The following is a 53687-nucleotide window of genomic DNA, read 5'->3' on the forward strand; positions in this document are numbered from 1 at the left end:
GCCGTATCGGCGTTCGGGCCGTTGCCCTGGTTGCCGGGACCCGTGTTGCCGACGCCGACACCGCTGTTACCGGTGCCCACGTTGCCGCCGCCGTTGCCGCTGCCGACGCCGACACCGGCACCACCGCCGACGCCGCCGCCGACGCCGCCACCGACGCCACCACCGACGCCACCACCGACGCCACCACCGACGCCGCCACCGACGCCGGCGCTGCCGCCGTCACCACCGGCACCGGCGCCGGCACCGGCACCACCACCGGCACCACCACCGGCACCACCGCCGCCGGCGCCGCCGCCACCGCCACCGCCACCGCCACCGCCACCGCCGCCGCCGCCGCCGGCGCCGCCGCCACCGCCACGCCACCGCCACCGCCACTGCCACCGCCACCGCCACCGCCACCGCCACCGCCGCCGCCACCGCCACCGCCACCGCCACCGCCGGCACCGGCGCCCGCGCCAGCACCCGCGCTGCCGCCCGCACCGCCGCCGTCACCCCCACCCGCGCCCTGCGCCCACGCGACACTCAATGCGCTGACCAGTGCAGCCGACAACAAGGTCAGCTTGATTTTTCCGATTCCGCTGTTCATGAATCACTCCCTGCCGAAAAAAAATGATTGCATCCGTACCGTTCCGCATGCCGGAGGTAGCTCCGGTATCGGCTCGTGACCCTGCACCGCGCGGTGCCCGCCGGACAGCCGTGTAGGTGAAGCGAGCTCATGTTCCGGCGGGCTCGCGCAGGCGCCCGTCAGTTCCTCGCGGAGCCCTGCGTGCGGCGGTTCCGGTGTTCGTGGCAGGACAAAGGAGGACAACCGTTGCTTGCGTAACGTAACGGCTCAGCCGCAACCAACGTGGCTCTTCAGCTATCGATATGTGAGCGCTCAGGAAAAAGCGGCCCGGAGGCCGCTTCTTCCATGCTGGCGTGCCGCCTAGTTGCGGTCTGCCTTCGCGCGGAGCACCGTGGTGTTGTTGCCGGTGGGGCCCGCGCCCATTGCGCTGCTGGCACCTGCATTGCCGGCGCCTGCGTTGCCCACCGAAGTGCTTCCGCTACTGGGAGCGGCACCCATGCCGAGCGCGGTGCCCCCGATCGCGGGACCGACGCCCAGCGTCGCGGGACTCCCCATGGTGGCGCTACCTACCGCCGAAGGTGCCCCCGGGCCACGGATGATGGGCTCGGGCGTGAAGACCAGTACCGGCGCCGTGGCCGGGCTGAGCGTCACGACACCAGGCGCAGGACCCACAGGGCCGACGCCACCGACTGTGCCGCCATCACCGATGGTGCCTACGGTGCCGCCACCGCCGACCGTGCCGCCACCGCCAACGGTGCCGCCACCTCCCACCGTGCCGCCGCCACCACCCCCGGTGCCGCCGCCGCCGTTGCCGCCGCCGTCATTCCCCGGCCCACCGGCGTTGCCGGCGGTGTCCGCGTTCGGGCCGTTGCCCTGGTTGCCGGGGCCGGTGTTGCCGACGCCGACGCCGCTGTTGCCCGTGCCGACGTTGCTGCCGCCACCGCCTACGGTGCCGCCACCTCCGACCGTGCCGCCACCACCACCGGTGCCGCCGCCGCCGTTGCCGCCACCGACACTCCCCGGCCCACCGGCGTTGCCGGCGGTGTCCGCGTTCGGGCCGTTGCCCTGGTTGCCCGGGCCGGTGTTGCCGACGCCGACGCCACTGTTGCCGGTGCCGACGTTGCCGCCACCGTTGCCGCCGGCGTTGCCCGACGGCGCACCGCCGGCGCTGCCGCCGTTCGCACTGCCACCGCCTGCACTGGCGCCACCGCCGGCACCTGCACCCGCGCCGGACCCACCACCGCCACCGCCGGCACTGCCTCCGGCGCCGGCACCGCCGCCGCCCGAACCACTGCCGCCACCGGCACCGCCACCACCGGCGCTACCGCCACCGGAGCCGCCGCCGTCGCCGGACGAGCCGCCGCCGCCAGAGCCGCCACCGGACCCACCGCCGCCGCCGGATCCACCGCCGCCGGATCCACCGCCACCGGATCCACCACCGCCGGATCCACCACCACCGGATCCACCACCACCGGATCCACCACCACCGGAGCCGCCACCACCGGAGCCGCCACCACCGGAGCCGCCACCACCGGAGCCGCCACCACCGGAGCCGCCGCCGGAGCCCCCACCGCCTGCACTGGCACCGGCGCCTCCGCCATCGCCTCCGCCTGCTCCTGCCCCACCACCGGCTCCCAAGGCCCACGCCGTGCCGAGCGCACTGACCAACGCCGCTGACACCAAGGTCAGCCTGATCTTTGCCATTCTGGTTTTCATGAAATAACTCCTGACGAAATAACGCATGTGCACCTGTGCCGTTCCGCGACAAGCAAGCAGGCGCGGTATCGGTTCGTGTCCCTGTCACCTGTCAGTCCTTCCGCATGGACCGTGCAGGTGAAGCCAACCCATGCTGCGCCACGCTTGTCCTGCGGGCGCCACGGGTCACGCGCCGTGTCGGCGTGCGCGGCAGTCGCCGGTCAAGGCAGGACAATCCACCACACGGCTTGTTTCGTGTCGTGTTGCAACGACGCTGGCTCAGCAGCTATCAAATTGTGAGCGGTGGGTCCTGCGACGAAGAAGGGGCGAGAGGGAGGTCCATGAAGAAGGCGGCCCGCGGGCCGCCTCTTCCTCGCGTGCGTGTGCTTGCTGCGCGCCCTTTCGCCACCAGCGGCCAGGCCACGGCGGCAAGCCGAGCCGTTAGCATGCCAGCTGACCGACACGCCGAGGCAACAACAATGTTCCGTTCCTTCTTCCTGAACCGCAAATGGATGCTCTGGTCCATCCTCGGCACCGCGCTGATCCTGTTCGCGACCTGGTACCGGGTGCAGCTGGACGTGAAGATCAACGAGTGGTTCGGCACCTTCTACGATCTGGTGCAGAACGCGCTGTCCAAGCCCGGCAGCATCACGCTGGACTCCTACTGGGAGCAGCTCAGTACCTTCATCAGCATCGCGATGGTCTACGTGACGGTGGCCGTGCTGCTGGACTTCTTCATCAAGCACTACGTGTTCCGCTGGCGCCAGGCCATGAACGATTACTACATGCAGTACTGGCCGAAGCTGCGCGTGATCGAGGGCGCGGCGCAGCGGGTGCAGGAGGACACCATGCGCTTCGCCCGCATCATGGAAGGGCTGGGCGTGGAGCTGATGCGCAGCCTGATGACGCTGGCGGCCTTCCTGCCGATCCTGTGGGCGCTCTCGGACAAGATCACCGCCATCCCGATCCTCGGTTCGATCCCGCATTCGCTGGTGTGGGTGTCGATCGGCTGGGCGCTGTTCGGCACCATCCTGCTGGCGTTCACCGGCATCCTGCTGCCGGGGCTGGAGTTCCAGAACCAGCGCGTGGAGGCGGCGTACCGCAAGGAGCTGGTGTACGGCGAGGACGATCCTTCGCGCGCCGCCCCGCCGGTGGCGGCTTCGCTGTTCCAGCACGTGCGGCGCAACTACTTCCGCCTGTTCTTCCACTACCTGTACTTCGACGTGGTGAAGTGGTCCTACCTGCAGGTGAGCGTGCTGGTGCCGCTGATCGCCATCGGCCCCACCGTCGCCGCCGGCGTGATCACGCTGGGCGTGATGCAGCAGATCTCGCGCGCCTTCGACAAGGTGACCGAGTCCTTCCAGTACCTGGTGCTCAGCTGGAGCACGATCGTGGAGCTGATCTCGGTGTACAAGCGCCTGCGCGCCTTCGAGGCGCGGATCCACGAGGTGGATGCGGCGCCGCCGGATGATGGGTTGGTGCCCTTGAATCCGTGAGGGCAGCTGGGGTTCGCTTCGCTCACCACCAGCCTACGGCAGTCACGGGTAGTCGTAGGCTGGCGGTGAGCCGGAGGCGAACCCCAGCGGCGTGCGGGCCAGTCCGCGCAGCGCCTGTGCCGTGAACGCATCCGCCGGAAAGAAGGTCTCCAGCGCCAGCTCCTGCAAGGTCACGTCCACCGGCGAGCCGAAGATGGTCGTCGTGCTGATCAGGTTCAGCACCCCCGCCGGCGTGCGGAAGCGCAGGGGCACGGCGATGCCCAGCACCTCGCCTTCCAGCCGCGTCGCGTCCGCATCGGCCGGCATGGGAAAGCCGCGCAGTTCCTGCTCCAGCGCCTGCAGCTTCGCGTCGCCGGTCGCATGGACCTGCTGCCGCAGCCGCTCGAACAGGTGGTGCCGCCACTGGCCGATGTTGGCGATCTGCGGTGCCAGTCCCTGCGGATGCAGGCTCAGTCGCAGCACGTTCACCGGCGGCTGCAGCAGCGCGGCGTCCACGCCACCGAGCAGCAGCGGCACCACCGCGTTGTGCGCCAGCATGTTCCAGTGCCGGTCGACGGCCAGGGCGGGGAAGGGCTCGTGGCTTTTCAGGATCAGCTGCACGGCCTCCTTCGCCACCGCCAGCGCGGGATCGTCCAGCGGCCGTTCGCGGTACATCGGCGCGTAGCCAGCGGCCACCAGCAGCGCGTTGCGCTCGCGCAGCGGGACCTCCAGGCGCTCGGCCAGGCGCAGCACCATCTCGCGGCTGGGCGCGGAGCGGCCGGTCTCCACGAAGCTGAGGTGGCGGGTGGAGATGTCCGCCTCGTTGGCCAGGTCCATCTGGCTCATGCGGCGGCGCATGCGCCAGGCGCGCAGCTGGTCGCCGAAGGGCCGCACCTGCGAGGCGGCGGGAGCGGGCGTGGCAAGGGCGAGGTCCATGGGCGCGATGGTAGAGCGGCTGCGGCCCGGCTTCCATGACCTGCGAGGTCATGGACCCGCTGCGCACCGGCGGCCAGAGTGCGGTCCTCACCAACCAAGGAGCTGCCATGAACCTCACATCCTCCCCGCGCTTCCTCTCCACCGTCCTCTGGCTGGACGCCGCCTCCTGCCTGGCGACCGGCCTGCTGCAACTGGCCGCGCCGGCCGCCTTGTCCGCCTGGTTCGGGCTGCCCGCCGGCCTGCTCACCGCCACCGGCTGGGCGCTGCTCGCGGTCGCGGCCTTCGCCGCCTTCGCCGCGCGGGCGCCCCGTGCGCCGCTGGTCTGGATCATGGTCGCCGGCAATGCCGCCTGGCTCCTCGGCTGCGTGGAACTGCTGCTGACCGGCGCGGCCGGCACGGCCCTCGGCGTCGCCTGGATCGTGTTGCAGGCCGCGGTGGTCGCCGTGCTGGGCGAGCTGGAGTGGCTGGGCCTCAGGCGCGCGCCCGCCGCCGCCATGGCCTGAGGCCGGGCGGGTCTTGCGACTCTTGTATGCTGGCAGGCCCGGCGCGCTCGCGCCGGCTTGTCCAGAGAGAGATTCCAAGAGTTCCATGACCCGCGTCTTCAACTTCAGCCCCGGCCCCGCCACCCTGCCCGAACCCGTCCTGCGCCAGGCGGCCGAGGAGATGCTCGACTGGCACGGCAGCGGCATGTCGGTCATGGAGATGAGCCACCGCGGCAAGGAGTTCATGTCCATCCATGCCGAGACGGAGGACCTGCTCAAGGAGCTGATGGGCATTCCCGCGAACTACAAGGTGCTGTTCATGCAGGGCGGCGCGATCGGCGAGAACGCCATCGTGCCCATGAACCTGATCGGCGCCACCGGCAAGGCGGACTACGTCCTCACCGGCGACTGGTCGAAGAAGTCGTACAAGGAAGCGAAGACCTACGGCCAGGTGAACGTCGCCGCCACCGGCGAGGCCTCGAAGTTCACGGCGCTGCCGAAGCAGCAGGAGTGGAAGCTCGATCCCGGCGCGGCCTACGTGCACATCTGCTCGAACGAGACCATCGGCGGCGTGCAGTTCCACTGGACGCCCGACACCGGCCGCGTGCCGCTGGTGGCCGACATGTCCTCCGACATCCTGTCGCGGCCGATCGACGTGGCCAAGTACGGCCTGATCTACGCCGGTGCGCAGAAGAACATCGGCCCGTCCGGCCTGACCATCGTCATCGTGCGCGAGGACCTGCTGGGGCACGCGCTGCCGGTCACGCCCTCGGCCTTCAACTACAAGGTCCAGGCCGAAGCCGACTCCATGTACAACACCCCGCCCACCTACGCGATCTACATCGCGGGGCTGGTGCTCAAGCACGTGAAGAAGCTGGGCGGGATGAAGGCGGTGGCACAGCACAACGAGGAGAAGGCGGCGATCCTGTACGACTTCCTCGATGCGACGGCCTTCTACCGCAACCCGATCGCGAAGGAAGACCGCTCGCGCATGAACGTGCCCTTCTGGCTGAAGGACGACGCGCTGAACGACGCCTTCCTCAAGGGCGCGCAGGAGCGCGGCATGATCCAGCTCAAGGGCCACCGCTCGGTGGGCGGCATGCGCGCCTCCATCTACAACGCGATGCCGATCGAAGGCGTGAAGGCGCTGGTGCAGTACATGAAGGAATTCGAGCGGCAACATGGCTGACGGCGCTTCGTTCGGGGTGCTGGTCCTCAACCAGATCTCGAAGGCCGGCCTCGAGCGGCTGCCTGCGGGCCGCTACCGCACGGGCAAGGACATCACCGCGCCCGACGCGATCCTGGTCCGCTCGGCGGACATGCACGCGATGGACATCCCGGCCTCGGTGCGCGCGATCGCGCGCGCCGGCGCCGGCACCAACAACATCCCGGTGGCGGCGCTCAGCGTGCGCGGCATCCCCGTGTTCAACGCGCCCGGCGGCAACGCGAACGCCGTGAAGGAACTCGTGCTGGCCGGCATGCTGATGGCCGCGCGCAACCTGCCCTCGGCGCAGCGCTTCGTCGAAGGCCTCGATCCCGCGGATCCCCACCTGGACAAGACGATCGAGGAAGGCAAGAAGGCCTTCGCCGGCTTCGAGCTGGGCAACCACACGCTGGGCGTCATCGGCCTGGGCAAGGTGGGCGCGCTGGTCGCCGACGCGGCGATCAAGCTGGGCATGCAGGTGATGGGCTACGACCCGGAGATCACCGTCGACGCCGCCTGGAGCCTGCCCTCGCAGGTGCGGCGCGCCGCCAGCGTCGAGGACGTGCTGAAGAACGCGCAGATCGTCAGCCTGCACGTACCCCTGCTCAAGGCGACGCGCCACCTGGTGCACGCGGGCAACCTGCGCCTGATGCGCGGCGACGCCATCCTGCTGAACTTCTCGCGCGAAGGCGTGGTGGACGACGCCGCCATGGTGGCGGCGCTCGACGGCCGCCAGCTGGGCTGCTACGTCTGCGACTTCCCGAATCCGCTGATCCTGCGCCACCCGCGGGTGATCGCCTTGCCCCACCTCGGTGCGTCCACGCGCGAGGCGGAAGACAACTGCGCGGTGATGGTTGCCGAGCAGCTGCGCGACTTCCTGGAGAACGGCAACGTCCGCAACGCGGTGAACTTCCCCGACGTGAGCATGGGCCGCGGCAGCGCCTGGCGGGTGGCCATCGCCAATGCCAACGTGCCCAACATGCTGGGCCAGATCTCCACCACCATGGCGCATGCGGGCCTGAACATCCACAACATGGTCAACAAGTCGCGCGGCGACATGGCCTACACGCTGGTCGACGTGGACAGCGCGGTGGAAGCCCCCGTGCTGACGGCGCTGGCCGCCATCGAGGGCGTGCTGGCCGTTCGTTACCTGCCCGTCTCCGCGTAGGAGTCTGCGCGGCAGAAATACGGGCCTGCGTTGGGCCGATAAGGGGCTGGATGCTAGGCGCGGAAACGGGTCAAGCCTGGACGGCTTGACCCGTTTTCGTAACGACGCAGACGGCCCCTTATCGGCCCAACCCTTCGGGCCGCGACCAGAAATGCGCCATGCGTCGTTACGGCCTCCTTGTGTACGGAAAGTACACGGCCTCGGCCGCGCCTAGCCTGACGCATTTCTGGCCACGGCGCAGGCCCGTATTTCTGCCGCGCAGACTCCTGGCGCCCTGCGGGCCGCGTCTGGCGGCACAATGACGCGCAAAGCAACAACGAGAGGTCGAGAGAATGACGAACGCGTTCGCCCACACCCTCCAGAGTTTCAAGGCCGGCGTCGGCCGCTCGGGCCAGTTCTACTCCCTGCCGGAGCTCGCCAAGCAATACCCCAACATCCGCCGGCTGCCGGTGTCCATGCGCATCGTGCTGGAATCGGTGCTGCGCAACTGCGACGGCCGCAAGGTCACGGCCGAGCACGTCGAGCAGGTCGCGAACTGGCAGCCCAATGCCGAGCGAACCGACGAGATCCCCTTCACCGTCGCCCGCGTGGTGCTGCAGGACTTCACCGGCGTGCCCCTGCTGGCCGACCTGGCCGCCATGCGCAGCGCGGCCCAGCGGCTCGGCAAGGACGTCGGCCGGATCGAGCCCCTGGTGCCGGTGGACCTGGTGGTGGACCACTCCATCATGGTCGACCACTACGGCAGCAAGGACGCCATCGACCTGAACATGAAGCTGGAGTTCCAGCGCAACCGCGAGCGCTACCAGTTCATGAAGTGGGGCATGCAGGCCTTCGACACCTTCGGCGTGGTGCCGCCCGGCTTCGGCATCGTCCACCAGGTGAACCTGGAATTCCTGGCGCGGGGCGTGCACAAGCGCGAGGACGGCGTCTGCTACTTCGACTCGCTGGTGGGCACCGACAGCCACACCACCATGATCAACGGCATCGGCGTGGTCGGCTGGGGCGTGGGCGGCATCGAGGGCGAGGCGGCGATGCTGGGCCAGCCCGTGTACTTCCTGACGCCCGACGTGGTGGGCCTGGAGCTCACCGGCAAGCTGCGCGAAGGCTGCACCGCCACCGACCTCGTGCTGACCGTCACCGAGCTGCTGCGCAAGCACAAGGTGGTGGGCAAGTTCGTCGAGTTCTTCGGCGAGGGCACGCGCAGCCTGGCCGTGCCGGACCGCGCCACCATCGCCAACATGGCGCCCGAATACGGCGCGACCATGGGCTTCTTCCCGGTGGACGAGCGCACCATCGATTACTTCGAGGGCACCGGCCGCAGCAAGGAAGAGATCAAGCTGATGGAGGCCTACTTCCAGGCCCAGGGCATGTTCGGCGTGCCCATGGCGGGCGAAGTGGACTACTCCACGGTGGTGCGCCTGGACCTCGGCTCGGTGACGCCCAGCCTGTCCGGCCCCAAGCGGCCGCAGGACCGCATCGAGATCGGCAAGGTCGCCAGCACCTTCAAGTCGCTGTTCTCCAAGCCGATCGGCGAAAACGGCTTCAACAAGTCGGCCGACCTGCTGCAGACGCGCCACCTGGTGCAGCGGCCCGGCAACGAGAAGGTCGAACAGATCGTGCCGCCGGACAACCCGCCGGCGCCGCTGGCCGCGCCGCGCTTCGTGGCGGAAATGGAGGCGAACAAGCCGACGCCACCCTCGGCGCATGCCATGTCGGTCCCGCACGTGGAAGTGGGCGACATCACGATCGGCAACGGCGACGTGCTGATCGCCGCGATCACGAGCTGCACCAACACTTCCAACCCCGGCGTGCTGCTGGCCGCCGGCCTGCTGGCCAAGAAGGCGGTGGAGAAGGGCTGCGCGTGCAGCCGCACATCAAGACCTCGCTGTCACCGGGATCGCGCATCGTCACGGAGTACCTGCGCGAGGCCAAGCTGCTGCCTTACCTGGAGCAGCTCGGGTTCACGCTTGCCGGCTACGGCTGCATGACCTGCATCGGCAACTCGGGCGACCTCACGCCGGAGATCAACGAGGCGATCGGCCAGAGCGACCTGGTGTGCGCCGCGGTGCTCTCGGGCAACCGCAACTTCGAGGCGCGCATCCACCCGAACATCAAGGCCAATTTCCTGGCCAGCCCGCCGCTGGTGGTGGCCTACGCGCTGGCTGGCACCGTGCTCACGGACCTGATGACCGAGCCGGTCGGCAAGGGCGCCGACGGCCAGGACGTCTGGCTGGGCGACATCTGGCCGACCAGCGACGAGGTGCACAAGCTGATGAAGTACGCGATGAACGCCAAGGCCTTCCGCGCCAACTACGGCAAGGTCAAGAGCGACCCGGGCGAGCTGTGGAAGGACATCGAGGGCGTCGCCGGCGACACCTACAACTGGCCAGCGAGCACCTACATCGCCGAGCCGCCCTTCTTCGACGGCTTCACGCTGGAGCCGCCCGCGGCGGCCACCGGCCAGAGCACCGGCACCGGCGCGGCGGTGGCGATCTGCGACGCCCGCATCATCGGCCTGTTCGGCGACTCCATCACCACCGACCACATCTCGCCCGCGGGTTCGATCAAGGACAGCTCGCCGGCCGGCCGCTACCTGCTGGAAAAGGGCGTGAGCAAGCCCGACTTCAACAGCTACGGCTCGCGCCGCGGCAACCACGAGGTGATGATGCGCGGCACCTTCGCCAACGTGCGCATCCGCAACCTGATGCTGACGCCGGGGCCGGACGGCTCGCGCGAGGAGGGCGGCCTCACGCTGTACCGCGGCGCGGACGGCAGCGCGCAGAAGATGTTCATCTACGACGCTGCGATGAAGTACATGGCCGAGGGGCGGCCCACGGTGGTGTTCGCCGGCGAGGAGTACGGCACCGGTTCCTCGCGCGACTGGGCGGCCAAGGGCACGCAGCTGCTGGGGATCAAGGCGGTGATCGCGCGCAGCTTCGAGCGCATCCACCGCAGCAACCTGGTGGGCATGGGCGTGCTGCCGCTGCAGTTCCAGGGCGACACGAGCTGGCAGTCGCTGGGCCTGACCGGCGAGGAGCTGATCGACATCGAGACCGATCCGCAGCTGCGGCCGCAAAGCCAGGCCGCGCTCATCATCCGCGGCACCGACGGCAGCAGCCGCGAAGTGAAGCTCACGCTGCGCATCGACACGCCGATCGAGGTGGACTACTACCGCCACGGCGGGATCCTGCCCTACGTGCTGCGGCAGCTGCTGGCGGCGTGACACGCGAGTTGCTGGTCGCGGGCGGAGGAATCGCCGGACTGGCGGCAGCCGTCGCCGCGCGCCGGGCGCGCTGGGAAGCGCGCCTGTTCGAGCAGGCGGACACCTTCTCCGAGGTCGGCGCGGGCATCCAGCTCGGGCCGAATGCCACCCGCATCCTGCGCGAATGGGACCTGCTGCAAGGCGAGCTGCAGCAGCTCGCGGTGGCGCCGCCGCGGCTGCGCGTGCGCGATGGCAGCGACGGCGGCGAGCTGGGCGTGCTGGAGCTGGGCGGCTTCATGGTGGAGCGCTACGGCGCCCCCTACCTCACCGTGCACCGAGCGGACCTGCAGGCTGCGCTGCTCGCCGCGGCGCGCGATGCAGGGACCCGCCTGCACACGGCCACCCACGTGCATGGCGCGCAGCAGCGGCCGGAAGCGGTGGCGCTGCGCACCGACGGCCCGGAACCCATCGAGGGGGACGCGCTGGCGGTCGCCGACGGCGTGTGGAGCAGCTTGCGTGGCGCGGTGGTGGCCGACGGCCCTGCCCAGGCGACGGGCCACCTCGCGTACCGCGGCCTGGTGCGCCAGCAGGACCTGCCGGAGCGCCTGCGCAGCGATGAGGTGACGGTCTGGCTCGCGCCCCGCATGCACCTGGTGACCTACCCGCTGCGCGGCGGCGAGTGGCTCAACGCAGTCTGCGTGGTGCAAGGCACGCAGCCGGGCGATCCGCGCGACTGGGACCATGCGGCCAGCCAGGCGCAGCTGGACGCCGCGCTGGGACCCGTGTGCGCCCCGGTGCGCGAACGCGTCGAGTCGGTGCCGACCTGGCGCCTGTGGGTGCTGCATGCGCGGCCGCCCGTCGCTGCGCCCGAGGAGATGGCGAACGGCCGCATCGCGCTGGCGGGCGACGCCGCGCATCCCATGCGGCCCTACCTGGCGCAGGGCGCCGGCATGGCGATCGAGGACGCGCGCGAACTGCAGCGCGTGCTGGGCGCGGTGGACGACAACGTGATCGACGTGCCGACCGCCTTGCGGCGCTATGCGCTGAACCGCTGGGAGCGCGTCGCGCAGGTGCAGGAAAAGTCGCAGCGCAACGGAACCATCTTCCATGCGACCGGGCCGCTGCGCATGGCGCGCAATGCGGCGATGTGGACGCTGGGGGCGAGGCTGCTGGACCAGCCGTGGCTCTATGAGGGCTGACTACTTGTAGGCTGGGGTGACGAAGGAACCCCAGCGATGCGCGCGCGCTGGGGTTCGCTCCGCTCACCACCAGCCTACAAATCCGTCCGCAGCTGCCAGATCTCCGGAAACAGCACCACGTCCAGCATCTTCCGCAGGTAGCTCACGCCACCGGTTCCGCCGGTGCCTCGCTTGAAGCCGATCACCCGCTCCACCGTCGTCACGTGGCGGAAGCGCCAGAGCCGGAAGGCGTCCTCCAGGTCGGTGAGTTCCTCGCCCAGCTGGTACAGGTCCCAGTGCTGCTCCGGCTGCCTGTACGGAATCAGCCAGGCCTGCTCCACTTCCTTGCTCGCCACATAGGGTTGTGTCCAGTCGCGCTCCAGGTGCGAGGCCGGCACCGGCAGGCCGCGGCGCGCGCCAGCAGGCGCAGCGCCTCGTCGTACAGCGAGGGCGCTTCGTAGGCGGCCTGCACGACCGCCAGCCGCTCCGCGTGGTGCTCGTGCGGCTTGAGCATGGCCGCGTTCTTGTTGCCCAGGCGGAACTCGATGCAGCGGTACTGCCAGCTCTGGAAGCCGCTGGAGCTGGCGAGGTAGGGCCGGATCGCGCTGTACTCCGGGGGCGTCATGGTGGCCAGCACGTCCCAGGCGTGTACCAGCTGCTCCATGATGCGCGACACGCGCGCCAGCATCTTGAAGGCCGGCGGCAACTCGTCGCGCGCGAGGCAGGCGATGGCCGCCGACAGCTCGTGCAGCATCAGCTTCATCCACAACTCGCTGGTCTGGTGCTGCACGATGAACAGCATCTCGTTGTGGTCGGGCGAAAGCGGCTTCTGCGCCTGCAGGATCGCGTCGAGCTGCAGGTAGTCGCCGTAGCTCATGTCGCGGCTGAAATCCAGCTGCGGCTTCTCGGCGTGGACGATGTCCTCGGGCTTGGGATCGGGCATTCAGGTCACCGCTTGCTGTCGCTGGAATTCGGGGCGCTCCCACTCGCGCGTCTCGAGCACCTGGCGCAGGTGCTCCACCGCATGCCACACGTCCTCGAAGCGCAGGTACAAGGGCGTGAAGCCGAAGCGCAGGATGTCGGGGCGGCCGGCGCGGAAGTCGCCGATGACGCCGCGCGCGATCAGCGCCTGCACGATGGCGTAGGCGCCGGTCTCGCGCGTGAGGCACACCTGCGAGCCGCGGCGCGCGTGCTCGCGCGGGGTCGCGAGGCCCAGGCCGTGGCCGGCGCAGCGTTCCTCCACCAGCGCGATGAACAGGTCGGTGAGCGCCAGCGACTTGTGCCGCAGCGCCGGCATGCCGCCCGCGGGCTGCGCCGCGAGCACGGTGTCGATGCCGCACTCCAGCGCCGTCATGCTCAGGATCGGCTGCGTGCCGCACATGTAGCGCGTGATGCCCTGCGCCGGCTGGTAGTCGTGCGTGAAGGCGAAAGGGGAGGCGTGGCCCCACCAGCCGGCCAGCGGTTGCCAGAAGCGGTCGGTGTGGCGTGGGTGCACCCACACGAAGGCCGGCGCGCCCGGCCCGCCATTGAGGTACTTGTAGCCGCAGCCGACGGCGAAGTCGGCGTCGGCGCCGTGCAGGTCCACCTCCACCGCGCCGGCGCTGTGCGCCAGGTCCCAGACCGCCAGCGCGCCGGCGGCGTGCGCGAGCCGTGTGAGCTCGCGCATGTCGTGCATGGCGCCGGTGCGGTAGTTCACGTGCGTGAGCATCAGCACCGCGGTGCGCGCGTCGAGCGCGCCGGGGATCTCGTCCGCCTCCAGCAGGTGCAGCGTGAAGCCGCGCTCGCGGCACAGCGCTTCGGCGATGTAGTTGTCGGTGGGGAAGTTGCTGCGTTCGCTGATGACGATCCGGCGCTGTCCTTCGCCCGAGGCCGCGATGCTGAGCGCGGCGCTGAGCACCTTGTACAGGTTGATCGAGGTGCTGTCGGTGGCGACCACCTCGCCGGACCGTGCGCCGATGAGGGTCGCGATCTTGTCGCCCAGCCGCCGCGGCAGCTCGAACCAGCCGGCGCTGTTCCAGGAGCGGATCAGGCCTTCGCCCCATTCCTCGCGCACGGCCCGGGCGATGCGATCGGGCACGGACCTGGGCAAGGGGCCGAGGGAATTGCCATCGAGGTAGATGACGTCCTCAGGCAGCGTGAACAGCTCGCGCAGCGCGCGCAGCGGGTCCTGCGCATCGAGGGCGCGGCAGTCCTGCAAGGTGGTCATGTCAGTTCCCTCAGCACGGCGCGCACCGGCGAGGCGTCGGCCGTCACCAGCTTCAGGGGCAGGGCGATCAGCTCGTAGTCGCCTTCGGGAACCTCGTCGAGCACCAGGTTCTCCAGCACCCGCAGGCCGCGGCGGCGGATCACCTGGTGGCTGTCCAGCGTCTTGCTGTCGGCGGGGTCGATGCTGGCGGTGTCGATGCCGACCAGCCGCACGCCGGCATCGGCCAACCGTTCGATCGTCTCCGGCGCGAAGGCGGCGAGCTGCGGATCCCAGCGGTCCACCGGTGCGCGCTGGTAGGTGCGCACCAGCACGCGCGGGGGCAGGGCGTGCACCGCATGCGCGATGTGCTCCCAGGTCACCAGCGGCCCGCGCGCGATCGCGTGCACGACGCGGCAGGGGCCCAGGTAGGGATCGAGATCCAGCGTGCCGACGGGCTGGCCGTCGGGGTCGTAGTGCAGGGGCGCGTCGGCATGCGCGCCCACGTGCGGCGAAAGCGTCAGCGTGCTGACGTTGACCGGGCAGCCGGGCGCGATGCTCGCGGCCCAGCGCTGCCCGTAAGGCGTGTCACCCGGAAACACCGGGGCGCCTTCCCGCACCGGCGGCGAGATGTCCCAGAGGCGTGGCATGCGGCGGAGTGTGCGCCGGTGTTTTCGGGCGTGGTGTCGGTCGTTTCCAACAGCCCGCAAAAATCTTCAGGCTTCAAGCATCGGGGTCCAGCGGCGGCAGGCCGTGGCGTGCCCGGGCCTTCTCGCATCCGTGGCTGCCGGGCTCCAGTTCACGGCAGGGATTGGGCCGCCACTCGTAGATGCCGCAGGACGCGCGCTCGCCCACCTTGCCGGTGAGCGCGGCGCAGCGCACCGGCACGTGGTCGGTGCCGCGCATGCGCATGGTGTTGCCGGTGACTTCCACGGCCAGGCCGGTGGGCACGGTGCCGCCCATGTCCTGCATCTCGTAGATGGCGAAGTCCACGCGGTAGGCGGCGCAGCAGGCGCCGCAGGTCAGGCAGGGATGGATGGCGGATTCTTGTGACATAGGCACGTCAACGCGAGGCGCGGCGCGGGCGTTGCGGGAGAGCTGTATGGATAGACAGACATCGCCAGTTCTTCAGGAGGCTTTCATGGAACTGCAGATCGCGCGCCAGATTATCGACACCCTGGCCCAGGGCATCCACCCCATCACCGGCGAATGCATGCCGGAAGACAGCCCGTACAACGCGCCGCCGGTGATCCGGGCGCTGCACGCGGTGTCGCGCGCGCTGGAAGGCGCGGGCGCCACGCCGGCTGCGACCGACGATGCGCCGCGTCGCCGCAACCAGCCGCCGAACGCCGGCAAGGCATGGTCCTCGCAGGAAGACGCTGCGCTGGAAACGGCCTTCGACGCCGGCATTCCGCTCAAGCAGGTGGCCCAGGAACTGGGGCGCACGGCCTTCGCCGTCGAGCAAAGGCTGATCAAGATCGGCAAGGTGGCCGGGCCGGCGGGGGGGAGGGCGGTACGGGAATTCGTCGGCGGCGATGAACTGATCACCCCGTCACTCCCGCCTCCGCGGGAATGACGGAAAGCCTGTCAGTCCTTCACCCGACCGAGCAGCAGGAACTCCATCAGCGCCTTCTGCACGTGCATCCGGTTCTCGGCCTCGTCCCAGACGACGGATTGGGGGCCGTCGATCACGTCGGCTTCGACTTCCTCGCCGCGGTGGGCGGGCAGGCAGTGCATGAACAGTGCGTCGGGCTTCGCGATGCGCATCATGTCGGTGTCCACGCACCAGTCGGCGAAGGCCTTGCGGCGTTCCTCGTTCTCGGCCTCGAACCCCATGCTGGTCCACACGTCGGTGGTCACGAGGTCGGCGCCGCGGCAGGCTTCCATCGGGTCCTTGAAGACCTTGTAGCTGTCGCTGCTGCGGATGCCGGCGATGGCCTGGTCCACCTCGTAGCCGCTGGGCGTGCTGAGGTGCACGGTGAAGCCCAGGAGCTCCGCCGCCTGCAGCCAGGTGTTGGCCATGTTGTTGCCGTCACCGACCCAGGCGACGACGCGGCCCTTGATGGAGCCGCGGTGCTCGATGTAGGTGAAGATGTCCGCCAGGATCTGGCAGGGGTGGAACTCGTTGGTCAGGCCGTTGATCACCGGCACGCGCGAGTGCTCGGCGAAGCGCTCGATCTTGTCCTGGCCGAAGGTGCGGATCATCACCAGGTCCACCATGCGGCTGATCACCTTGGCGCTGTCCTCGATGGGCTCGGCGCGCCCGAGCTGGCTGTCGCCGGTGGTGAGGTGCACCACCGAGCCCCCAGCTGGTACATGCCGGCCTCGAAGCTCACCCGCGTGCGCGTGGAGGCCTTCTCGAAGATCATCGCCAGCGTGCGGTCCGCCAGCGGGTGGTACTTCTCGTAGTTCTTGAACTTGCGCTTGATCACACCAGCCCGCTGGAAGACCCACTCGTGCTCTTCGGTGCTGAAGTCGCTGAACTGCAGGAAATGCCGGATCGCCATGCTCTTGTCTTCCATCATTCCGCCAGGAAGCCCTTCACCAGCGGCGCCAGGATGGCGACGATGTCGTCAGCCTGCTTCTCGGTGACGATCAGCGGCGGCAGCAGGCGGATCACGGTGTCGGCCGTGACGCTGATCAGCAGGCCGGCGTCGGCCGCGCGCTGGGTCAGCACGCCGCAGTTGCGGTCCAGCTCCACGCCGATCATCAGGCCCTGGCCGCGGATCTCGACCACGCCCTTGAGCGCGCCGAGTTCGCGCGCCAGCGTGCCGCGCAGGTGCGCACCCACGCGGGAGGCGTTCTCCAGCAGGCCGTCCTCCTCCATGATGCGCAGCGTCTCGACGCCGGCGCGCATGGCCAGCGGGTTGCCGCCGAAGGTGGTGCCGTGGTTGCCCGGCTGGAAGATGTGGGCGGCCTTGGGGCCGGCCACCACCGCGCCGATCGGCACGCCCGAGCCCAGGCCCTTGGCCAGCGGCATCACGTCGGGCACGATGCCGGCCCACTGGTGGGCGAACCACTTGCCGGTGCGGCCCATGCCGCACTGCACCTCGTCGATCATCAGCAGCCAGTTCTTGGCATCGCACAGCTCGCGCACCTTCTGCAGGTAGTCCGCACGCATCTGGTTGATGCCGCCTTCGCCCTGGATGGTCTCGAAGAACACGGCGACCACGTTGCGGTTGCCGTCGGTTGCCTTGCGCAGCGCGTCGATGTCGTTCAGCGGCACCCGGATGAAGCCCTCCACCAGCGGCCCGAAGCCCTTCTGCACCTTCTCGTTGCCGGTGGCCGAGAGCGTGGCGATGCTGCGGCCGTGGAAGGCCTTCTCGTAGACCACGATCTCCGGGCGCTCGATGCCGCGGTCGTGGCCGAACTTGCGCGCCAGCTTGATCGCCGCCTCGTTGGCTTCCAGCCCGGTCGAGCCGAAGAACACGTTGGTCATGCCGGACAAGCTCCACCAGCTTGGCCGCCAGCCTTTCCTGGTTGGGCACGTGGTAGTAGTTGCAGCTGTGGATGATCTTCGCCACTTGGTCCTGCAGGGCCGGCACCAGCTTGGGGTGGTTGTGCCCGAGCGTGTTGACGGCGATGCCGGCCAGTGCGTCGAGGTATCGCTTGCCATTCACATCCCACAGGTAGCAGCCGTCGCCGCGTTCCAGCGCGATCGGCAGCCGGCCGTAGGTGTTCATGGTGTGGGGCGATGCCGCCTCGATGTGGGCCATTGCGCGCGTCCTCGGAATGCGTGTCACAAATGAAAGCGGCTCGACGTGCGGGGTCCCGCGGGACTTCGCGGGTGCCAACAGGTGAGCCGTTGGAACGCGATTGTAGGCACACGGCCGGAGGGCTTTGTTTGAGAATTCCGCATCACAGCGATGCCCCGCGACAGCCCGGTGACAGGCAGGTGGGGTGCAATGGCGGGGCCCCAACTCTTATATAAGATAGAATACTTGTGCGATGCAGCAAGCCACCAGCCTGCTGCCCTGCCGAGCCACCCCACCCATGGTTTCCAGCACCGCCAAAGAAGTGTTCATCCAGGGCGTCACCCGGGATGGCCGCACCTTCCGCCCCAGCGACTGGGCCGAGCGGCTGGCGGGCGTCATGAGCTCCTTCCGGCCGGGCGGCGCCCAGCCGGGCAGCCACCTGAACTACTCCCCTGGTGCATCCCGACGGTGATCGACGAGGTCAAGTGCGTCATCGTCCACCGCGACCTGCGCGACTACGAGCCCATGGCCTGGGACTTCGTCATGAACTTCGCCAAGGACAACAACCTGAAGACCTCCGAGGGCACGTTCCAGAAGTGAACGGACGCCTTGGGTCCCCGCCTGCGCGGGGATGACGCGGGCATGAAAAAACCGCCCGAAGGCGGTTTTCCACTTTTGCTTTGCTGGCAGCGCACCCGGTTCAAACGGCGCGGGCCTGGCGGCTCGCGGGCTGACCCGACGCTATGGTCAGGCGGCGGCCTGGGCCTGCAGGCCCTTGACCTTGGCGGACAGGCGGCTCTTGTCGCGAGCAGCCTTGTTCTTGTGGAAGATGCCCTTGTCGGCAACCGTGTCCACGATCGATTGGGCCTTGGCGAAGAGTTCGGTCGCCTTGGCCTTGTCACCGGCGGCGACGGCCTTCTCGACGTTCTTCACCGCGGTGCGGTACTTGGAGCGCAGCGAGGTGTTCGCGGCGTTCAGTTTCACGTCCTGGCGGGCGCGCTTGCGGCCCGACGCCAGGCGCGGGTTCTTCTTCTTGGGTTTGGCAGAAGCCATGTGATGTTCCTTCGGTGTTCGAGGATGTTGCCAGCAAAGCCCGCAATTATAGCCCGGGCGCTTGTCCTACGCCGGCGCTGGGGTGGGCGCCCCGACCGCAGGGCTACACTCGCCCGGTGAGCCTGTTCAAAGCCGCTTCCACCATCTCCGTCCTGACGCTGGCTTCACGGGTCACCGGGCTGCTCCGGGAGTTCCTCATCGCCGCCGCCTTCGGCGCCTCGGCGATGACCGACGCCTTCAACGTCGCCTTCCGCATCCCCAACCTGTTCCGCCGCCTGTTCGCCGAGGGTGCCTTCAGCCAGGCCTTCGTGCCGGCGCTGGCGCACAGCAAGGAGCGCGACGGCGAGGAAGCCACCAAGCGCCTGATCGACAGCGTGGCCACCATCCTGGCCTGGACCCTGCTGCTGACCTGCGCGATCGGCGTGGTGGCCGCGCCCCTGCTGGTCTACGCGCTGGCCAGCGGCTTCAAGAAGGACCCGCACGCCTTCGACGTGGCGGTCACGCTCACGCGCTTCATGTTCCCCTACATCGGCTTCATGTCGCTGGTGGCGCTGGCCGCAGGGGTCCTCAACACCTGGAAGCGGTTTGCCGTGCCGGCGGCCACGCCGGTGCTGCTGAACATCTGCATGATCCTGGCGGCCTGGCTGCTCGCGCCCTGGCTGGAACAACAGGGGATCGAGCCGATCTTCGCCATGGCCGTCGGCGTGATGGCCGGTGGCGTGCTGCAACTGGCGGTGCAGATCCCGGCGCTGGCCCGGCTGGGCCTGTTCCCGCGGGTCGGGCTGGCCTGGAGCAGCGTCCGCACGGCCTGGAACGACCCCGGCATGCGCGGCGTGCTGCGCACCATGGCGCCGGCGCTGCTGGGCGTGGGCGTCGCCCAGATCTCCCTGCTCATCAATACGCAGATCGCGTCCTGGCTGCCGCAGGGCAGCGTCAGCTGGCTCAGCTATGCGGACCGGCTGATGGAGTTCCCCACCGCGATGCTGGGCGTGGCGCTCGGCGCCGTGCTGATGCCGCAGCTCGCGTCGGCAAGGGCCACCAACGACACCGAGCGCTATTCCGCGATGCTGGACTGGGGCCTGCGGCTGGTGCTGCTGCTGAGCGTGCCGAGCGCCGTCGCGCTGCTGGTGTTCTCGAAACCGCTGGTGGCCACGCTGTTCCACTACGGCGCCTTCCAGGACAATGACGTGCGCCAGGTCTCGCTGGCGCTGGCCGGCTACGGCATCGGCCTGCTGGGGCTGGTGGCGATCAAGGTGCTGGCCCCGGGCTTCTACGCCAGCCGCGACATGCGCACGCCGGTGCGCATCGCCATCGTGGTGCTGGTGCTCACGCAGCTGATGAACATCGCGCTGGTGCCCTGGCTGCGCCATGCAGGACTCGCCCTGTCGATCGGCCTCGGCGCCCTCATCAACGCGGGCTGGCTGCTGGTCGGCCTGATCCGCCGCGGCAGCTACAGCCCCAGCGCGGGCTGGGGCCTGTTCGCGCTGCAGGTGTTCGCCGCGACCGCGCTGCTCGGCGTGTTCCTCACCTGGGGCGCCAACAGTTTTCCGTGGGTGCAATGGCGCGCCGAGCCCTGGTTGCGCGCCGGCGCGATGGCGGGAATGCTGGCCGCATCGGCGGCGATCTACTTCCTCGCGCTGGCCCTCGCCGGGGTGAGGCTGCGCCAGTTTGTCACGCGCTGACCACGCGCGTTGCGCTGGCGCGCCTGCCCGGTTGACGCCGCCTGGCACGTCCATTACAACCCACCAATGTCGTCGCTGCAATTCGCCTCACCCACTCCCCTGGAGTACTTCAGGATGCTGGTGCAGAGCGACGAGAACTTCCCGCTGCTGGAAGCCGCCGCCAGCCTCGCGCAGGACGAATATCCCGACCTCGACCTGCAGACCGTGCTGGGCGACGTCGACCAGCTGCTCGCCCGCCTGAAGCGCCGCATCCCGGCCGACGCCGCGGCGCTGCAGCGCCTGCGCACGCTCAACCAGTTCTTCTTCCGCGACCTCAGTTTCGGCGGCAACGTCAACGACTACTGCGACCCGGACAACAGCTACCTGAACGTGGTGCTGCGCACGCGGCGCGGCATCCAGATCTCGCTGGCGGTGCTGTGGATCGAGCTGGCGCAAGGCATCGGCCTGCACGCGCGCGGCGTCTGCTTCCCGGGCCACTTCATGGTGAAGGTGAACCTGCCCAAGGGCCAGGTGGTGATCGACCCCTTCACCGGCCAGTCGCTGTCACGCGAGGAACTGTCGGAGCGGCTGGAACCCTACAAGCGGCGCAGCGGGCTGGTGGACGAATTCGAGGTTCCGCTGGGGCTGTACCTGCAGGCGGCGCCACCGCGCGACATCCTCGCGCGCATGCTGCGCAACCTGAAGGAGATCCACCGCGCGCAGGAAGACTGGCAGCGCGTCATCGCGGTGCAGAACCGGCTGCTGGTGCTGCTGCCCGATGCCTGGGCCGAGTACCGCGACCGCGGCCTGGCGCACGCGGAGCAGGGCCACACCGCGCTGGCGGTGGAAGACCTGGAAACCTACCTGGTGCACGCGCAGGACGCGCTGGACATCGACGCCATCGCCGACCGCGTGGCCGACCTGCGCCGGGCCAAGCACTGAGCGCCTAGACGGCGTTGGCGCGGGTCAGCGAGGCCCGGCTCGCATCGTTGAAGGGACGCGCGCCGAGCACCGAAGGACGCCGCACCGGCAGGATCGGTTCGCGTTTCGTCTCGGGCACCACCACCGGGTGGACCACGGGCCGCAGCCATTCCAGGATAGGCCGCCACTGCGCCAGGTCGATCTCCACGCTGTCCTTCTTCACGTCGAACAGCGTCAGGCCGCGCTCCAGGCTCTTCACGTAGTTCTGCGTCTCGCGCAGCACGCCCGCCATCGACACCTTCTGTTCGTCCGCCCAGGCGCGCAGCACTTCGGCGGCACTGGTGCGCCCGTCCACCCGCATGCCCACGGTCGTCACGCGGCACTGGCCCTTGGTCACCCGCGGCGGCAGCGTCTGCAGTTCGGCGATGCACTGGGCGGCCGACTCGCGGTCGAACACGGAGGGGCACACCGGGATCACGATCGCGTCGGCGAACATCACCACGCGCGAGAGTTCGAAGCCGTGCATGCCGCCGGGGTGTCCAGCACCACGTGCGTGATGCCCGAGGGCACGCGCAGCACGTTCTTCTGGTCGATCACCCAGGGGGCGATGGCGGGGAGGGCGGGATCGCGCCGGCGCAGCCAGCCGCGGCTGGATTGCTGGCGGTCGATGTCGCCCAGCATCACGGCCAGCCCTTCGCGGGCGCACCAGGCCGCGACATGCGCGGCGAAGGTGCTCTTGCCGCTTCCCCCTTGCGGTTCACGACGGCGATGACGGGCATGCAGACCTCCCTCGGACGGACGGCCAGTGTGGGGCAGCGGCTGGGCCAAGTCCAGCGCCGGCGGGCATTTTCCCGCTCCTTGTTTCGTAGCGAAGCAACGCCCCGCCGCCCGTCCGCCGCCAGCAGCCGTTCAGGGCCCCGGCGCCTTCCAGGCCAGCGCCGCCAGGGCCAGCGCGCTGATCGCGGCCCCGGCGATGAAGGTGCTCGCGCCCCCGAGACGGTCCCAAAGCAGGCCCGCGAACACGCTGGCCAGGAGCAGGGCGAGGCCGCTGGCCAGGTTGAACACGCCGAAGGCGGTGCCGCGCAGGGCGGCGGGTGCGGTGTCGGCCACCATGGTGGCCAGCAGGCCCTGTGTCAGCGCCATGTGCAGGCCCCACAGCACGATGCCGGTCCACAGCACGACGCCGCGGTCGGACCAGGCGAGCGCCACGTCGGCCGCGATCAGCACCACCAGGCCCAGGGCGAGCAGCTTGCGGTGCGACATGGTGTCCGCGAGGCGGCCGAAGGGATAGGCGCCCAGCGAATAGACCACGTTCATCGCGATCAGCACCAGCGGCGCCCAGGCGATCGCCAGTCCGCCCTGCTGGGCGCGCAGCACGAGGAAGGCTTCGCTGAAGCGCGCCAGCGTGAACAGGGCGCCGATGCCCACCACCCACCAGTAGGCGGGCCGCAGCAGGCGCAGGTTCTCGCGCCGGATCGGGTTCACGCGCGCGTGGCCGGCGGGCCGGTCCGGCTCGCGCACGCCGAAGGCGAGCAGCGCCACCGACAGCACGGCCGGGATCACCGCCACCCAGAAGATCGCGTGGAAGTCGTTGGCCCACAGCAGCATCAGGCCGATGGCGATGATGGGCCCGAGGAAGGCGCCGACGGTGTCGAGCGACTGCCGCAGGCCGTAGGCGGCGCCGCGCTGTTCCGGCCGTGCGAGGTCGGCCACCAACGCGTCGCGCGGGGCGCCGCGCATGCCCTTGCCGACGCGGTCGATCAGGCGCGCGGCCAGCACCATTCCGGTGCTGGTGGAGATCGCGAAGAGCGGCTTGGACGCCGCGCCCAGCCCGTAACCGAGCAGCGCCAGCGGCTTGCGCCGCCCCAGCCAGTCGCTCCAGGCGCCGGAGAACACCTTGACGATCAGGGCGGTGGCCTCGGCCACGCCCTCGACCAGGCCCACCAGCAGCATGCTGGCGCCGAGTCCCGTGACCATGAAGACGGGCAGCAGGCTGTGGATCATCTCCGAGGAGACGTCCATCAGCAGGCTGACGAAGCCCAGCGCCCAGATGCCCGCGGGCAGGCGCGAACGCGCTGCCTGCGTGCCGGCGGAACCGTCAGCCAACCGTGACGGCCGCCCCGGTGCCGCGCGGCGCGATGCGGCCGATCTCGTGCACGGACTCGCCCGCCTGGCGCAGCGTTTCGGCCACCGCCGCGGCCTCGCCCGGCGCCACCACCACCACCATGCCGATGCCGTTGTTGAAGGTGCGGTTCATCTCGTGGTCGTCGATCGCGGCGGTCGCCTGCAGCCACGCGAACAGCTCGGAGCGAGGCCATGAGGCCTCGCTCAAGTGCGCGGCAAGACCATCAGGAAGCACGCGCGGGATGTTCTCCAGCAGGCCGCCGCCGGTGATGTGGGCCAGCGCCTTGATGCCGGCATGCTTGGCCAGTGCGGCCAGCACCGGCTTCACGTAGATGCGGGTCGGCTCCATCACCGCCTGGCGGAAGGGCTTGCCGTCCAGCGTGGCCGGCAGTTGCGCGCCGCCGCGTTCGATGCACTTGCGCACCAGCGAGAAGCCGTTGGAATGCACGCCGCTGGAGGCGAGGCCCAGCACCACGTCGCCGGACTGCACGTCCTGGCCGGCCAGGATCTTCGATTTCTCCACGGCACCGACCGCGAAGCCCGCCAGGTCGTATTCGCCGGCCGGGTACATGCCGGGCATTTCCGCCGTTTCGCCGCCGATCAGGGCGCAGCCGGAGAGCTCGCAGCCGCGGGCGATGCCGCCCACCACCGCCGCCGCCGTGTCCACGTCCAGCTTGCCGCAGGCGAAGTAGTCGAGGAAGAACAGCGGCTCGGCGCCCTGCACCAGCACGTCGTTGACGCTCATGGCCACCAGGTCGATGCCCACGGTGTCGTGCATGTTCCATTCGAAGGCGAGCTTGAGCTTGGTGCCCACGCCGTCGGTGCCGCTCACCAGCACCGGCTCCCGGTAGCGCTTGGGCACCTCGAACAGGGCGCCGAAGCCGCCGATGCCGGCCAGCACGCCTTCGCGCATGGTCTTTTTCGCCAGCGGCTTGATGCGTTCGACCAGTGCGTCGCCCGCGTCGATGTCGACGCCGGCGTCCTTGTACGAGAGGGGGAAGGCTTCATGGGAGGGGTGCGGGACCGGAGCGTGAGCGCCGACCGATAGAATTTGCAGTCGATTTTACTTGGCCGGCCCCGCAGGCCCGGCTTTTCCCCGGATGCAATTCACCCCCACGCAGAAGCGTGCCGCCGCCTGGGCCGCCATCGCGGTGCTCGCCGTGCTGGCGCTGCGGGCCCTGGGACCGGTCCTCACCCCCTTCGTGGTGGCGGGGGTGCTGGCCTATGCGCTCACCCCGCTGGTCGACCGGCTGGACGCCCTGGGCCGGGGCCGCATGCCGCGTTTCCTGGCCGTGGTGATCGTCGAACTGCTCCTGATCCTCGTGCTGTTCTGCCTGGTGCTGCTGGTCATCCCGGTGCTGGTCAAGGAGATCCCGCTGATCCGCGAGCAGCTGCCGCTGGTGCTGGACAATCTGCATGCCACGCTGTCCCCGTGGCTCAAGCAGTTCGGCGTGAACATCGCCCTGGACCTCGCCAGCCTGCGGGCGCTGCTGGTGGAGTACCTCAATGCCAACTGGGGCGAAAGCTTCGGCTCCCTCTGGTCTTCGCTCAAGGTGGGCGGCAGCGTGGTCCTGACCGTGATCGGCTACACGGTGCTGGTGCCGGTGGCCCTGTTCTACCTGCTGCTGGACTGGAAGCACGTGGTGGCCCAGGCCCTCACGCTGGTGCCCCCGCGCGCCCGTCCCAGCGTCGACTCCTTCGCCACCGAAGCCGACCAGGTGCTGGGCCAGTACCTGCGCGGGCAGCTGCTGGTGATGGTGACCATGGCGATCTTCTACAGCACCGGGCTGGCCCTGTTCGGCCTGGACCTGGCGGTGCCCATCGGCGTGTTCACGGGGCTGGCCATGTTCGTGCCCTACATCGGCTTCGGCATCGGCCTGGTGCTGGCGGTCCTGGCCGGCGTCCTGGAATTCGCCTCGGCCAAGGCCTTCGTGATGGTCGGCACGGTGTACGGCCTGGGCCAGGTCGTCGAAGGCTTCTACCTCACGCCGCGCCTGGTGGGCGAGCGCATCGGCCTGCATCCGCTGGCCGTGATCTTCGCGCTGCTCGCCTTCGGCCAGCTGTTCGGCTTCGTCGGCGTGCTGGTGGCGCTGCCTGCCAGCGCGGTGCTGCTGGTGGCGATCCGGCGCGTGCGCAGCGGCTACCTGGCCAGCCGCCTGTACCACAGCTGACCATGGCGCAGATGAAGCAGCTCACCCTCGACATCGGGCTGGCGCGCGCCCCCAGCCTGGCGAGCTTCCTCGCCGGGCCGAACGAGGCCGCCTGGAAGCACCTGCAGCTGTGGGCCGGCAACCCGACGCGCTCGCCCGTGCCCACCTACCTGTGGGGCCCCTCGGGCAGCGGCAAGACGCACCTGCTCAAGGCGGTGGAGGAAAGCCTGCGCGAGCAGGGCGCCAGCGCCGGCTGGCTCGACCCCGCGATGGTGGAGCCGCCCGGCTTCGACGAACGCTGGGCCGTCGTGCTGATGGACGACGTGCACCTGTATTCCGCCGTGCAGCAGCACGCCGCCTTCAGCTGGTTCGTGCAGGCGCAGGCGCTGCAGCGCGGCGTGCTGGCCGCCGGCCTGCTGCCGCCCGCGCACCTGAAGCTGCGCGAGGACCTGCGCACCCGCCTGGGCTGGGGCCACGTCTTCCAGCTGCACGTGCTGAGCGAGCCGGAGCGCCGCTCGGTGCTGCGCCAGGCGGCCGACGCGCGTGGCGTGTTCCTGAGCGACGAGGTGATGGACTTCATCCTGCACCGCTTCTCGCGCGACCTGGGCAGCCTGATGCAGCTGCTGGACCACCTGGACGCCTATGCGCTGCAGGCGCAGCGCGCCATCACCATTCCGCTGATCAAGGCGATGCTGGAAGACGAATGAGCCGCCCACGGATCACGCTGTTCGACCTGGACCACACGCTGCTGCCGATCGATTCGGACTACTCCTGGGGCGAGTTCACCCAGCGCATCGGCTGGACCGACCGGGTCGAGTTCAAGCGCCGCAACGACGAGTTCTACGCCCACTATGTCGCCGGCACGCTGGACGTGCACGACTACGTGCGCTTCGCCGTCGAGGCGATGCGCGTGCGCGGGCAGGCCGCCTACGAGGAGGCGCACCGTCGCTTCATGCACGAGTGGATCACCCCGGCGCTGCGCCCCGCGGCGCTGGACCTGGTGCGCGGCCACCAGCAGCAGGGCGACACGGTCGCCATCGTCACGGCCACCAACGAGATGGTCACTCGCCCGATCGCCGCCATCTTCGGCGTGCCGGAGCTGATCGCGGTGGAGCTGGAGCGCGACGCCGGGGGCTGGATCACCGGCGAGATCGCCGGCGTGCCCTCCATGCGCGAAGGCAAGGTGGTGCGCGTGCAGCAGTGGCTGGCCGGCCGCGGCCTCGACTGGCTGGACGTGGAGACCACCTTCTATTCCGACTCGATGAACGACCTGCCCCTGCTGGAGCAGGTGGACCATCCGGTGGCCACCAATCCCGATGCGCGGCTGCGCACGCTCGCCCTGGAACGCGGCTGGCGCATACTCGACCTGTTCGAAAGAGAATGATCAAGAAATTCATCGATAACCTGATCGCCGGCGCCACCGGGCGCAAGCCGCGATTCGGGAAACGCCAGGAAGTGGGCCCCGAGCAGCACGCGATCGACCCCACCCTGGTCGACGAGCGCGCGCTCAGCGTCGTGCACACCCTCAAGGAAGCGGGCCACGAGGCCTACATCGTGGGCGGCGCGGTGCGCGACCTGCTGCTCGGCCTGCGGCCCAAGGACTTCGACGTCGCCACCAACGCCACGCCCGAGCAGGTCAAGAGCCTGTTCCGGCGCGCCTTCATCATCGGCCGGCGCTTCCGCATCGTGCACGTGGTGTTCGGCCGCGGGCGCGAGCACGAGGTGATCGAGGTCTCCACCTTCCGCGCCTACCTCGACTCCGCCGCGGCCGAGGCGGTCAGCGGCAACGAGCGCACCAGCAAGAGCGAACTGGCGGGCATGCACCACGCGGTGGATGCCTCGGGCCGCGTGCTGCGCGACAACGTCTGGGGACCGCAGGAGGAGGACGCGGCGCGCCGCGACTTCACCATCAACGCGATGTACTACGACCCCGAGCGGCGCATCGTGGTGGACTACCACGGCGGCATCACGGACGCCAAGAAGCGCCTGCTGCGCATGATCGGCGACCCCGCTTCCCGCTACCGCGAGGACCCCGTGCGCATCATCCGCGCGGTGCGCTTCGCGGCCAAGCTCGCCGCGCTCGGCTTCAAGTTCGAGCCCAAGACCAAGTCGCCGCTGCTGCCCAGCCTGCCCCTCCTCAACGAGGTGCCGCAAAGCCGCCTGTTCGACGAGATGCTCAAGCTGCTGCAGACGGGGCATTCGCTGGCCACCATCGAGCAGCTCAAGACGCTGGGCATGGCCAAGGGCATCTACCCGCTGCTGGACCTGGTGGTCGAGCGCGCCGAGCTGCCCTTCGTGCGCGCCGCGCTGCAGGACACCGACCGGCGCGTCGGCGAGGACAAGCCGGTGGCCCCCAGCTTCCTGCTCGCCTGCGTGCTCTGGTCGGACGTGCGCGAGGGCTGGCAGGACCGCCTCGCGCGTCGCATGCACCCCTTCCCGGCGCTGCAGGAAGCGATCGACGAGGTGTTCGAGTCGCGCATCGGCGACATCTCCGGCCGCGGCAAGCTGGGCGCGGACATGCGCGAGATCTGGATGATGCAGCCGCGCTTCGAGAAGCGCACCGGCCACACGCCCTTCAGCCTGGTGGAGCAGCCGCGCTTTCGCGCCGCCTTCGACTTCATGCGCCTGCGCGCCGACGTCGGCGAGGTGGACGTCGTGCTGGCCGACTGGTGGCAGGAGTTCAGCCAGGCCAGCGACCTGGTGCGCGAGGACCTGGTGGCCGCCCTGCGCGACGAGCAGAAGAAGCAGCCGCGCACGCGGCGCGCCAAGCCGGCCGCGCAGGACGAGGCGCGGGACCTGCAGCCTGCCGCCCGCGAGGCCGGGGATTCGGTTCCGGCCGACACGGACGGCACCGGCGGCGATGCACCGCGCAAGCGCCGCCGCCGCCGCCGCAAGCCGGCCGGGCAGGGTTCGCCCGGCGGCGATGCGCAGGGCGGCGCGCGCTCCGGCACCGACCCGGACTGAGGAAGCCTCCATGCGCGAGCCGGTGACCGCCTTCATCGGACTCGGGGCCAACCTGGGCGATGCGCAGCGCGCCTTGCAGGAGGCCCTGCGCGGCATCGCGCGACTGTCCGCCACCGACCTCGTGCGCAGCTCGCGCGTGTACCGCAGCGCCCCGCTGGACGCGGGCGGACCCGACTACTTCAACGCCGTGGCCGAAGTGCGCACGGGCCTGAGCGCCCCGAGCTGCTGGCTGGCCTGCAGGCGCTGGAGCAGGCCGCGGGTCGCGAGCGCCCCTACCGCAACGCGCCGCGCACGCTGGACCTCGACCTGCTGCTCTATGGCGACGGGCGCATCGCCAGCGCCACGCTCACCGTCCCGCACCCGCGCCTGCGCGAACGGGCCTTCGTGCTGCTGCCCCTGCAGGAACTCGCGCCCCAGCGCGTGGATGCGCGCGACCTGGCCGCCGTCGCCGGGCAGCGCATCGCGCCATTACCTCCCGCGTCATCGCCTCCATGACCGTTGGCCGGCACCATGCGTGCAGGTCCAAGGAAAAGGAGTCCCCCATGACAGACACCGGTCTCATCGCCGTCGCGTGCGGCCTCATCATCGGCCTGGGCGCCATCGGCGCCTGCCTGGGCATAGGCGCCATGGGCGGCCGCTTCATCGACGGTGCCGTGCGCCAGCCGGAGATGATGGAACCGCTGCAGACCAAGATGTTCCTGCTGGCCGGCCTGATCGACGCCAACTTCCTGATCGGCGTCGGCGTGGCGATGATGTTCGTGTTCGCCAACCCGTTCGCGAAGTGAATGCGAGGGCGGTGAGCGCAGGCCCGGAAAACCTTGACCTGCGTCAAAGTCCTTCCCAAGAGCAGGAACAGGGTTAATCATTTTTCCCTAAGGCGGGACCGCGGTTACAGCGCGCTACTCTGGAGAACGCTTTGCAACGTGTCGGCACGCGGCTTGCTCGGCTTCAGGCCAGGGACACCACCCTGGAGGAGAGAGACAAGTGGCCAAGCGCTTCCGGCTCGTCCGGTACTTCACCCTGGCCAGCCTCGGCGTCTTCGCCGCCGTGGCCGCCGCCATGGCCTACTTCGAGCGCCAGCAGGCGTCCTTCATCCACGAGGTGCAGAAGCAGGAACTGGAGTTCGTGCGCCAGGTCCAGGACAGCTTCGCCCGCCAGCAGGAACAGGTGGCCCGCGCCGACCTGCTCGCCTCGCACGAGAACGGCAACGTCGACCTCACCCGCCTGTTCGCCAACACCCTGTGGGAGCGTGACTTCGGTCCCTTCGTCGCCAAGGTCGCCGCCATCCCGGTGGACCATTGCCGCGCGATCCGCGACGTCGCCGGTCCCGACGGCAAGATGGGCGCGCCCAAGGAGAAGAAGGCCTGCTTCGCCGAGGTCGGCGCCCGCATCCGCACCTTCCCGGAATTCGCCGCGCTCGACGCCAAGGTGTTCGACACCATGCGCCGCAGCTCGGTGTTCAAGATCAAGGTGTTCGACGCGCGCGGCATCACCGCCTATTCGTCCGAGCACGCGCAGATGGGCGAGGACAAGGCCGGCAACGCCGGCTGGCTGGGCGCCAGCAGCGGCACGCCGCGCAGCGAGCTCACCCACCGCGACAAGTTCAGCGCCTTCGAAGGCGTGGTGGAGAACCGCGACCTGATCTCCAGCTACCTGCCGGTCTATCCGCCGGGCAGCAACCACGTGGCGGGCGTGTTCGAGGTCTATTCGGACGTGACGCCGCTGCTGGCGCGCATCAAGTCCACCTCCAACACCATCGCCGCCACCGCCAGGGCCAACCAGCAGCGCATGGAGCAGTCCGCCGCCGCGACCCTGGCGCAGGTGGACGCGCTGTCCCGGCGCGGGCTGCTGAGCGTGGGCGCGCTGCTGCTCGTGCTGTTCGCCGCCCTGTTCATGATCGTGCGCCGCGCCGACGGCATCATCGTGCAGCAGCAGCAGGCGCGCGAGCAGGACCACCAGCAGATGGCGCAGTCCGAGAAGATGGCCTCGCTCGGCCAGATGGTGGCGGGCGTCGCGCACCAGCTGAACACGCCGCTGGCCTTCTCGCGCAGCAACATCAGCATGGTGATGGATGCGGTGCGCAACTACGTGCTGCCGCTGAAGGTGGCGCATGCCTTCGCGCAGGCGGTGCGCAAGGCCGAGGGCGAGGTCGTCACCGTCAACGTGCAGGGCTGGCGTCCGCAGCTGGAGCTGGTCGAGGACAGCGCCGGCGAGATCGAGACGCTGTCGCACATGCTGGGCGACACGCTCCAGGGCATCGACCAGATGCACGAGCTGGTGGAGAACCTGCGCGACTTCACGCGCCTGGACCGCGCCAAGACCACGCAGTTCGACCTGAACAAGGGCCTGCACACCGTGGCGTACATCGCGCGCAGCGCGATCCCGACGCGGGTGCAGGTGGTGGAGGAATTCGGCGAGCTGCCGCTGGTCGAGTGCAACCCCTCGCAGCTGAACCAGGTGTTCCTCAACCTGATCAACAACGCCGCGCAGGCGATCCCGGGCGAAGGCAAGGTCACGGTGCGCAGCCGCATGGACCGCAACCGCGTGCGCATCGACGTCACGGACACCGGCACCGGCATCCCGCACGACGTGCAGCCGCACATCTTCGACACCTACTACACCACCAAGCCGGCGGGCGAAGGCACCGGCCTGGGCCTGCCGATCGTCAAGACGATCGTCGAGGAGCACGGCGGCGAGGTGAAGTTCAAGACCACGCCCGGCGTGGGCACCACCTTCAGCGTGTACCTGCCGGTGTCCCTGCCCGAACGCGCAGGCGAACGCGCCGAGCGCGCGCCCGAATCCGAACCGCAGCCGGCCTGAGCCGCGAGGAGACAGAATGAACCCCAACAATCCTTCGGTCCTCTGCGTCGACGACGAGCCCAACATCCTGCGTTCGCTGCACTGGATGCTGCACAAGGAATTCAACGTCATGACCGCGCCCGACGGCGCGACCGCGCTGGAGATGCTGCGCCGGCACGACTTCGACGTGATCGTGTCCGACCAGCGCATGCCCGGCATGATCGGCTCCGAGTTCCTGCGCCAGGCCTGCGAGATCGCGCCGCGGGCGATGCGCATCCTGCTGACCGGCTACTCGGACATGCAGGCCCTGCTGAAGTCCATCAACGACGGCGAGGTGTTCCGCTTCGTCAACAAGCCCTGGAAGAACGACGAGCTGAGCCGCACCGTGCGCGAGGCGGCGGAGATCGCGCGCATGCACACATCCGGCTTCTCCCCCTCGTCGCTGTCGCCGCTGGAGGCCATCGCCGGCGCCGAGGAACACGTGCTGGTGCTCGACACCGACCCGGAGCTCGCCAACCTGGTGGAACAGGTGATGGCGCCCGGCACCGAGCTGTACCGCGCGAGCACGCTGCCGGAGGCGATCGCGATTCTGGGCGCCTCGCCGATCTCGGTGCTGGTCAGCGAGACCCGGGTGGGCCGCACCGACACCACAGCGATGCTGCGGATGCTCAAGCAGTCCCATCCGGAGATCGTGTCGGTGGTGGTGACGGCGGAAACGGACGTCGACGCGGTGGTCAAGCTGATCAACCAGGGCCAGGTCTACCGCTTCATCCCCAAGCCGGTGAAGGCCGGCTTCCTGAAGATCCTGCTGGCCTCCGCCTTGCAGAAGCACCACGAGCTGGTGAAGGTGCCCGCGACGCTCAAGCGGCATGCCGTGGAACGCGTGCCGGAAAGCCTGCGCGAGCAGCTGTTCCAGCTGGTCGCCCACGAGGCGGCGCGCACGCCGCCAGGAGGCGCCGCCGCCAATTCCGGCTTCTTCGAGAAGATCGGCGGCAGTTTCCGGCGCCTGTTCGCCTAGAACCAGTGCACCAGGCCGGACTGCTCCGCGTTCTGCGGATTGGAGCCGGCCTCGCGCACCCGCTGCAGCGCCTCACGCTCCTCCACCCCCAGCGCCTTGAGCAGGCAGGCCGCGGCGCTGCCGGTGCGGCCGAGCCCGGCGGCGCAGTGCAGCAGCACCACGTCGCCGCCGCGCACGTCCTGCGCGAGACCCGCGATGTCGCGGCGGAAGGCCGCGGGATCCTCGGGCAGGCCGAAGTTGCGCATGGGCACGTGCAGCCAGCGGAAGGGCAGGCCGCCGCGCGCCAGTGCCGCGTGGTAGCGCGGCGAAAGCTCCGCGATTTCGGTGCGCGGCGCCAGGCACACCACCGTGGCCAGGCTGGCGCGCAGCGCTTCGTCGGTGAAGTCGCTCCATGGCTCGAAGCGCCCGGGCATGGCGCTCAGCAGCACCCGGCCGGTCACGCCTTCGGGCAGTCGCAGGGGTCGCAGCAACATCGCGTGATTGTCGCGCCTACTCGCGCGTGCTGCTGCGCTGCTGGCCCACCGAGACTTCGGTCACGGGCGCGGCCTTGTTGCCCCAGGAAGTCCGCACGTAGGTGAGCACGGCCGCCACGTCGGCGTCCGAGAGCACCGTGGCGAAGGGCGGCATGCCGAAGGGCCGCGGCTGGCCGCGGGTGGCGGGCGGAAGCCGCCGTGCAGCACCACCTGAACCAGGTTCTGCGTCACCGGCATGGTGACCGCACGGTTGCCGGCCAGCGCCGGGTAGGCGCGCGGAACCCCTGTCCCTGCGCGCCGTGGCAGGCCACGCAATGCTGCTCGTAGAGCTTGGCGCCGCGGCCGACCACCGTGGCCGATGGGCGCACCACCTCCCGCGGGTCGCTGTCGCTGGAGGTGGGCGGCAGGCTCTTGAGGTACACGGCCATCGCGCGCAGGTCCCCGGGCTCCAGGTATTGCGTGCTGTGCAGCACGACCTCCGCCATCGGGCCCAGCACGGTGCCGCGCGGCGAGGTGCCGGCGCCGAGCAGCCGCACGATGTCCTCGACGGGCCAGTCCGCCACGCCCGCTTCGCCGGCCGAGGCGAGCGAGGGCGCGTACCAGTTCTGCATCGGGATCAGCCCGCCGGACAGGTTCATCACGTCGCGCGAGCCCCCGAGCACGTTGCGCGCGGTGTGGCAGGCGCCGCAGTGGCCCAGGCCCTGCACCAGGTAGGCGCCGCGGTTCCACTCGCGCGTGCGCGCCGGGTCATCCACGTACTGGCCCGGGCTGAAGTAGAGCAGCCGCCAGACGGCCAGCGCCGCCTGTGTGTTGTACGGCCAGCGCAGGCGATGCTGCCGGTTCGGCTTGTTGACCGGCGGCAGGCTGCGCAGGTAGTCGAACAAGGCGTCCGCGTCGGCCCCGGTCACGCGTGTGGTGTGCGAATAGGGGAACACGGGGTAGAGCAGGCGGCCGTCGCGCGAGCGCCCCTCGTGCAGCGCGCGGCGGAAGTGGGCCGCCGACCAGCCGCCGATGCCGGTCTCGGCGTCGGGCGTGATGTTGCTGGCGAACACGGTGCCGAAGGGCGTCTCCATCGGCCGGCCCCCGCGTAGCCGGCACCGCCGCGTTCGGTGTGGCACAGCATGCAGTTGCCCGCGCGCGCGAGGTAGGCGCCGCGCGCGACCTGTTCCGGCGGCGGTGGCGCTTGCGGCGCGGCATCGCGGATGCGCGGGGCGCCCCAGAAGCCGTGCGCCCAGACCAGCGCGGCGAAGCCCGCCACCACCACCAGCAGCAGGAGGAGCACGCGCCTCATCGCGCCGGCTCCGGCAGCGCGGCATGGGCCGAGCCGCAGCGCATCGGCGGCGGCTCGGGCGTCGCCGGCGCCTGGGCCTTGCGCCCCTTGCCGCGGCGCGGCGTGGCCGGTGCATCCGCCGACACCGGCTTCGGGTTGGCGGGCAGCGGCTCCGCGGCCAGCCAGGCGGTCACGGCATTCACGTCGTCGGGCGCGAGCCGCCGTGCGATCTCGGCCATGCAGTCCGGCGCCAGCGCGCGCCGCTGGCCGGTGCGCCAGGCACCGAGCTGCGCATTGAGGTAGTCGCGCGGCAGCCCGAGCAGGCCGGGGATGTTGGGCGTCACGCCGGTGAGGGCCTTGCCGTGGCAGCTCGCGCAGGCGGGCACGCGCCGTTCCGCATCGCCCTGCAGCGCGAGCGCGCGGCCGCGCTCCAGCACTTCGGGTGCCGCGGTGGCGCGATGGGGCGCGGCGTAGGGCAGGTCGAGCGCGGCGAAATGCTGCGCGATCTGCAGCAGGTAGTCGTCGGACAGCGTTTCCAGCAGGCCCGCCATCAGCCCGTAGTTGCGGCGCCCGTCGCGGAAGTGGAGCAGCTGGTTGTACAGGTAGCCTACCGGCTTGCCCGCGATGCGGGGGTAGTAGCCGTCAGGGCCGGCACGGCCCTCCTTGCCGTGGCAGCTGGTGCAGGCGAGGGTGCGCTGCGCCATGGTGTCCTGGAAGGACGCGGGGGCAGCGGCTGCCGTGGCGCAGGCACAGAGCAGGGCGGGAAGCAGGAGACGAAGTAGGCCGCGCATGGGCCGCGACTATGCCACTCCTTCACGCCCGCGCCCGTGTCCGTCGGCACGCGGCGGACATGGGCATGGTGGACGTCCTACAAGCCCGCCCCGGGCCCACTTCTAAGGTGGGCCCATGAACCTGTACCGACGTTCGAGCAAGCCCAAGCCGCAGGCCGAAGCGCCGCGCGGCCGGCGCCGGCCGCCGCCCGAGGGCGAAGGAACCAATGCCGTCCAGCACAAGCCCGACCCGAAGGCCGAGCCCATCCCCGACGGCGAGCACAAGTACGTGCCGCGCAGCCCCTACCGCACGGGCAACTACTGAAGCCGCGCGGGGCCTAGTCCCCGAGGACCAGGTCGGACTGCGGATAGGCCACGCAGGGCAGCAGCCAGCCGCCCGCCTTTTCCTCCGGCAGCAGGCCGGGCCATTCGATGCGATAGGCGACGCGGCCGGCATGCAGCGGCCGCAGGCAGGCGCGGCAGGTGCCGTTGCGGCAGGAACTCGTCATGGCAATGCCGGACTCGGCGGCCGAAGCGAGCACCGTGCGGTCGGCGGCCGCGGTGAACCGGCGGCCCGAAGGCTGCAGCAGGGCCGAATGGCTGGCCGCATCGGGCCCCTTTTCATCCATCGCTTCATGATAATGAGGCGACAAGCACAACGATCGGACCCATGGCCTCCAGCCTGCTCGCCCTCCTCGACGACATCGCGACCATCCTCGACGACGTTTCCGTCCTGACCAAGGTCGCCGCCAAGAAGACCGCCGGGGTGCTGGGCGACGACCTCGCGCTCAACGCGCAGCAGGTGAGCGGCGTGCGGGCCGAGCGCGAGCTGCCGGTGGTGTGGGCGGTCGCCAAGGGCTCCCTGATGAACAAGGCGATCCTGGTGCCCGCGGCACTGGCGATCAGCGCCATCGCGCCCTGGGCGGTCACGCCGCTGCTGATGGTGGGCGGCGCCTTCCTCTGCTTCGAGGCGGCCGAGAAGCTCGCGCACCGCCTGCTGCACAGCAAGCAGGAGGACGAGGCGCACCACCGCGAGCTGCAGGAAGCGCTGGTGAACGAGGACGTGGACCTGGTGGCCGTGGAGAAGGACAAGATCAAGGGCGCGATCCGCACCGACTTCATCCTGTCCGCCGAGATCATCGTCATCTCGCTCGGCACGGTCGCGGGGCAGGACTTCGGGACCCGCGTCGCGGTGCTGGTGGCGATCGCGCTGGCCATGACGGTGGGGGTGTACGGGCTGGTGGCCGGCATCGTCAAGCTCGACGACTTCGGTCTCTACCTCAGTCGCCGCGCCACCTCCGCGGCGCGCGCCTTCGGCAACGGCATCCTGCGCGCCGCGCCCTGGATGATGAAGACGCTGTCGATCGCCGGCACCGCCGCCATGTTCCTGGTGGGGGCAGCATCCTGGAACACGGCATCCCGCAGCTGCACCATGCGGCGGAGGCCTTCACCGGCGAGGGCGGCGCGGCCAGCGTGGTCAAGGGCATGCTGTTCGACGGGCTGGTCGGCGTGATCGCGGGCGCGGTGCTGGTCGCCGTGTACGTGCTGGTGCGCAAGCTTCGGGGTAAACCCGCGCTGCCCGCTGCGTAGTACCTCACGGTCCTGGCTCAGGCGTAGGCGCGCGCCTACGACGCGATGCGTCGTCGGCGGATAAGCACGGCCTTGCGCGGGCTGAACAATGGCCCATCCAAGAGGGAGAGTCGCCATGCCTGAAATGCAGCCGTCCGTGCCGAGCGCCGCCGCCATGCCCGCGGCGATGGATCCCGCCGCCCCGTCCGCCTTCGACGATTTCGATTTCGCCCTGGGCTGCGAGTGCGCCGACCCCTCCTTGCAGATCGAACGCTGGGCGCAGGAAGCGCGCGGCGGCCTCGACGCCAACTAGGCTCCCGAACGAGGGCCTTGCCCTCCCGGCTCCTACAAGCGGAGCATCGATAGGCGCACGCGAGCTGCGCCTTCCAATGCCTAAGCTGCGGGTTCCTCCGAAGAGACGAACCCCATGCGAGAACTCCCTCCCGAATCCAGGCGGCCCCGCGACGCCGAGCGTTCCGACTTCCTCGACGCCCTGAAGAAGGGCGCCCTGCTGGGTGGACTGCTCCTGCTGCTGATCGTGCCGCTGCGCATGATGAACCGGGACAACGACGCACCCAAGCCCCCGAACCCGTCGCCGCCGCGCCCCAGGTGCCGTACCAGCCGCAGCCGCCCCTGGAAGGCATGGCGCCTCCCGCCCACCCCGGCCTGCAGCTCGCCGACTTCGCCGGCGAGGAACCTTCGGCCGATGCCCGCCTGGTGGCCAACTGGGCGGTCGCCACGCGCAACCACAAGAGCCGCGCCTTCGTGATCGTCGACAAGAAGGACGCGCGCGTCTACGTGTTCGGCGCCGACGGCCGCCTGCGAGACAGCGCGCCCGCACTGCTCGGCGCGGCCCGCGGCGACGACTCCGCCCCCGGCATCGGCGACAAGCCGCTGTCCGAGGTCAAGCCCGAAGAGAAGACCACGCCGGCCGGCCGCTTCGTCGCGCAGCAAGGGCTCAACGCCAACCACGAGGACGTGGTGTGGGTCGACTACTCCGCCGCGGTCTCGATGCACCGCATCCGCCCGATGTCGCCCGACGAGCGCCGCCTCGAACGCCTGGCCACGCGGGTGATCGACGACAACCGCATCTCCAACGGCTGCATCAACCTGCCCGTGAGTTTCTACGAGGGCGTGCTGAGCCCCGCGGTGAAGCAGACCGGCGCCATCGTGTACGTGCTGCCGGAAGTGAAGACGCCGCAACAGGTCTTCGGCGCCTACGACGTCACCGACCCGCAGCAGCTCGCCGCGGCGCGGGCGCGTGCCGCCTTGCAGGCCTCGGCGAGGGACGAGGACCTGGTCGCGCAGGTGGCCCTGAAGCCCAAGGCCGACCGCTGAACCCGCGCGCGCCTACCCCGGCTTTACACAGCTGAACCTTGCGGCCCCACGGCCGCGCTTGCTAGCATCCGCCCCTGCTGAGCCTCCGACGGCCCGGCACCAGAGGGGACCCGGATGTTCGACTTGCGCCGATGGCTGCGCCATGCAGCCGGTTGTACGGCTTTGTTCGTGGGGGCGGCGCTGCCGCACGCAGGTACCGCGGCGCCCGCGGAATTCACCGCCACGCGCCCCTCGGCGCAGGCCCGCAGCCTCGTGGACTGGGTCCTGGGCAGCGGGGATGCCAAGGGCCGGCCCTTCGCCGTGGTCGACAAGCGCGCCGCCCGTATCTACGTGTTCGACGACGCCGGCCGCATGGTGGGCCAGTCCGCCGCCCTGCTCGGTGCGACCTTCGGCGACCACACCGTCCCCGGCGTCGGCGCCCGGGCACAGACCGGTGACGTGGGGCCGGACGAGCGCACCACGCCCGCCGGCCGCTTCGAAGCGGTCCCGGGACGCAACGACAAGGGCGAGCACGTGGTGTGGGTGGACTACGCCAGCGCCTTCGCGATCCACCGCCTGCGACCCGGCTTCGCCTACCAGGCCCGCGCCACGCGGCTGTCCACGGCGCAGGCGGCGGGCAAGCGGGTGTCCTGGGGCTGCGTCGTGGTGCCGGTCGCGTTCTATCAGGGCGTGGTCGAGCGGGTGCTGGGGCGGTCGCGCAGCGTGGTCTACGTCATGCCGGAGCACGCGTCCCTGGGCACGGTGATCCACGCGCTCGACGCGCGCTGAATCCGTCAGCCCCCGTCCGACACGCGGCATCGCGTGGTGCTGACGTGGCCTCGAAGGCCCCTCCTGCATCTTGGGCGGGCCCGGTTCCCTGCCGGGACAAAAGCGTCCACACCGCAAGGAGACTCCTGAATGTCCACACCCAAGATCCTCGTCGCCGCGATCGCGGCAGCCACCGTCAGCCTCGCGTTCGCACAAGGCACGCCGCCGCGTCCCGCCACGGACCCCGCGGTCGGCGCCGGCCAGCGCAGCACGCAGGGCACGCCGATGGGCACCACCGGCACGCCGGGCGGCGGCGGCGCGGCTGCGCAAGGCTCCACGGCAGGCAGCGCGGCCGCCACCACGGCAGGCAGCGCCGGCACGACCGGTTCTTCCGCCGCGATGAACTCCGGCACCACCGCCGGCGCGACCGCGGCCGCCGATACCGGCACCCGCAAGGTCGCCAAGAAGTCCAGCAAGAAGCGCGCGGCCAAGGCCGACCGCAACTGAGCGACCGCGCCATGCAAAAGGGCCGCGCGAGCGGCCCTTTTCGTTTGGGGAAGCCAAGGATCAGGTGACGATCTGGCGCCCCTCGGGCGTCACCACGCAGCCGCTGATGCGCCACTGGTTGTCGTGCTGGCGGTTCAGCAGGTAGGTCAGCGTCCAGGCCGCGCCGTCCTCGTCGCTCATGCGCACCTTCTGCAGCGCGATGGTGCCGTCCGTTTCGGGCTTGAGGAACAGCACGCTGGCCGGGTGCATCAGCATGGGGTACTGCTCGCGCACGGTGGCCAGGAAGGCGTCGGCCGTGCCGAACTGGGTGCGCATGTCGTTGTCCGCCAGCGCGAAGGCCTGCAGCGCGTCCTGCGTGGCCAGCGCCTTGAGCTGTTGCTGCACCACCTGCTGCACGACCTGCGAAGCCTGGGCGCGGCTGGGCGTGGCCTGCGGCGGGTCCGACGCGTACACGGCGCCCATCAGCACGGCCGAGAACAGCAGCGACCAGGCGGTCGCGGGGCTGCGCCAGGCGCGGCGCGGCTGGGAGGGGAGGGGACGGTCGAAGGGAGGGAATGCACGTATTTTCCTTAGCTCGGCACGTGGAGCGAGGCCACCTGGCACGACTGCAGCGCCTGCGGCTGGGCCACCGTGTCGGCCCTGGCCTTCAGCTGCATGCTGGCGGCAGCGAGGGCGATGCCGACCAGGGTGAAGAAGCGCATCATCAGCGGGCTCATCCGAAGGGCTCCAGGAACGATGTGTGAGGTTGACCGCTAGGTTAGGTGTCGGCCTGCAGGGGCGCTGTAGGTGAAGGGCGTCCCGCAGCGTGGGAGCGGGAATCGCCCGGTGCGGGCTGGCTCGTCCGATGGGAAACCTGGCTCTGCCGCTTGGGCGGCTGGCTCTTCCAATGGAAGACGGCGCCCAGGGCGCCGCTTCGCTTCCGCAGGGGAAGCCGCCGGTCCACTGGACAATGTTCTCGCTGTATCGCTTGCGGAAGCGGTGAGTCCGATACCTGTCGTCGTAGCGCGGAAGCCGGCTGGCTTTGAAGGATTGGAGTGCCGGCGCCGCGCCGCGATCGCAGGCGGTGCGCGCGAGCGACTGTAGGCGCGCATTGGACCGGGCTGTGGGAGCCGCGATGCGCGCGCCGGCCGGGAGTGCTCAGTCCCCCAGCAGGATCGCGAGGCCGGCGTCGGGTTCGAAGCGCTTGTTGCGCCAGGTCAGGCGGGTCGGGCCTGGCAGCATCTGCTCCTGCTGGGAATGCCACGGGTCGCCCGGATAACAGAGCACGCGCAGGCCGTCCGCGTCGCGCGGCTCCGGCCGGATGCAGGGTGGCGTGCGCGCGGCGGCCGCGGCGAACACGCTGGCGACGCTGGCATGCCGCGCCAGGTGCGTGAGGCTCATGATCTGCGGCGGCGCCAGTTCGATCAGGCCGTCCCAGTATTGCCGCAGCGCCGTGCGCGGCGTGAGCCAGAGGCTCTCGGTCGCCTCGTGTTCGTCGTGCCCCGGGTGCTGCCCCGGCGGCACCGTGGCGATGAAGAAGCGCGTGTCGAAGCGCTTGCGGCCCACGCTGCTGAGGGTGGGCGTGACCCAGCGGGACCAGGGGCGCAGGGCGCTGGCGATCAGGCGCGGCCGCAGCGGTTCCAGCAGTTCGTCGAAGCGCGGGCCCTGGCGCAGCGCCGCCCAGGCATCGCGTGCCTGCTGCGGCGAGAGGTCGGCGAACAGCAGGCCCGTCTCCTCGAACACCTCGCGGATCGCGGTGACGAACAGGCCGGCGGCCTGCAGTGGAGTGAGTTCCGGCTCCCCGAGCAGCGCATGCAGTGCATCGGGGGCAGGTCGAGGCGGTCGGCCCAGTCGGCATCCTCCGCGTCCACCTTGCCACCGGGGAAGACGTAGGCGCCGCCCAGCACGTCGGACTGGCCGTGGCGCCGCAGCAGGAAGACCTCGAGGCCGTCGGCCGCGTCGCGCAGCAGCACCACGGTGGCGGACGGGGCCGGCGGCCCTTCGTTGCGGACGGTGTTCAACTCCATGGCAGGAGGCTAGCAGACCGGGCGGCAGCTTATGCTCTGGCCATGCCCGATTTCAGCCAAGCCATTGCCCACGCCCAGGCACACGAGGTGCCCTGGCCCCGCGACCCCGCCAGCGCGCCCGAGCGCTGGGGCGTGCACCACGTGGATCCGCCGCCGTACAACCGGCTGCGCGGCCCGGTGCATCCGCGCGGTGGCGTGTCGGGCGTGATCCGCATCGGCGGCGAGGAAGTCGCGTCCTGGGGCACGCCCGATCGCGCGGACCTGACCTACAGCGTGGCCAAGACCTATCTCGCGCTGCTGGCCGGCATCGCGCAGGCGCGCGGCCTGCTGGACCCGAACGAGCGCATCGCCCAGCGCCTGCCCGGCATCGGCTTCGACGATGCACACAACCGCGAGATCACCTGGGCGCACATGCTGGAGCAGACCAGCGAGTGGCAGGGCACCTGCTTCGGCATGCCCGACCAGGTGGAGCACAACCGGCGCGTGTCGCACGACCCCAAGCCGCCGCAGGGCGTCAAGGGCGAGGCGCGCGTGCTGCAACGTCCCGGCACCTACTGGGAGTACAACGACGTTCGGATCAACCAGCTCTCGCTGGCGCTGCTGCACCTGTTCCGCCGGCCCTTGCCGCAGGTGTTCCAGGAAGCGGTGCTGCAGCCGCTCGGGGGCGGCCAGGACTTCCGCTGGGCCGGCTACGACGACGCCTGGGTGGAGATCGACGGGCAGCGCATGCAGTCGGTGCCGGGCGGCACGCACTGGGGCGGCGGCGTGTCGATCAGCGCGCGCGACCAGGCCCGCATCGCGCAGCTGCTGCTCGATGGCGGCCTGCATGCAGGCAAACAACTGCTGCCGCGCGAGTGGGTGGCCCGCATGCAGCAGCCCTGCGCGATCGCGCCCTTCTACGGCTGGCTGACCTGGCTGAACGCCAGCGGCGGGATGTTCAAGGATGCCTCGCGCGAAAGCTGGTTCATGGTCGGCGCGGGCGGCCACTACGTGTGGATGGACCCCGCGCACGATGCGGTGGTGGTGGTGCGCTGGCTGGACCCGGCGCACAGCGCGGGCTTCGTGCGCGAGGTCGCGCGCGCGCTCGGCTAGGAACCCGTCCGCAGGCGCTCTTCGATCAGCTGGCGGGTGGCGCGCACCTCGCCGGCGAAGGGGCTTTGCGGGTCCTCCGCCCGGCGGATCAGGGTGAGCGCTTCCGCGTTGCGGCCCTGGTCGGACAGGGTCTGCGCCAGGTTGTTCAGCACGATCACCGATTGCGGATGCCGCTGCAGCGCGCCGCGCAGCACGCGGGCGGCCTCGTCCAGCGCGCCGCCCGCGTGCAGCTGGTTGGCCAGGCCCACGGCCGCGGGCAGGCTCTCCGGCCAGCGCGCGAGCGCGGTGCGGTAGCCGCGCACGGTGGCATCGGCGTTGCCGCCGCGTGCCAGTCCCAGCAGCGCTTCGAGCCAGCGTTCCTCGGTCGCGGTGGCGGGGATGCGCTCCGGCGGCGTGACCACCATCGCCCAGTACCTGCCCGCGATCCAGGTGCGCTCGAAATAGGTGAAGGGCATCTCCTGGCGGGCCTGCAGGCCCGAGCGCAGCAGGATGGTGCCGGTCTCGTAGTCGAAGCCGTTGACCACCGCGTAGTGCCACTGCGGCAGCAGGGGGCCGACGTCCTGCAGCACCACCACCGGATTGCCGGCTGCGACCTCGCGCAGCAGGTCGGCGTAGCGCGGGGCCAGCCGCAGGCTCACCAGCCCGTGCTTGCGCGGCGCCGCCAGCATCTCCAGCTGCAGGCTGCCCTGGCGTGCCGGCAGCCAGACCTCGTCGACCAGCGAGGCCGGCGACACGCGCGCGCCGGCCGTGTGCATGACGGTGGCCAGCGCGGCCGGGCCGCACTGGTATTCGTCCTGGGGGAAGAAGGGCACATGCACCAGCTCCGCCTGCCGCGGGACGCCGGCCGGCCAGTCGGTGCGCAGTGCGAGGGTCTGCGGCACCATCGTGCCGCAACCCGAAAGCAGCAGCACGGCGGCCCACAGCGTGAACCGTCGTGCCCAGTGCAGGATCGCCGCGTGCTGTTCCTGCATCCGTCCTTACTTGCGGAAGGCGTAGTACCAGACCAGCGCGGCGATCAGGATGATCGCGACCACGCCCCAGGTGCTGATGCCGCCCGCGGGCGCTGCCTGGATGTCCTGCGCCAGGGCCTGCACTTCCTGTTCGCTCATCGCCCGCACGCGCTCGCGTGCCGCGGTCGCGTCGACGCCCGCAGCCTGCAGCTGCGCGACGACTTCGGCGCGATCCAGGCTGCCGAGGACCAGCGCGCGTTCGGCGCTGATCGTGCCCGCAGCGGCCTGGTCGGCGCCGATCAGGCCGGCCTGCGCGGTCTGGAACGACAGCGCGAGAAGGAGACCACCAGCACGCGACACGTCGTTTTCTTCAGTTCGAAGTTCATGGATGCGCTCCTTGGTTGTTGGCCCCGTGTCTGGCGCTGTGCCGACGCGGAGAGGAGCCATTTACGCACGCGTGCTGTCTGGTCGGTGTGGCGCTTCACCACGCCGAAACAGCTTGGTACAAGTGTTTCGGCGGGCGTGGCTACGGCCGACGAGGCGGGGAATCAGGCCTGCGGCGGGACGATCTCCTCGATCTTCTCGGGCTCGCGGCGGATGGTGTCGCGGTCACGGTGTTCACGACGGTCCAGCTTGCCGAAGGCATGGTCGAGCGCGTTCGACAGCTTGTCGGTCGCTCCGCGGAACGCGAGGTTCTGGTCGGACGCGAAGTTGGTCACGGCGATCGGTGCGCGGCCGGTCACGCGGGCCTCCAGCATGCAGCGCTTGTCGACGCCGCCTCCCTTGGCGGCGTGGTTCTCGTCGGTCATTGCACCTCGATGCTGGTGATGTCCTGCTCGAAGCGCGCCAGGTGTTCGTTCAGGTATTCGCTGGCCCAGGTCTCCAGGGCTTCCTTGTTGTCGATGTCGTTGGAGGTGTTGACTTGCACTTTCATGCGGTTTCCTTTCTGGTCTGCTTCCATGCTGCGCACGGCCGCGTTGCCTGGCAAGTCGGACGCCTTTGATAGGCATGTGGGACAAGGCTTGCCAGCCACAGGCTATGCTGCTCGCGCAAAGGAGATCATTGCATGCTGGACGTGATCGAGGCGGAGTCGGGCGACGACCCCAGGGCCACCATCATCATCCTCCACGGGCTGGGCGCGGACGGGAATGATTTCGTGCCGATTGCCGAGGAGCTGGAGCTGGACGCGGTGGGGCCGGTGCGCTTCATCTTCCCGCACGCGCCGGTGATGCCGGTGACCATCAATGGCGGGATGCGCATGCGCGCCTGGTACGACATCGTCGGCTTCGATGCCGACAGTGCGCAGGACGAAACGGGACTGCGACGCTCGGCGGCGCTGGTCGAGGCGCTGCTCCAGCGCGAGAAGGAGCGCGGCATCCCGGCGAATCGCATTGTGCTCGCCGGTTTCTCGCAGGGCTGCGCGATGGCACTGCTGACCGGGCTGCGCCATGGCGAGCGGCTGGCGGGCATCGCCGGCCTGTCGGGCTACCTGCCGATCGCGCAGACCACGGCCGCGGAACGCGCGCCCGCCAATGCCGACGTGCCGATCTTCCTGGCGCACGGCACGCACGACGAGGTGGTGGCGCTGGAACGCGCCGAAGCCTCGCGTGACGCACTGAACGCACTGGGCTATCCGGTGGAATGGCACGAGTACCTCATCGGCCACGGCGTGCACCCGCTGGAGGTCGGCGAACTCAACGACTGGCTGGTTCGCGTCCTGTCCGCCCCCTAGCGGCGCGGCATCGGGCCGCAGGCCTACACCGTTGCCCGGCCGTATGCGTAGCCTCGAAGGCATCCAATCCAGAAGGAGCTTTCGAATGAACAATCCGATGTTGGGACAGGTGCTCGGCGGCCTGTTCGGCCAGGCCATGGGCCGGCGCGGCATGCGCGGCGGGCTCGGCGGCGGCGGCATGGGGGCCTGGGTGGCGGCCTCGGCGGCATCGCGCTGGGCAGCGTGCTGGCCGGCATGATGCGCAAGCGTGGCGCCGGCCAGCCCATGGGCGTGCCCGGTGGCAGCCGCCCCTACGGCAACCAGACGGCGCTGCTGGTGATGCTGCTGCCGCTGGCGATGCGCTGGGTGCAGAAGAACGGCGGCATGAACGCCGTGCTGGACAAGTTCCGCCAGAAGGGCATGACGCGCCAGGCGCAGTCCTGGATGTCCACGGGCGAGAACCAGGCGATCGACGAGCAGTCGGTGGAGCAGGTGGTGGGCCAGCAGGAGCTGCGCGAGATGGCGCAGCGCCTGGGCGTGCCGGAGCAGGAAGTGGCGCAGGCCTTCGCCGAGATCATGCCGGAGATGGTGGACAAGCTGACCCCCGCAGGCCAGCTGCCGCAGGAGGCCGACGAGGTGATCGAGGAGAGCCGGCAGACGCTGGAAAAGGAAATCGAGGACGTGAAGTCCCGCGAGGTCCAGGCCTGAGTCCGTAGTCGATGAGAAAAGGGCGCCGCGGGCGCCCTTTTCTTCAGACCTCGCCGCCGAAGGTCTTCACCAGGTTGGCGATGTACTTCTCCACCAGCTTCTCGAACTCGGAGGCGACGATGGGCTCGACCACCATCTTCATCAGGCCCGGCACCGGCACGTCCACCGTGCCTTCGGTCTGCAGCACCAGCTTGGTGGACTTGCCCTTGTGGTCGCTGATCTTCCAGCTGCCGCCCACCAGCGCGTTGCCCACGCCCTTGACCGGCGTCCACTTCACCGTGCCCTTGGCCTTGTCGCTCGCGTACTTGCAGGCATAGACGGTCTGGATGTTCACCTGCGCGGTGCCGACCTTCTGCATCTCCCACTGGTACACACCGTCGCCGAGGTCGGTGAGCTTTTCCACCTTGGGGAAATGCGAGACGGACTTCGGCACGTCCGAGAGCAGGGCGAAGACCTCGTCGAACTTCGCCTTGACCTCGAACTCGTAGCCCAGGTCGATGTGCACGCTGACCGTCATGGCAGGTCCCCTCCTAGCGGGGGATTCTGCCATCCACGGCGGTTTGGGCCACTTCGACGAGGGTGCTCACGGCGCGCTCGGCGCCGGTGGCGGACAGGTCGACGCCGCGCGTGTAGTAGCCGGCGACCACGTCGCGGAAATGGGCGGCGTTGCGGCGCGTTTCCGGCGACAGCTTCGGGCTCGATTCGGCGAAGGCGCGGTCCCAGCGGGTGCGGGCCGCGTCGCCCAGGCGTTCGCCGCCGGTGCGCCAGCCGGCGATGGCGCGGTGCGCGCCGCTGTCGAAGCCGCTGATCCATTGGCGGGCGGTGGTGCGGAAGTCGGTGGCTTGCATGGCGGGTCCTCTCAGGGTTTTCTCGATGCGGCCATTGTCCCGGGACGGGGTAGGGCACGCGACCTAAACCGGCCGTTCGTCCTGGAGAGTTCCCTCTAGCACAAGGGGAGGACCCATGCTTGATCCCAGGCAAGCAGGTTTTGCCGGGAAGTGTTAACTTCGCACGCGAAACGACGAAGACCCGCGCGGCGAGAGACACAGATTCCCATGAGCAACCTGCAAGAAGCCTTGAGCATGCTGGCACCCGCGCGCCTGCAAGGCATCCGCCGCGGCATCGAAAAGGAAAGCCTGCGCGCCACCTCCACCGGCGCGCTGGCGATGACGCCGCACCCCACGGCGCTCGGCTCCGCGCTCACCCACCCGAACATCACCACCGACTACAGCGAGTCGCAGCTGGAGCTGATCACCGGCGTGCACGCCAGCGTCGAACAGTGCCTGGAAGAGCTGACCCAGGTCCACCAGTTCACGTACCGCGCGCTGGGCGAGGAACTGATGTGGGTCGGCAGCATGCCCTGCATCCTGCCGGCCGACGAGAACATCCCGATCGGCCGCTACGGCTCGTCGAACGTGGGCCGCGCCAAGAGCGTCTACCGCATGGGCCTGGCGCACCGCTACGGCCGGCGCATGCAGACGATCTCGGGCATCCACTACAACTGGTCGCTGCCCGGCGTGACCGACGCGCAGTACTTCGGCCTGATCCGCAACTTCCGCCGCCACGCCTTCCTGCTGCTGTACCTGTTCGGCGCCTCGCCGGCCGCGTGTTCGACCTTCGTCGCCGGGCGCAAGCACGAATTGCAGGCGCTCACCCCCGGCACGGTGTACATGCCTTACGGCACCTCGCTGCGCATGGGCCGCCTGGGCTACCAGAGCGAGGCGCAGGCCAGCCTGGCGGTCAGCTACAACAGCCTGGACGGCTATGCCGCTTCGCTGCACGAGGCGTTGACCAAGCCCTATCCCGCCTACGAGAAGGTGGGCATCACCAATCCCGGCGGCGAGTACAACCAGCTCGCCACCACGCTGCTGCAGATCGAGAACGAGTTCTACGGGACCATCCGGCCCAAGCGCGTGATCCGTCCCGGCGAGCGCCCGCTGCACGCCCTGCGCGAGCGCGGCGTCGAATACGTGGAAGTGCGGCTGATGGACCTGGATCCCTTCGTGCCGGTCGGCATCAAGGCGCAGACCATCCGCTTCCTCGACGTGTTCCTGCTGCACTGCCTGCTGGCCGGCAGCCCCGAGGACACGCCGCAGGAAATCGCCGCGCTGGGCCGCAACCAGCACCGCACCGCCGCCTTCGGGCGCGACCCCGCCGTCATGCTGGAACGCGATGGCCGCGAGGTGAAGCTGACGCAGTGGGGCGCCGAGATCGTCGCGCAATGCGGCCCGATCGCGGCCATGCTGGACTCGGTGCACAACACCACCGACTACGGCGACGCGCTGCGCGCGGCCGACGCGCTGCTGCAGAACCCGGACATGCTGCCCTCGGCGCGGGTGCTGTCCGCGATGGCGCGCGACCATGGCAACAGCTTCGCGGCCTTCACGCTCGCGCAGTCGGAGCTGGCCAAGGGCAAGCTGCTGAAGCTGCCTTGGACCGGCGGCCTGCAAAGCCGCATGGAAGCCATCGCGAAGCAGTCGGTCGAGGACCAGGCCGCGGTGGAAAAGGCCGACACGCTGCCCTTCGAGCAGTACCGCCAGCAGTACATCTCGCCGGAACGCCTGGGGCTCACGCAGCAAGCCGTGGCGCCCGCCCTGGCGACCGTCTGACCCCGCGCGGCGACCGCCCGGCCGCCGGCCGCCGTGAACGCGGCGATCGACTACAAGGCCGCGGTCAACGCCGTGCCGAAAGTCCGCGTTGGTCTAGAGTCAACCCGACATACAAGGAGACCCCATGAACGCGAATCCCCGTGCGAACCGGCTGCTGGCCGTGCTGCTGGCCGCCTGCATAGGCGCCGGCCCTGCGCTGGCGCAGCCCCCGTGGGCGGGCGGCGGCAAGGGCGGCGACGACAAGCAGGAGCGCAAGGTCAAGGTCAAGGACGACCGTGGCGACTCCGGCAAGGGCAAGGACAAGGCGAAGGACAAGGACAAGTCGAAGGACAAGGCCAGGGGTTCCAGGCCGGCCGCCCGCGACCCGCGTCCCGGTGCCTACTTCGACGACCGCAACCGCGACGCCGTGCGCACCTACTACGCCTCCGCCGGCAAGGGCGGCAAGGGCTGCCCGCCCGGGCTGGCCAAGAAGAACAACGGCTGCATGCCGCCCGGCCAGGCGAAGAAGTGGCACGTCGGCCAGCCGCTGCCGCGCGACGTGGTGTTCCATCCCGTGCCCAGCCAGCTGGTCGTCACGCTGCCCCCGGTGCCGGTGGGCCACCGCTACGTGCAGGTCGCGGGCGACATCCTGCTGATCGCCATCGGCTCCAAGATGGTGGTCGACGGCATCAACGGCCTGTCCGGCCGCTGAGGCACCCGGCGGCAACGAATGGGCGGCCGAGGCCGCCCATTTTTTCATCCCGTCCAGTTGCCGGCGCCCAAGCAGCGCGGCAGCGCGCAAGGGCCCACGGCTGCAGTTCCCAGCGCGACCGCATACAATAACGGGATGTGGGTGGACAGGCGCGCGGAGTGCGCGGCCACCCCGAAAGCAGACCCCGCCCCTGCTGCGCAGGCGAAGACGGCCCGGTCTGCACGCACCGGCCCGCGGGCCGGCTCATCATCGACAGACCGGCGCCGGCCCTTGCGAATCCGAGGGCGCTCGATTCCGCGACAGCGGCGGCGGCTGTGCCAGAGGGTACGCATGGCGAAGGAAGAACTGATCGAAATGAACGGCCGCGTGGCCGAAATCCTGCCGGACTCGCGCTACCGCGTGATCCTGGACAACGGCCATGAACTGGTGGCCTATACCGGCGGCAAGATGCGCAAGAACCACATCCGCATCATCGCCGGCGACCTGGTGAGCCTGGAGCTTTCCCCTACGACCTGACCAAGGGCCGGATCATGTTCCGCCACCTGCCCAATCGCGGCACGGGTGGCCCGCCGCCGCAGCGGCGCCGGTAGGCGCGAACGGACGAAAGCGGCCGCCAGGGCCGCTTTTTCATTCCCGCGGATCGCGCGCCTAGAGCGTCGCCGGGCGCGTGGGTGCGAAGTGGTCTCCGCCCTTCGTATGGCGCTTGTGGTCCTCGTCACGCACCGACAGCATCTGCTCCAGCTCGGCGCGCACCGAATCCGGGCTGCGCGGGATCGTCACGGGTCCTTCGATGATGTCGCCCGGCTTGGTGGCGGGAGCCTGGGACGCGGCCTGTTGCGGCGCGGCCTGCGGGGCGGTCCAGGAGCCGGGATGCGGCAGGGACGGGCAGGCGCTGGCGTCTTCCAGCGCGAACTGCCAGGAGAAGCCCATCAGCCAGTCGGCCGCCTGCGGGTCGAGCATCATCAGGCGGTGGGTGAATTCCCGTTCCAGCGCCGGGCCGTGCAGCATCAGGCGTGGTTCCCAGCGGCGCACCAGGAAGCGCACGTGCAGTCCGGGCTCGCGGCGCGGGCTGCTGGTGCGCAGCATGTCCGCGGACACCCAGGCCTGGGGGATGCCGTTGCGCATCAGCATGTCGCGCAGGGCGACCTTCAGCAGGTCCTTGCGCACGGAATTCGCCGACCCGGGGGACAGCTGGGACGCTTCGAACTGCGTGCTGGCCGGCGGCGGCCGCGAGTTGCGCGGCCTGGCCGTGGTTTCCGCCTTCCTCCCGCGAAGAAGATCGAACATGCCCATGCGTGGCTCCCGTTGGCGTTGTTGTTGCCGCAGGGCGTCGGGCCTTCCTGCGGACTATCGAGCGGCGCATTCTTACATGTTGATGCAATTCGTCCAAGGGGGCTGGGCGCAACGGTCAGGAACGCCCAACAAACGGCTGCGACAGGGGACGGACGGGCCCTGCGCTACATTCGGCCCTTTTGCAGGACCCAAGGAACACAGGATGACTCTGGATTTCAGCGGCCGGGTGGCCATCGTGACCGGCGCCGGCGGCGGCCTGGGCCGCCAGCATGCGCTGGCCCTCGCCGCCCGCGGCGCCAAGGTGCTGGTCAACGACCTCGGCGGGGCCGTCGACGGCTCCGGCGGATCGGCCGGGGCGGCGCAGAAGGTGGTCGACGAGATCCGTGCCGCCGGCGGCGAGGCGATGGCCAACGGCGCTTCCGTGACCGACTTCGCCGCCGTGCAGGCGATGGTGCAGCAGGCCGTGGACGCCTGGGGGCGCGTGGACGTGCTGGTGAGCAATGCCGGCATCCTGCGCGACAAGAGCTTCGCCAAGATGGACCTGGCCGATTTCCGGCTGGTGCTGGACGTGCACCTCATGGGCGCGGTGCACTGCTGCAAGGCGCTGTGGCCGGTGATGACGCAGCAGAAGTACGGCCGTATCGTGCTGACCACTTCGTCCTCGGGGCTGTACGGCAATTTCGGCCAGGCCAACTACGGCGCGGCCAAGATGGCGCTGGTGGGCTTGATGCAGACGCTGGCCATCGAGGGCATGAAGCACGACATCCGCGTGAACTGCCTGGCGCCCACGGCCACCACGCGCATGACCGAGTCGCTGTTCCCACCGGACATGGTCGAGGCCTTCGGCCCGGAAGCGGTGGTGCCGGCGATGCTGGTGCTCGCCGGGCAGGACGCGCCCACGCGCACCACGCTGTGCGCCGGTGCCGGCGGCGTCGAAGCGGCGAACGTCACCCTGACGCAGGGTGCCTGGATCGGCCGCGGTCCCGGCGCGCCGGAACGGCTGCAGGAGCGGCTGGAGGCGGTGCGCGACCGGCGCGGCGAGACCGTGCCGGCCAGCGGCGCGGAGCAGGGCGCCAACGAACTGCGCCTGGCGCGCGCGCCGCGCTAGCGTTCCATCAATTCAGCAGCGCGTTGGCGATCAGGCCGGTGGCCAGCGCGATCAGCAGGAACTCGCCGTCCACGTTGACCCACTGGTGGCCGTAGGGCGGTGCGTACAGGTGCGAATGGGAGTGCCAGTCGTTCACGTAGTAGGCGTGGCTGCGGTACTGGTGCGGCAGGTAGCCGCCGCGGTGGAAGCGCGGCGCATGCGAGCGGTAGGCGGGCTGGCTGTAGCCGTAGCTCGGCTGCTGGTAGGCGTGGCGCGGCTGCTGGTACACCTGCCGCGGCTGCTGGTACTGGTACTGCGGCTGCTGCACGCCGGCACGGTAGCCCTGGCGGTAGGCGCGGTCTTCCTGCCGGTCCTGGCGCACGGCCCGTTCTTCACGGCGCTCCTGGCGGAATTCACGGCGCTCCTGGCGGTCCTGCCGCTGCTCGAAACGCTGGCCACGCTCGCCGCGGCCGTCCTCGCGATGGTCGCGGGCGGCGGCGATGCTGGAGAAGCCGAAGCTGCCGGCCAGCACGGCGCACACGATGGCGGATGTTTTCATGGGTACTGCTCCTGATGGGATGCATGCATCATGCGCCGCGCACTTGTCCAGCGGGCGAAGCCCGTGCACCGGCCGTGCAAAGCCGCGTAAGGGGATGTGCGGGACCCCGTTTGGGTGAGGCGGATTTCGCGGTGGCCCACCAGAATGATTTCATGTTCCGGGGACCTGCAATGCCAACCAGCGTACTGATCGTCGAGGACGAACCGGAGTTCATGCGCCGGTTCACCAACGCCATCCTGTCCGACCCCGCCCTGGCCCTGGCCGGGAGCGCGGGCACGGCACGCGCCGCCATGGCCATGATGGAGGCGCAGCCGCCCGACGTGGTGCTGCTGGACCTCGGCCTGCCGGACCTGAACGGCGTGGAGGTGATCCGCCATGCGCTCGCCCGCCAGTGCCGCTGCGACGTGCTGGTGGTGACCATGTTCGACGACGACCAGCACGTGCTGGCCTCCATCGAGGCGGCGCCGCCGCCGGCTACCTGCTGAAGGACGCGCTGCCCGAGAGCATCGTCTCCAGCATCAAGGAACTGCGCGGCGGCGGCTCGCCGATCAGCCCGGGCATCGCGCGCCGCATCCTGGACCGCTTCCGCCTGGCCCTGGCGCCGGGGCGCGCCACCGCTCCCCCGCCGCGCCCCGCGGCCTCGGGCGCGCTGCTCACCGAGCGCGAGACCGAGCTGCTGCGCCTGACGGCCAAGGGGCTGAGCTTCGAGACCATCAGCGAGCTGATGGGGATCTCGCCCCACACCGTGGTGGCGCACGTGCGCAAGATCTACCGCAAGCTGGCGGTGCATTCCCGCGGCGAAGCGGTGTACGAGGCGACCCAGCTGGGGCTGCTGTGATGGTCCGGGTGGCGGCCTGGCGTTGTTTCTTCCTGGCGCTCGCGTGCGCGCTGGGCGGTGTTGCTGCGGCGGCCGGCGTGGTGGAGGCGCCGGCCGCACGCATGCTGGCCGACGCATCGCCCACGCCGCCCGATGCCAGGCTTGCCTGGCAGCCGGTCACCCTGCCCGACCTCTGGCGCAAGGCGCGACCGCACGCGGTGCCGCAGGCGACCTGGTACCGCATTTCCTTCGAGCACCCGGGCGGCGAGCCGCAGGCCTGGGCCGTGCTGTTCCCCTATCTCTACGACGGCGGGCAGGTGTGGCTCAACGGCGCGCTGGTGGGCGGCATCCCGGAAAACACGCCGCAGGCGCACGTGCGCTGGGCGCGGCCGCACCTGGTGGCCCTGCCGCCGGCCCTGCTGCGCGCCGGCGGCAACGAGCTGCTGGTGCGCGCCGCCCAGCCGCCGGAAGGCTCGTCGCTGCGCTTCCCGCGCTTGCGCATCGGGCCATTGGCCGAACTCTCCGAGCAGTACGACACGCGCTTCTTCTGGGTGAGCGTCACGCCGCAGATCACCTCCACCGTCTGCCTGCTGCTGTCGCTGTCCGTGCTGACCATCTGGTGGCGCCGCCGCAGCGAGGTGAAGTACGGCCTGTTCGGCGTGGCACTGGCGCTGTGGGGCGTGCGCACGCTCACCTTCGTGGTGGAGGTCGTGCCCATGGATGCGTGGTACCTCTGGCGGCTGGTGCTGCACGCCTCCACCGGCGGCTTCATCGTGGTGATGACCATGCTGGCCTGGCGCCTGGCGGGCATCCGCAAGCCCTGGTTCGAACGCGCGCTGTTCGGCTACTGGCTGCTGGGGCCGCTGTGGATGCTGGCGCAGGGGCCGGCCGCGGAGCCGCTGGTCAACCGCTTCTGGGTGGGCGGCTTCCTGCCGATCGGCGCCACCATCGTCGGCGTCTCCGCGTGGTCGCTGGTGCGCCGGCGCACGCTGGAATCCGCCGCGCTGCCGGCGACCAT

The 53687-nt window shown here is 70.0% G+C and carries 56 protein-coding genes and 10 pseudogenes (2 of these 66 only partly in view); 35 read left to right on the plus strand and 31 right to left on the minus strand.

Annotated features, from left to right (window positions below; translation table 11 throughout):
* Window positions 1-553: the 5' portion of a hypothetical protein gene (locus HK415_RS23725; RefSeq protein WP_216369711.1), read on the minus strand. 242 nt of this gene lie to the left of the window's left edge; only the first 553 of its 795 coding nucleotides appear in the window; the start codon lies at window positions 551-553; its stop codon lies off the left edge, out of view.
* Between the two features lie 372 nt (window positions 554-925).
* Window positions 926-2269: a hypothetical protein gene (locus HK415_RS26005; RefSeq protein WP_171556615.1), complete on the minus strand. Its 1344-nt coding sequence runs from the start codon at window positions 2267-2269 to the stop codon at window positions 926-928.
* Window positions 2270-2739: 470 nt separating this feature from the next.
* Between HK415_RS26005 and sbmA the strand changes: the two genes are divergently transcribed.
* Entirely contained in the window at window positions 2740-3756 is a 1017-nt protein-coding gene (gene sbmA / locus HK415_RS02310) for a peptide antibiotic transporter SbmA (RefSeq protein ID WP_171556616.1), read from the plus strand.
* A 42-nt stretch (window positions 3757-3798) separates the two neighbouring features.
* Here sbmA and HK415_RS02315 read toward each other — a convergent pair whose 3' ends face one another.
* Entirely contained in the window at window positions 3799-4671 is an 873-nt protein-coding gene (locus tag HK415_RS02315; protein ID WP_171556617.1) for a helix-turn-helix domain-containing protein, read from the minus strand.
* A gap of 107 nt (window positions 4672-4778) precedes the next feature.
* Here HK415_RS02315 and HK415_RS02320 point away from each other — a divergent pair, with 107 nt between their 5' ends.
* The 5 genes and pseudogenes from HK415_RS02320 (at window position 4779) to HK415_RS02340 (ending at window position 11926) form a co-directional block, all read left to right on the plus strand.
* Window positions 4779-5174, plus strand: coding sequence for a hypothetical protein (locus tag HK415_RS02320; protein ID WP_171556618.1), 396 nt, complete (start codon window positions 4779-4781; stop codon window positions 5172-5174).
* A gap of 85 nt (window positions 5175-5259) precedes the next feature.
* Window positions 5260-6342 (plus strand): 3-phosphoserine/phosphohydroxythreonine transaminase, encoded by a 1083-nt coding sequence (gene serC, locus HK415_RS02325; protein ID WP_171556619.1) that lies wholly within the window; start codon window positions 5260-5262, stop codon window positions 6340-6342.
* Entirely contained in the window at window positions 6335-7525 is a 1191-nt protein-coding gene (locus HK415_RS02330) for a phosphoglycerate dehydrogenase (RefSeq protein WP_171556620.1), read from the plus strand. The genes serC and HK415_RS02330 overlap by 8 nt, the downstream gene beginning before the upstream one ends.
* Before the next feature lie 332 nt (window positions 7526-7857).
* Window positions 7858-10748: pseudogene (locus tag HK415_RS02335) on the plus strand (aconitate hydratase).
* A complete protein-coding gene (locus HK415_RS02340) occupies window positions 10745-11926 on the plus strand; it encodes an FAD-dependent monooxygenase (RefSeq protein WP_171556621.1) in 1182 nt (393 codons plus the stop codon). Before HK415_RS02335 ends, HK415_RS02340 begins: the two are co-directional and overlap by 4 nt.
* Before the next feature lie 74 nt (window positions 11927-12000).
* Here the strand turns inward: HK415_RS02340 and kynA are convergent.
* The 4 genes and pseudogenes from kynA to HK415_RS02360 form a co-directional block, all read right to left on the minus strand.
* Window positions 12001-12848, minus strand: a pseudogene (kynA, locus tag HK415_RS02345) (tryptophan 2,3-dioxygenase).
* A complete protein-coding gene (kynU, locus tag HK415_RS02350; RefSeq protein ID WP_171556622.1) occupies window positions 12849-14111 on the minus strand; it encodes a kynureninase in 1263 nt (420 codons plus the stop codon).
* Window positions 14108-14737, minus strand: a complete 630-nt coding sequence (gene kynB, locus HK415_RS02355; protein WP_171556623.1) for an arylformamidase — start codon at window positions 14735-14737, stop codon at window positions 14108-14110. The genes kynU and kynB overlap by 4 nt, the downstream gene beginning before the upstream one ends.
* Before the next feature lie 73 nt (window positions 14738-14810).
* Complete coding sequence (locus HK415_RS02360; RefSeq protein WP_171556624.1) at window positions 14811-15143, minus strand: YkgJ family cysteine cluster protein; 333 nt, start codon at window positions 15141-15143, stop codon at window positions 14811-14813.
* 85 nt (window positions 15144-15228) lie between these two features.
* On the opposite strand from HK415_RS02360, the gene HK415_RS02365 reads away from it, so the two are divergent.
* The gene (locus HK415_RS02365; RefSeq protein WP_171556625.1) at window positions 15229-15663 is read left to right on the plus strand and encodes a hypothetical protein; all 435 of its coding nucleotides are present in this window, start codon (window positions 15229-15231) and stop codon (window positions 15661-15663) included.
* Window positions 15664-15674: 11 nt separating this feature from the next.
* Here the strand turns inward: HK415_RS02365 and argF are convergent.
* Together argF and HK415_RS02375 are read right to left on the minus strand one after the other, a co-directional pair.
* Window positions 15675-16612: pseudogene (argF, locus tag HK415_RS02370) on the minus strand (ornithine carbamoyltransferase).
* Window positions 16609-17707: pseudogene (locus HK415_RS02375) on the minus strand (aspartate aminotransferase family protein). The pseudogenes argF and HK415_RS02375 overlap by 4 nt, the downstream one beginning before the upstream one ends.
* A gap of 373 nt (window positions 17708-18080) precedes the next feature.
* Between HK415_RS02375 and HK415_RS02380 the strand changes: the two are divergent.
* Window positions 18081-18382, plus strand: a pseudogene (locus HK415_RS02380) (DUF3579 domain-containing protein).
* A 147-nt stretch (window positions 18383-18529) separates the two neighbouring features.
* On the opposite strand, the gene rpsT reads toward HK415_RS02380, so the two are convergent.
* Window positions 18530-18835 carry a 30S ribosomal protein S20 gene (rpsT, locus tag HK415_RS02385; RefSeq protein WP_171556626.1) on the minus strand — a complete coding sequence of 102 codons (306 nt, stop codon included), beginning with the start codon at window positions 18833-18835 and terminating at the stop codon, window positions 18530-18532.
* Between the two features lie 116 nt (window positions 18836-18951).
* Here rpsT and murJ point away from each other — a divergent pair, with 116 nt between their 5' ends.
* Both murJ and HK415_RS02395 read left to right on the plus strand, forming a co-directional pair.
* A complete protein-coding gene (murJ, locus tag HK415_RS02390; RefSeq protein ID WP_171556627.1) occupies window positions 18952-20517 on the plus strand; it encodes a murein biosynthesis integral membrane protein MurJ in 1566 nt (521 codons plus the stop codon).
* A 66-nt stretch (window positions 20518-20583) separates the two neighbouring features.
* A complete protein-coding gene (locus HK415_RS02395) occupies window positions 20584-21438 on the plus strand; it encodes a SirB1 family protein (protein ID WP_171556628.1) in 855 nt (284 codons plus the stop codon).
* Between the two features lie 4 nt (window positions 21439-21442).
* Here the strand turns inward: HK415_RS02395 and HK415_RS02400 are convergent, their stop codons facing one another.
* The 5 genes and pseudogenes from HK415_RS02400 to purM form a co-directional block, all read right to left on the minus strand.
* Window positions 21443-21943, minus strand: coding sequence for a P-loop NTPase family protein (locus HK415_RS02400; protein ID WP_253261730.1), 501 nt, complete (start codon window positions 21941-21943; stop codon window positions 21443-21445).
* Entirely contained in the window at window positions 21913-22101 is a 189-nt protein-coding gene (locus HK415_RS24315; protein ID WP_253262373.1) for a hypothetical protein, read from the minus strand. The genes HK415_RS02400 and HK415_RS24315 overlap by 31 nt, the downstream gene beginning before the upstream one ends.
* A pseudogene (locus HK415_RS24320) lies at window positions 22102-22245 on the minus strand (hypothetical protein); the annotation flags it as partial.
* Window positions 22246-22326: 81 nt separating this feature from the next.
* On the minus strand, window positions 22327-23523 hold the full coding sequence (locus HK415_RS02405; protein WP_253261731.1) for an MFS transporter: 1197 nt from the start codon (window positions 23521-23523) through the stop codon (window positions 22327-22329).
* Entirely contained in the window at window positions 23516-24592 is a 1077-nt protein-coding gene (purM, locus tag HK415_RS02410) for a phosphoribosylformylglycinamidine cyclo-ligase (RefSeq protein WP_171563097.1), read from the minus strand. The genes HK415_RS02405 and purM overlap by 8 nt, the downstream gene beginning before the upstream one ends.
* Window positions 24593-24641: 49 nt before the next feature.
* Here purM and HK415_RS02415 point away from each other — a divergent pair, with 49 nt between their 5' ends.
* The 8 genes and pseudogenes from HK415_RS02415 (at window position 24642) to HK415_RS02450 (ending at window position 32472) form a co-directional block, all read left to right on the plus strand.
* Window positions 24642-25712, plus strand: a complete 1071-nt coding sequence (locus tag HK415_RS02415; RefSeq protein ID WP_171556629.1) for an AI-2E family transporter — start codon at window positions 24642-24644, stop codon at window positions 25710-25712.
* A gap of 11 nt (window positions 25713-25723) precedes the next feature.
* A complete protein-coding gene (gene hda / locus HK415_RS02420; RefSeq protein ID WP_171563100.1) occupies window positions 25724-26398 on the plus strand; it encodes a DnaA regulatory inactivator Hda in 675 nt (224 codons plus the stop codon).
* On the plus strand, window positions 26395-27075 hold the full coding sequence (locus HK415_RS02425) for an HAD family hydrolase (RefSeq protein ID WP_171556630.1): 681 nt from the start codon (window positions 26395-26397) through the stop codon (window positions 27073-27075). The genes hda and HK415_RS02425 overlap by 4 nt, the downstream gene beginning before the upstream one ends.
* Window positions 27072-28655 carry a polynucleotide adenylyltransferase PcnB gene (pcnB, locus tag HK415_RS02430; RefSeq protein ID WP_171556631.1) on the plus strand — a complete coding sequence of 528 codons (1584 nt, stop codon included), beginning with the start codon at window positions 27072-27074 and terminating at the stop codon, window positions 28653-28655. Before HK415_RS02425 ends, pcnB begins: the two co-directional genes overlap by 4 nt.
* A gap of 10 nt (window positions 28656-28665) precedes the next feature.
* A pseudogene (folK, locus tag HK415_RS02435) lies at window positions 28666-29150 on the plus strand (2-amino-4-hydroxy-6-hydroxymethyldihydropteridine diphosphokinase).
* 47 nt (window positions 29151-29197) lie between these two features.
* Window positions 29198-29440, plus strand: coding sequence for a F0F1 ATP synthase subunit C (gene atpE, locus HK415_RS02440; RefSeq protein ID WP_171556632.1), 243 nt, complete (start codon window positions 29198-29200; stop codon window positions 29438-29440).
* A gap of 199 nt (window positions 29441-29639) precedes the next feature.
* Window positions 29640-31475, plus strand: a complete 1836-nt coding sequence (locus HK415_RS26110) for a sensor histidine kinase (RefSeq protein ID WP_216369712.1) — start codon at window positions 29640-29642, stop codon at window positions 31473-31475.
* A 16-nt stretch (window positions 31476-31491) separates the two neighbouring features.
* Window positions 31492-32472 carry a response regulator gene (locus HK415_RS02450; RefSeq protein WP_171556633.1) on the plus strand — a complete coding sequence of 327 codons (981 nt, stop codon included), beginning with the start codon at window positions 31492-31494 and terminating at the stop codon, window positions 32470-32472.
* On the opposite strand, the gene HK415_RS02455 is transcribed toward HK415_RS02450, so the two are convergent.
* The 3 genes and pseudogenes from HK415_RS02455 to HK415_RS02465 form a co-directional block, all read right to left on the minus strand.
* Window positions 32469-32945: a protein-tyrosine phosphatase family protein gene (locus HK415_RS02455; RefSeq protein ID WP_171556634.1), complete on the minus strand. Its 477-nt coding sequence runs from the start codon at window positions 32943-32945 to the stop codon at window positions 32469-32471. The genes HK415_RS02450 and HK415_RS02455 overlap by 4 nt on opposite strands.
* Window positions 32946-32961: 16 nt before the next feature.
* Window positions 32962-34236 (minus strand): annotated as a pseudogene (locus HK415_RS02460) (c-type cytochrome).
* Window positions 34233-35006 (minus strand): c-type cytochrome, encoded by a 774-nt coding sequence (locus HK415_RS02465; protein WP_171556635.1) that lies wholly within the window; start codon window positions 35004-35006, stop codon window positions 34233-34235. Before HK415_RS02465 ends, HK415_RS02460 begins: the two are co-directional and overlap by 4 nt.
* A 115-nt stretch (window positions 35007-35121) precedes the next feature.
* On the opposite strand from HK415_RS02465, the gene HK415_RS02470 reads away from it, so the two are divergent.
* On the plus strand, window positions 35122-35310 hold the full coding sequence (locus HK415_RS02470) for a hypothetical protein (protein ID WP_171556636.1): 189 nt from the start codon (window positions 35122-35124) through the stop codon (window positions 35308-35310).
* A 13-nt stretch (window positions 35311-35323) separates the two neighbouring features.
* Here the strand turns inward: HK415_RS02470 and HK415_RS02475 are convergent, their stop codons facing one another.
* Window positions 35324-35614 carry a 2Fe-2S iron-sulfur cluster-binding protein gene (locus HK415_RS02475; RefSeq protein ID WP_171556637.1) on the minus strand — a complete coding sequence of 97 codons (291 nt, stop codon included), beginning with the start codon at window positions 35612-35614 and terminating at the stop codon, window positions 35324-35326.
* A 41-nt stretch (window positions 35615-35655) separates the two neighbouring features.
* On the opposite strand from HK415_RS02475, the pseudogene HK415_RS02480 reads away from it, so the two are divergent.
* From HK415_RS02480 to HK415_RS02500, 5 genes and pseudogenes are all read left to right on the plus strand, one after another.
* Window positions 35656-36575 (plus strand): annotated as a pseudogene (locus HK415_RS02480) (DUF808 domain-containing protein).
* A gap of 115 nt (window positions 36576-36690) precedes the next feature.
* Window positions 36691-36867, plus strand: a complete 177-nt coding sequence (locus HK415_RS02485; protein WP_171556638.1) for a hypothetical protein — start codon at window positions 36691-36693, stop codon at window positions 36865-36867.
* A 329-nt stretch (window positions 36868-37196) separates the two neighbouring features.
* Window positions 37197-37892, plus strand: a complete 696-nt coding sequence (locus HK415_RS02490) for a hypothetical protein (RefSeq protein ID WP_216369713.1) — start codon at window positions 37197-37199, stop codon at window positions 37890-37892.
* 168 nt (window positions 37893-38060) lie between these two features.
* Window positions 38061-38660, plus strand: a complete 600-nt coding sequence (locus tag HK415_RS02495; RefSeq protein WP_309246550.1) for a L,D-transpeptidase — start codon at window positions 38061-38063, stop codon at window positions 38658-38660.
* A gap of 129 nt (window positions 38661-38789) precedes the next feature.
* Complete coding sequence (locus HK415_RS02500) at window positions 38790-39146, plus strand: proteophosphoglycan ppg4 (RefSeq protein ID WP_171556640.1); 357 nt, start codon at window positions 38790-38792, stop codon at window positions 39144-39146.
* Between the two features lie 60 nt (window positions 39147-39206).
* On the opposite strand, the gene HK415_RS02505 is transcribed toward HK415_RS02500, so the two are convergent.
* The 4 genes from HK415_RS02505 to HK415_RS27505 all read right to left on the minus strand — a co-directional run bounded on the left by HK415_RS02505 (window position 39207) and on the right by HK415_RS27505 (window position 41152).
* The gene (locus HK415_RS02505) at window positions 39207-39608 is read right to left on the minus strand and encodes a DUF4864 domain-containing protein (protein ID WP_253262032.1); all 402 of its coding nucleotides are present in this window, start codon (window positions 39606-39608) and stop codon (window positions 39207-39209) included.
* A gap of 107 nt (window positions 39609-39715) precedes the next feature.
* The gene (locus tag HK415_RS02510) at window positions 39716-39862 is read right to left on the minus strand and encodes a hypothetical protein (protein ID WP_171556642.1); all 147 of its coding nucleotides are present in this window, start codon (window positions 39860-39862) and stop codon (window positions 39716-39718) included.
* Between the two features lie 421 nt (window positions 39863-40283).
* Window positions 40284-40850, minus strand: a complete 567-nt coding sequence (locus tag HK415_RS02515) for an NUDIX hydrolase (RefSeq protein WP_507236456.1) — start codon at window positions 40848-40850, stop codon at window positions 40284-40286.
* Window positions 40745-41152: an NUDIX hydrolase gene (locus HK415_RS27505; protein WP_507236446.1), complete on the minus strand. Its 408-nt coding sequence runs from the start codon at window positions 41150-41152 to the stop codon at window positions 40745-40747. The genes HK415_RS02515 and HK415_RS27505 overlap by 106 nt, the downstream gene beginning before the upstream one ends.
* A gap of 42 nt (window positions 41153-41194) precedes the next feature.
* On the opposite strand from HK415_RS27505, the gene HK415_RS02520 reads away from it, so the two are divergent.
* The gene (locus HK415_RS02520; protein WP_171556643.1) at window positions 41195-42244 is read left to right on the plus strand and encodes a serine hydrolase domain-containing protein; all 1050 of its coding nucleotides are present in this window, start codon (window positions 41195-41197) and stop codon (window positions 42242-42244) included.
* Here the strand turns inward: HK415_RS02520 and HK415_RS02525 are convergent.
* The 4 genes from HK415_RS02525 to HK415_RS25835 form a co-directional block, all read right to left on the minus strand.
* Window positions 42241-43215 (minus strand): PA2778 family cysteine peptidase, encoded by a 975-nt coding sequence (locus HK415_RS02525; protein ID WP_171556644.1) that lies wholly within the window; start codon window positions 43213-43215, stop codon window positions 42241-42243. The genes HK415_RS02520 and HK415_RS02525 overlap by 4 nt on opposite strands.
* Window positions 43216-43221: 6 nt before the next feature.
* The gene (locus HK415_RS02530) at window positions 43222-43554 is read right to left on the minus strand and encodes a PA2779 family protein (RefSeq protein WP_171556645.1); all 333 of its coding nucleotides are present in this window, start codon (window positions 43552-43554) and stop codon (window positions 43222-43224) included.
* 188 nt (window positions 43555-43742) lie between these two features.
* Window positions 43743-44003 carry a hypothetical protein gene (locus HK415_RS02535; protein WP_253261734.1) on the minus strand — a complete coding sequence of 87 codons (261 nt, stop codon included), beginning with the start codon at window positions 44001-44003 and terminating at the stop codon, window positions 43743-43745.
* A complete protein-coding gene (locus tag HK415_RS25835; RefSeq protein ID WP_256373036.1) occupies window positions 44000-44128 on the minus strand; it encodes a hypothetical protein in 129 nt (42 codons plus the stop codon). The genes HK415_RS02535 and HK415_RS25835 overlap by 4 nt, the downstream gene beginning before the upstream one ends.
* A gap of 132 nt (window positions 44129-44260) precedes the next feature.
* On the opposite strand from HK415_RS25835, the gene HK415_RS02540 reads away from it, so the two are divergent.
* From HK415_RS02540 to HK415_RS02550, 3 genes are all read left to right on the plus strand, one after another.
* Window positions 44261-44926 (plus strand): alpha/beta hydrolase, encoded by a 666-nt coding sequence (locus HK415_RS02540; protein WP_171556646.1) that lies wholly within the window; start codon window positions 44261-44263, stop codon window positions 44924-44926.
* Between the two features lie 85 nt (window positions 44927-45011).
* Window positions 45012-45164, plus strand: coding sequence for a hypothetical protein (locus HK415_RS02545; protein ID WP_171556647.1), 153 nt, complete (start codon window positions 45012-45014; stop codon window positions 45162-45164).
* A complete protein-coding gene (locus HK415_RS02550; RefSeq protein ID WP_171556648.1) occupies window positions 45149-45613 on the plus strand; it encodes a YidB family protein in 465 nt (154 codons plus the stop codon). Before HK415_RS02545 ends, HK415_RS02550 begins: the two co-directional genes overlap by 16 nt.
* Before the next feature lie 43 nt (window positions 45614-45656).
* On the opposite strand, the gene HK415_RS02555 is transcribed toward HK415_RS02550, so the two are convergent.
* On the minus strand, window positions 45657-46130 hold the full coding sequence (locus tag HK415_RS02555; RefSeq protein WP_171556649.1) for an SRPBCC family protein: 474 nt from the start codon (window positions 46128-46130) through the stop codon (window positions 45657-45659).
* A 13-nt stretch (window positions 46131-46143) separates the two neighbouring features.
* Complete coding sequence (locus HK415_RS02560; RefSeq protein ID WP_171556650.1) at window positions 46144-46461, minus strand: hypothetical protein; 318 nt, start codon at window positions 46459-46461, stop codon at window positions 46144-46146.
* A 207-nt stretch (window positions 46462-46668) separates the two neighbouring features.
* On the opposite strand from HK415_RS02560, the gene gshA reads away from it, so the two are divergent.
* The 3 genes and pseudogenes from gshA (at window position 46669) to infA (ending at window position 49503) form a co-directional block, all read left to right on the plus strand.
* Entirely contained in the window at window positions 46669-48222 is a 1554-nt protein-coding gene (gshA, locus tag HK415_RS02565; protein ID WP_171556651.1) for a glutamate--cysteine ligase, read from the plus strand.
* A gap of 124 nt (window positions 48223-48346) precedes the next feature.
* Window positions 48347-48913 carry a hypothetical protein gene (locus HK415_RS02570; RefSeq protein WP_171556652.1) on the plus strand — a complete coding sequence of 189 codons (567 nt, stop codon included), beginning with the start codon at window positions 48347-48349 and terminating at the stop codon, window positions 48911-48913.
* Window positions 48914-49243: 330 nt separating this feature from the next.
* Window positions 49244-49503 (plus strand): annotated as a pseudogene (infA, locus tag HK415_RS02575) (translation initiation factor IF-1).
* A 58-nt stretch (window positions 49504-49561) separates the two neighbouring features.
* On the opposite strand, the gene HK415_RS02580 reads toward infA, so the two are convergent.
* Window positions 49562-50206 (minus strand): hypothetical protein, encoded by a 645-nt coding sequence (locus tag HK415_RS02580; protein WP_171556653.1) that lies wholly within the window; start codon window positions 50204-50206, stop codon window positions 49562-49564.
* A gap of 202 nt (window positions 50207-50408) precedes the next feature.
* On the opposite strand from HK415_RS02580, the gene HK415_RS02585 reads away from it, so the two are divergent.
* The gene (locus HK415_RS02585) at window positions 50409-51314 is read left to right on the plus strand and encodes an SDR family NAD(P)-dependent oxidoreductase (protein ID WP_171556654.1); all 906 of its coding nucleotides are present in this window, start codon (window positions 50409-50411) and stop codon (window positions 51312-51314) included.
* A 7-nt stretch (window positions 51315-51321) separates the two neighbouring features.
* Here the strand turns inward: HK415_RS02585 and HK415_RS02590 are convergent, their stop codons facing one another.
* Complete coding sequence (locus HK415_RS02590; RefSeq protein WP_171556655.1) at window positions 51322-51852, minus strand: RcnB family protein; 531 nt, start codon at window positions 51850-51852, stop codon at window positions 51322-51324.
* Between the two features lie 170 nt (window positions 51853-52022).
* Between HK415_RS02590 and HK415_RS24330 the strand changes: the two genes are divergently transcribed.
* The 3 genes in view from HK415_RS24330 to HK415_RS02600 are tightly spaced (each overlapping or abutting the next) and all read left to right on the plus strand, a layout consistent with a single transcriptional unit that may run on beyond the window.
* Window positions 52023-52337 (plus strand): response regulator, encoded by a 315-nt coding sequence (locus HK415_RS24330; protein ID WP_253261735.1) that lies wholly within the window; start codon window positions 52023-52025, stop codon window positions 52335-52337.
* The gene (locus HK415_RS02595; protein ID WP_309246551.1) at window positions 52244-52690 is read left to right on the plus strand and encodes a response regulator transcription factor; all 447 of its coding nucleotides are present in this window, start codon (window positions 52244-52246) and stop codon (window positions 52688-52690) included. Before HK415_RS24330 ends, HK415_RS02595 begins: the two co-directional genes overlap by 94 nt.
* Window positions 52690-53687, plus strand: partial view of a sensor histidine kinase gene (locus tag HK415_RS02600; protein WP_171556656.1) — the 5' portion only. Its footprint extends 871 nt past the window's final position; only the first 998 of its 1869 coding nucleotides appear in the window; it begins with the start codon at window positions 52690-52692; its stop codon lies off the right edge, out of view. Before HK415_RS02595 ends, HK415_RS02600 begins: the two co-directional genes overlap by 1 nt.

The organism is Ramlibacter montanisoli (genome assembly GCF_013087525.1).
In the GTDB taxonomy this organism is placed as follows: Bacteria; Pseudomonadota; Gammaproteobacteria; order Burkholderiales; family Burkholderiaceae_C; genus Ramlibacter; species Ramlibacter montanisoli.

Coding starts and splice junctions, on each gene's coding strand:
- HK415_RS26005 (WP_171556615.1), bottom strand. CDS start 2,269: ATGGCAAAGATCAGGCTGACCTTGGTGTCAGCGGCGTTGGTCAGTGCG.
- sbmA (WP_171556616.1), top strand. CDS start 2,740: ATGTTCCGTTCCTTCTTCCTGAACCGCAAATGGATGCTCTGGTCCATC.
- HK415_RS02315 (WP_171556617.1), bottom strand. CDS start 4,671: ATGGACCTCGCCCTTGCCACGCCCGCTCCCGCCGCCTCGCAGGTGCGG.
- HK415_RS02320 (WP_171556618.1), top strand. CDS start 4,779: ATGAACCTCACATCCTCCCCGCGCTTCCTCTCCACCGTCCTCTGGCTG.
- serC (WP_171556619.1), top strand. CDS start 5,260: ATGACCCGCGTCTTCAACTTCAGCCCCGGCCCCGCCACCCTGCCCGAA.
- HK415_RS02330 (WP_171556620.1), top strand. CDS start 6,335: ATGGCTGACGGCGCTTCGTTCGGGGTGCTGGTCCTCAACCAGATCTCG.
- kynU (WP_171556622.1), bottom strand. CDS start 14,111: ATGACCACCTTGCAGGACTGCCGCGCCCTCGATGCGCAGGACCCGCTG.
- kynB (WP_171556623.1), bottom strand. CDS start 14,737: ATGCCACGCCTCTGGGACATCTCGCCGCCGGTGCGGGAAGGCGCCCCG.
- HK415_RS02360 (WP_171556624.1), bottom strand. CDS start 15,143: ATGTCACAAGAATCCGCCATCCATCCCTGCCTGACCTGCGGCGCCTGC.
- HK415_RS02365 (WP_171556625.1), top strand. CDS start 15,229: ATGGAACTGCAGATCGCGCGCCAGATTATCGACACCCTGGCCCAGGGC.
- rpsT (WP_171556626.1), bottom strand. CDS start 18,835: ATGGCTTCTGCCAAACCCAAGAAGAAGAACCCGCGCCTGGCGTCGGGC.
- HK415_RS02395 (WP_171556628.1), top strand. CDS start 20,584: ATGTCGTCGCTGCAATTCGCCTCACCCACTCCCCTGGAGTACTTCAGG.
- HK415_RS02400 (WP_253261730.1), bottom strand. CDS start 21,943: ATGCACGGCTTCGAACTCTCGCGCGTGGTGATGTTCGCCGACGCGATC.
- HK415_RS02415 (WP_171556629.1), top strand. CDS start 24,642: ATGCAATTCACCCCCACGCAGAAGCGTGCCGCCGCCTGGGCCGCCATC.
- hda (WP_171563100.1), top strand. CDS start 25,724: ATGAAGCAGCTCACCCTCGACATCGGGCTGGCGCGCGCCCCCAGCCTG.
- HK415_RS02425 (WP_171556630.1), top strand. CDS start 26,395: ATGAGCCGCCCACGGATCACGCTGTTCGACCTGGACCACACGCTGCTG.
- pcnB (WP_171556631.1), top strand. CDS start 27,072: ATGATCAAGAAATTCATCGATAACCTGATCGCCGGCGCCACCGGGCGC.
- atpE (WP_171556632.1), top strand. CDS start 29,198: ATGACAGACACCGGTCTCATCGCCGTCGCGTGCGGCCTCATCATCGGC.
- HK415_RS02450 (WP_171556633.1), top strand. CDS start 31,492: ATGAACCCCAACAATCCTTCGGTCCTCTGCGTCGACGACGAGCCCAAC.
- HK415_RS02455 (WP_171556634.1), bottom strand. CDS start 32,945: ATGTTGCTGCGACCCCTGCGACTGCCCGAAGGCGTGACCGGCCGGGTG.
- HK415_RS02465 (WP_171556635.1), bottom strand. CDS start 35,006: ATGCGCGGCCTACTTCGTCTCCTGCTTCCCGCCCTGCTCTGTGCCTGC.
- HK415_RS02470 (WP_171556636.1), top strand. CDS start 35,122: ATGAACCTGTACCGACGTTCGAGCAAGCCCAAGCCGCAGGCCGAAGCG.
- HK415_RS02475 (WP_171556637.1), bottom strand. CDS start 35,614: ATGGATGAAAAGGGGCCCGATGCGGCCAGCCATTCGGCCCTGCTGCAG.
- HK415_RS02485 (WP_171556638.1), top strand. CDS start 36,691: ATGCCTGAAATGCAGCCGTCCGTGCCGAGCGCCGCCGCCATGCCCGCG.
- HK415_RS02490 (WP_216369713.1), top strand. CDS start 37,197: ATGGCGCCTCCCGCCCACCCCGGCCTGCAGCTCGCCGACTTCGCCGGC.
- HK415_RS02500 (WP_171556640.1), top strand. CDS start 38,790: ATGTCCACACCCAAGATCCTCGTCGCCGCGATCGCGGCAGCCACCGTC.
- HK415_RS02505 (WP_253262032.1), bottom strand. CDS start 39,608: ATGGGCGCCGTGTACGCGTCGGACCCGCCGCAGGCCACGCCCAGCCGC.
- HK415_RS02510 (WP_171556642.1), bottom strand. CDS start 39,862: ATGAGCCCGCTGATGATGCGCTTCTTCACCCTGGTCGGCATCGCCCTC.
- HK415_RS27505 (WP_507236446.1), bottom strand. CDS start 41,152: ATGGAGTTGAACACCGTCCGCAACGAAGGGCCGCCGGCCCCGTCCGCC.
- HK415_RS02520 (WP_171556643.1), top strand. CDS start 41,195: ATGCCCGATTTCAGCCAAGCCATTGCCCACGCCCAGGCACACGAGGTG.
- HK415_RS02525 (WP_171556644.1), bottom strand. CDS start 43,215: ATGCAGGAACAGCACGCGGCGATCCTGCACTGGGCACGACGGTTCACG.
- HK415_RS02535 (WP_253261734.1), bottom strand. CDS start 44,003: ATGACCGACGAGAACCACGCCGCCAAGGGAGGCGGCGTCGACAAGCGC.
- HK415_RS25835 (WP_256373036.1), bottom strand. CDS start 44,128: ATGAAAGTGCAAGTCAACACCTCCAACGACATCGACAACAAGGAAGCC.
- HK415_RS02540 (WP_171556646.1), top strand. CDS start 44,261: ATGCTGGACGTGATCGAGGCGGAGTCGGGCGACGACCCCAGGGCCACC.
- HK415_RS02545 (WP_171556647.1), top strand. CDS start 45,012: ATGAACAATCCGATGTTGGGACAGGTGCTCGGCGGCCTGTTCGGCCAG.
- HK415_RS02555 (WP_171556649.1), bottom strand. CDS start 46,130: ATGACGGTCAGCGTGCACATCGACCTGGGCTACGAGTTCGAGGTCAAG.
- HK415_RS02560 (WP_171556650.1), bottom strand. CDS start 46,461: ATGCAAGCCACCGACTTCCGCACCACCGCCCGCCAATGGATCAGCGGC.
- gshA (WP_171556651.1), top strand. CDS start 46,669: ATGAGCAACCTGCAAGAAGCCTTGAGCATGCTGGCACCCGCGCGCCTG.
- HK415_RS02570 (WP_171556652.1), top strand. CDS start 48,347: ATGAACGCGAATCCCCGTGCGAACCGGCTGCTGGCCGTGCTGCTGGCC.
- HK415_RS02580 (WP_171556653.1), bottom strand. CDS start 50,206: ATGGGCATGTTCGATCTTCTTCGCGGGAGGAAGGCGGAAACCACGGCC.
- HK415_RS02585 (WP_171556654.1), top strand. CDS start 50,409: ATGACTCTGGATTTCAGCGGCCGGGTGGCCATCGTGACCGGCGCCGGC.
- HK415_RS02590 (WP_171556655.1), bottom strand. CDS start 51,852: ATGAAAACATCCGCCATCGTGTGCGCCGTGCTGGCCGGCAGCTTCGGC.
- HK415_RS24330 (WP_253261735.1), top strand. CDS start 52,023: ATGCCAACCAGCGTACTGATCGTCGAGGACGAACCGGAGTTCATGCGC.